Source organism: Orbaceae bacterium lpD01 (genome assembly GCA_036251705.1).
Classification (GTDB): Bacteria; Pseudomonadota; Gammaproteobacteria; order Enterobacterales; family Orbaceae; genus Utexia; species Utexia brackfieldae.
The window spans coordinates 1,441,787-1,499,457 of the sequence record CP133959.1; the positions used below are offsets into that span (position 1 = coordinate 1,441,787).

General features: G+C 45.0%; 46 protein-coding genes and 1 tRNA gene (2 of these 47 running past the window's edge). 29 read left to right on the plus strand and 18 right to left on the minus strand.

The features are described 5' to 3' along the window. The 11 genes from vasI to tssB form a co-directional block, all read right to left on the minus strand. Positions 1 to 479 carry the 5' portion of a type VI secretion system-associated protein VasI gene (gene vasI, locus RHO15_06510; GenBank protein WVD63130.1) on the minus strand. Its footprint begins 181 nt before the window's first position, so the window shows 479 of its 660 coding nt (coding positions 1-479); its start codon is at positions 477 to 479; the stop codon falls past the left edge of the window. Then, the gene (tssH, locus tag RHO15_06515; GenBank protein WVD63131.1) at positions 473 to 3,193 is read right to left on the minus strand and encodes a type VI secretion system ATPase TssH; all 2,721 of its coding nucleotides are present in this window, start codon (positions 3,191 to 3,193) and stop codon (positions 473 to 475) included. Before tssH ends, vasI begins: the two co-directional genes overlap by 7 nt. A gap of 13 nt (positions 3,194 to 3,206) precedes the next feature. Beyond that, complete coding sequence (gene icmH, locus RHO15_06520; protein WVD63132.1) at positions 3,207 to 3,971, minus strand: type IVB secretion system protein IcmH/DotU; 765 nt, start codon at positions 3,969 to 3,971, stop codon at positions 3,207 to 3,209. Next, complete coding sequence (gene tssK, locus RHO15_06525) at positions 3,971 to 5,314, minus strand: type VI secretion system baseplate subunit TssK (protein ID WVD63133.1); 1,344 nt, start codon at positions 5,312 to 5,314, stop codon at positions 3,971 to 3,973. Before tssK ends, icmH begins: the two co-directional genes overlap by 1 nt. A gap of 12 nt (positions 5,315 to 5,326) precedes the next feature. Next, positions 5,327 to 5,848 carry a type VI secretion system lipoprotein TssJ gene (gene tssJ / locus RHO15_06530; GenBank protein WVD63134.1) on the minus strand — a complete coding sequence of 174 codons (522 nt, stop codon included), beginning with the start codon at positions 5,846 to 5,848 and terminating at the stop codon, positions 5,327 to 5,329. Continuing rightward, complete coding sequence (gene tagH, locus RHO15_06535) at positions 5,839 to 7,095, minus strand: type VI secretion system-associated FHA domain protein TagH (protein ID WVD63135.1); 1,257 nt, start codon at positions 7,093 to 7,095, stop codon at positions 5,839 to 5,841. Before tagH ends, tssJ begins: the two co-directional genes overlap by 10 nt. 2 nt (positions 7,096 to 7,097) lie before the next feature. Further along, positions 7,098 to 8,075, minus strand: a complete 978-nt coding sequence (gene tssG / locus RHO15_06540) for a type VI secretion system baseplate subunit TssG (protein WVD63136.1) — start codon at positions 8,073 to 8,075, stop codon at positions 7,098 to 7,100. Then, entirely contained in the window at positions 8,054 to 9,772 is a 1,719-nt protein-coding gene (gene tssF, locus RHO15_06545) for a type VI secretion system baseplate subunit TssF (GenBank protein WVD63137.1), read from the minus strand. The genes tssG and tssF (RHO15_06545) overlap by 22 nt, the downstream gene beginning before the upstream one ends. Before the next feature lie 31 nt (positions 9,773 to 9,803). Further along, positions 9,804 to 10,226, minus strand: a complete 423-nt coding sequence (gene tssE / locus RHO15_06550; protein ID WVD63138.1) for a type VI secretion system baseplate subunit TssE — start codon at positions 10,224 to 10,226, stop codon at positions 9,804 to 9,806. 6 nt (positions 10,227 to 10,232) lie between these two features. After that, positions 10,233 to 11,714 (minus strand): type VI secretion system contractile sheath large subunit, encoded by a 1,482-nt coding sequence (tssC, locus tag RHO15_06555; GenBank protein ID WVD63139.1) that lies wholly within the window; start codon positions 11,712 to 11,714, stop codon positions 10,233 to 10,235. A gap of 65 nt (positions 11,715 to 11,779) precedes the next feature. Next, positions 11,780 to 12,280 carry a type VI secretion system contractile sheath small subunit gene (tssB, locus tag RHO15_06560; GenBank protein ID WVD63140.1) on the minus strand — a complete coding sequence of 167 codons (501 nt, stop codon included), beginning with the start codon at positions 12,278 to 12,280 and terminating at the stop codon, positions 11,780 to 11,782. Between the two features lie 555 nt (positions 12,281 to 12,835). Between tssB and RHO15_06565 the strand changes: the two genes are divergently transcribed. The 7 genes from RHO15_06565 to RHO15_06595 all read left to right on the plus strand — a co-directional run bounded on the left by RHO15_06565 (position 12,836) and on the right by RHO15_06595 (position 24,189). Continuing rightward, on the plus strand, positions 12,836 to 13,348 hold the full coding sequence (locus RHO15_06565) for an Hcp family type VI secretion system effector (GenBank protein WVD63141.1): 513 nt from the start codon (positions 12,836 to 12,838) through the stop codon (positions 13,346 to 13,348). Positions 13,349 to 13,431: 83 nt separating this feature from the next. After that, a complete protein-coding gene (gene tssF, locus RHO15_06570; protein WVD63142.1) occupies positions 13,432 to 15,183 on the plus strand; it encodes a type VI secretion system baseplate subunit TssF in 1,752 nt (583 codons plus the stop codon). A gap of 183 nt (positions 15,184 to 15,366) precedes the next feature. After that, on the plus strand, positions 15,367 to 17,364 hold the full coding sequence (tssI, locus tag RHO15_06575; protein ID WVD63143.1) for a type VI secretion system tip protein TssI/VgrG: 1,998 nt from the start codon (positions 15,367 to 15,369) through the stop codon (positions 17,362 to 17,364). Between the two features lie 56 nt (positions 17,365 to 17,420). Continuing rightward, entirely contained in the window at positions 17,421 to 17,855 is a 435-nt protein-coding gene (locus RHO15_06580; GenBank protein ID WVD63144.1) for a DcrB-related protein, read from the plus strand. A gap of 59 nt (positions 17,856 to 17,914) precedes the next feature. Next, a complete protein-coding gene (locus RHO15_06585; protein WVD63145.1) occupies positions 17,915 to 22,612 on the plus strand; it encodes an RHS repeat-associated core domain-containing protein in 4,698 nt (1,565 codons plus the stop codon). A gap of 18 nt (positions 22,613 to 22,630) precedes the next feature. After that, positions 22,631 to 23,035 (plus strand): hypothetical protein, encoded by a 405-nt coding sequence (locus tag RHO15_06590; protein ID WVD63146.1) that lies wholly within the window; start codon positions 22,631 to 22,633, stop codon positions 23,033 to 23,035. A 389-nt stretch (positions 23,036 to 23,424) separates the two neighbouring features. Then, the gene (locus tag RHO15_06595) at positions 23,425 to 24,189 is read left to right on the plus strand and encodes a DeoR/GlpR family DNA-binding transcription regulator (protein WVD63147.1); all 765 of its coding nucleotides are present in this window, start codon (positions 23,425 to 23,427) and stop codon (positions 24,187 to 24,189) included. Between the two features lie 16 nt (positions 24,190 to 24,205). On the opposite strand, the gene RHO15_06600 is transcribed toward RHO15_06595, so the two are convergent. Both RHO15_06600 and RHO15_06605 read right to left on the minus strand, forming a co-directional pair. Beyond that, on the minus strand, positions 24,206 to 25,006 hold the full coding sequence (locus RHO15_06600; protein ID WVD63148.1) for an HAD family hydrolase: 801 nt from the start codon (positions 25,004 to 25,006) through the stop codon (positions 24,206 to 24,208). Between the two features lie 405 nt (positions 25,007 to 25,411). Further along, on the minus strand, positions 25,412 to 26,545 hold the full coding sequence (locus tag RHO15_06605) for an MFS transporter (protein ID WVD63149.1): 1,134 nt from the start codon (positions 26,543 to 26,545) through the stop codon (positions 25,412 to 25,414). 777 nt (positions 26,546 to 27,322) lie between these two features. Here RHO15_06605 and malX point away from each other — a divergent pair. The 4 genes from malX (at position 27,323) to RHO15_06625 (ending at position 33,197) form a co-directional block, all read left to right on the plus strand. Then, positions 27,323 to 28,948 (plus strand): maltose/glucose-specific PTS transporter subunit IIBC, encoded by a 1,626-nt coding sequence (malX, locus tag RHO15_06610; protein WVD63150.1) that lies wholly within the window; start codon positions 27,323 to 27,325, stop codon positions 28,946 to 28,948. A 159-nt stretch (positions 28,949 to 29,107) separates the two neighbouring features. Further along, a complete protein-coding gene (locus RHO15_06615; GenBank protein ID WVD63151.1) occupies positions 29,108 to 30,325 on the plus strand; it encodes a MalY/PatB family protein in 1,218 nt (405 codons plus the stop codon). Between the two features lie 147 nt (positions 30,326 to 30,472). Next, the gene (gene manA / locus RHO15_06620; GenBank protein ID WVD63152.1) at positions 30,473 to 31,642 is read left to right on the plus strand and encodes a mannose-6-phosphate isomerase; all 1,170 of its coding nucleotides are present in this window, start codon (positions 30,473 to 30,475) and stop codon (positions 31,640 to 31,642) included. Between the two features lie 346 nt (positions 31,643 to 31,988). After that, entirely contained in the window at positions 31,989 to 33,197 is a 1,209-nt protein-coding gene (locus tag RHO15_06625) for a sugar efflux transporter (protein WVD63153.1), read from the plus strand. A gap of 168 nt (positions 33,198 to 33,365) precedes the next feature. On the opposite strand, the gene RHO15_06630 is transcribed toward RHO15_06625, so the two are convergent. Then, a complete protein-coding gene (locus RHO15_06630; protein ID WVD63154.1) occupies positions 33,366 to 34,121 on the minus strand; it encodes a hypothetical protein in 756 nt (251 codons plus the stop codon). A gap of 160 nt (positions 34,122 to 34,281) precedes the next feature. Next, on the minus strand, positions 34,282 to 35,745 hold the full coding sequence (locus RHO15_06635; GenBank protein ID WVD63155.1) for an aminoacyl-histidine dipeptidase: 1,464 nt from the start codon (positions 35,743 to 35,745) through the stop codon (positions 34,282 to 34,284). Positions 35,746 to 35,901: 156 nt separating this feature from the next. Here RHO15_06635 and gpt point away from each other — a divergent pair, with 156 nt between their 5' ends. The 4 genes from gpt to proA all read left to right on the plus strand — a co-directional run bounded on the left by gpt (position 35,902) and on the right by proA (position 40,137). Further along, positions 35,902 to 36,366 (plus strand): xanthine phosphoribosyltransferase, encoded by a 465-nt coding sequence (gene gpt / locus RHO15_06640; protein ID WVD63156.1) that lies wholly within the window; start codon positions 35,902 to 35,904, stop codon positions 36,364 to 36,366. 23 nt (positions 36,367 to 36,389) lie between these two features. Beyond that, positions 36,390 to 37,652, plus strand: coding sequence for an esterase FrsA (gene frsA / locus RHO15_06645; GenBank protein WVD63157.1), 1,263 nt, complete (start codon positions 36,390 to 36,392; stop codon positions 37,650 to 37,652). Positions 37,653 to 37,696: 44 nt separating this feature from the next. Next, positions 37,697 to 38,806: a glutamate 5-kinase gene (gene proB / locus RHO15_06650; GenBank protein WVD63158.1), complete on the plus strand. Its 1,110-nt coding sequence runs from the start codon at positions 37,697 to 37,699 to the stop codon at positions 38,804 to 38,806. A gap of 77 nt (positions 38,807 to 38,883) precedes the next feature. Then, on the plus strand, positions 38,884 to 40,137 hold the full coding sequence (gene proA / locus RHO15_06655; GenBank protein WVD63159.1) for a glutamate-5-semialdehyde dehydrogenase: 1,254 nt from the start codon (positions 38,884 to 38,886) through the stop codon (positions 40,135 to 40,137). A gap of 226 nt (positions 40,138 to 40,363) precedes the next feature. Here proA and yegQ read toward each other — a convergent pair whose 3' ends face one another. After that, the gene (gene yegQ, locus RHO15_06660) at positions 40,364 to 41,734 is read right to left on the minus strand and encodes a tRNA 5-hydroxyuridine modification protein YegQ (protein ID WVD63160.1); all 1,371 of its coding nucleotides are present in this window, start codon (positions 41,732 to 41,734) and stop codon (positions 40,364 to 40,366) included. Between the two features lie 223 nt (positions 41,735 to 41,957). Here yegQ and RHO15_06665 point away from each other — a divergent pair, with 223 nt between their 5' ends. Continuing rightward, positions 41,958 to 42,875 (plus strand): DUF421 domain-containing protein, encoded by a 918-nt coding sequence (locus RHO15_06665; protein WVD63161.1) that lies wholly within the window; start codon positions 41,958 to 41,960, stop codon positions 42,873 to 42,875. An 8-nt stretch (positions 42,876 to 42,883) separates the two neighbouring features. Here the strand turns inward: RHO15_06665 and RHO15_06670 are convergent. Continuing rightward, a tRNA-Cys gene (locus RHO15_06670) sits at positions 42,884 to 42,957 on the minus strand. A 488-nt stretch (positions 42,958 to 43,445) separates the two neighbouring features. Between RHO15_06670 and RHO15_06675 the strand changes: the two genes are divergently transcribed. Next, a complete protein-coding gene (locus tag RHO15_06675) occupies positions 43,446 to 44,687 on the plus strand; it encodes an ammonium transporter (protein WVD63162.1) in 1,242 nt (413 codons plus the stop codon). 594 nt (positions 44,688 to 45,281) lie between these two features. On the opposite strand, the gene RHO15_06680 is transcribed toward RHO15_06675, so the two are convergent. Further along, the gene (locus tag RHO15_06680) at positions 45,282 to 46,223 is read right to left on the minus strand and encodes an AEC family transporter (GenBank protein WVD63163.1); all 942 of its coding nucleotides are present in this window, start codon (positions 46,221 to 46,223) and stop codon (positions 45,282 to 45,284) included. Positions 46,224 to 46,701: 478 nt separating this feature from the next. Here RHO15_06680 and RHO15_06685 point away from each other — a divergent pair, with 478 nt between their 5' ends. The 12 genes from RHO15_06685 to RHO15_06740 form a co-directional block, all read left to right on the plus strand. Then, entirely contained in the window at positions 46,702 to 47,004 is a 303-nt protein-coding gene (locus RHO15_06685) for an urease subunit gamma (GenBank protein WVD63164.1), read from the plus strand. A 46-nt stretch (positions 47,005 to 47,050) separates the two neighbouring features. Beyond that, positions 47,051 to 47,464, plus strand: a complete 414-nt coding sequence (locus RHO15_06690) for an urease subunit beta (protein WVD63165.1) — start codon at positions 47,051 to 47,053, stop codon at positions 47,462 to 47,464. A 68-nt stretch (positions 47,465 to 47,532) separates the two neighbouring features. Then, positions 47,533 to 49,251, plus strand: coding sequence for an urease subunit alpha (locus RHO15_06695; protein ID WVD63166.1), 1,719 nt, complete (start codon positions 47,533 to 47,535; stop codon positions 49,249 to 49,251). A gap of 112 nt (positions 49,252 to 49,363) precedes the next feature. Further along, positions 49,364 to 50,023: a hypothetical protein gene (locus tag RHO15_06700; GenBank protein ID WVD63167.1), complete on the plus strand. Its 660-nt coding sequence runs from the start codon at positions 49,364 to 49,366 to the stop codon at positions 50,021 to 50,023. 33 nt (positions 50,024 to 50,056) lie between these two features. Continuing rightward, positions 50,057 to 50,743, plus strand: coding sequence for an urease accessory protein UreF (locus tag RHO15_06705; protein ID WVD63168.1), 687 nt, complete (start codon positions 50,057 to 50,059; stop codon positions 50,741 to 50,743). Positions 50,744 to 50,868: 125 nt separating this feature from the next. Next, positions 50,869 to 51,507: an urease accessory protein UreG gene (gene ureG / locus RHO15_06710; GenBank protein ID WVD63169.1), complete on the plus strand. Its 639-nt coding sequence runs from the start codon at positions 50,869 to 50,871 to the stop codon at positions 51,505 to 51,507. Next, the gene (locus RHO15_06715) at positions 51,504 to 52,490 is read left to right on the plus strand and encodes an urease accessory protein UreD (protein WVD63170.1); all 987 of its coding nucleotides are present in this window, start codon (positions 51,504 to 51,506) and stop codon (positions 52,488 to 52,490) included. Before ureG ends, RHO15_06715 begins: the two co-directional genes overlap by 4 nt. A 66-nt stretch (positions 52,491 to 52,556) precedes the next feature. Beyond that, positions 52,557 to 53,555, plus strand: coding sequence for an urea transporter (yut, locus tag RHO15_06720; GenBank protein WVD63171.1), 999 nt, complete (start codon positions 52,557 to 52,559; stop codon positions 53,553 to 53,555). A 52-nt stretch (positions 53,556 to 53,607) separates the two neighbouring features. Then, positions 53,608 to 54,384: a class I SAM-dependent methyltransferase gene (locus RHO15_06725; GenBank protein ID WVD63172.1), complete on the plus strand. Its 777-nt coding sequence runs from the start codon at positions 53,608 to 53,610 to the stop codon at positions 54,382 to 54,384. Positions 54,385 to 54,409: 25 nt separating this feature from the next. Beyond that, the gene (nikA, locus tag RHO15_06730) at positions 54,410 to 55,981 is read left to right on the plus strand and encodes a nickel ABC transporter substrate-binding protein (protein WVD63173.1); all 1,572 of its coding nucleotides are present in this window, start codon (positions 54,410 to 54,412) and stop codon (positions 55,979 to 55,981) included. A gap of 43 nt (positions 55,982 to 56,024) precedes the next feature. Continuing rightward, entirely contained in the window at positions 56,025 to 56,957 is a 933-nt protein-coding gene (locus tag RHO15_06735) for an ABC transporter permease subunit (protein WVD63174.1), read from the plus strand. Beyond that, positions 56,957 to 57,671 carry the 5' portion of an ABC transporter permease subunit gene (locus RHO15_06740; protein WVD63175.1) on the plus strand. The gene runs 158 nt beyond the window's last position, so only the first 715 of its 873 coding nucleotides appear in the window; the start codon lies at positions 56,957 to 56,959; the stop codon falls past the right edge of the window. Before RHO15_06735 ends, RHO15_06740 begins: the two co-directional genes overlap by 1 nt.

A 57,671-nucleotide genomic window follows, 5' to 3' on the forward strand; every position in this document is an offset into this window, starting at 1 on the left:
CGAATAAACCAGTGTGACTCAAGTCGGCTACCGGTGTCGGTTTTGAGTATCAGATTACTGGCCGAACTCGGTAGCGGTGTGTTCACAATAATTTGCATACGGGTAATATTGTCCAGACAACTCAAGGCTAAAACCGGCCTGGGCGAGCGCGTACCGAGCGCCGGCGTAGTCAAAATCACCTGTGGTGAAATCTCGCCATCGGCCTGCGTCAGTATAAATTCGGTTGAATTAGCGGGGCGCTGCTGCTCTTGTATTAACACTTTGGCGATATCCTGGTGATACGTGTCTGGCAACGGCGCCGGTTCGGGAGTCGCTTTGATGATACTGTCATAACAATCTAAACGAATTAAGGCTGAGCGCTCGTTTTGGCACTGTAGATAGGCTTGTCGCCAGCTATCGTCTGCGTGCACCCACCAAGCGGCTAACAGTAACAGTAGAGCGCTGACACGCCAGTTGATCGGCATCTTCTGTCTTAGCATGGGCTACACTCAGCAATTTTGGCAAAGAATTGATTATCCTTGACGCCAAAATGGATAAACTTAATCGTTTCACCCGCTGCGATTTTATTGAGTATTTGTAATGATACCGGTGGCAATAGATGGCCATCGATTATCGACTCCAGCATTCTAGCGCCATTTTCTGCTCGGGTTGCCCGGCTGATGATTTGCGCACTGACTTCATCATCAAACACCACTTCTGCGCCAAATTTCTGGTATAAGGTATGGTGCAGTTTTTTGAGTTTGGCTTGAATAATGTCGCGTAGTACCGCCTGACTGAGGGGTAAATAGGGGACGATCTCCATGCGCGCCAACAGTGCAGGTTTAAAAAAGGTCACCAGTTCCTGATAGAGCTGATCATGGATTTCGCTAGGACGATCGGCAAAATCAACAATCGTTTGGTCGCCCAGATTAGAGGTTAAGAAAAAGAGTACATTTTTACAGTCAATCACCCGACCTTCACCATCAGCCAGTTCGCCTTTATCGAAGGCTTGATAAAAAAGATTAAGCACATCGCGATGCGCTTTTTCGACTTCATCGAGTAACACCACTGAGTAAGGCTTTTGCCGAATACTCTCGGTTAAAATGCCACCTTCACCATAACCGACGTACCCCGGCGGAGAACCGATTAAGCGTGAAACCGTGTGTTTTTCTTGATATTCGGACATATTAATCGTGGTTAAATATTGGCGACCGCCAAATAATAGTTCGGCAATTTGAATGACCGACTCGGTTTTACCAACTCCACTCGGCCCAACTAATAGGAATGCGCCTAACGGCCGACCCGTGCGACGTAAATCTGCTCGCGCGGTTAATAGGTGGCGATGTAACTGTTCAATAGCCAGATACTGACCTTTAATTTCAGTGTTTAAATATTGCGGTAAATGCGTTACCACCGCCAGCTCATCTTGCGAAATTCGCTTTAAGGGTATACCAGTATGCTCGGCAATCACAGCTGCAATCTGTTTTTCATCCACATGAGGTGAAACCAGCACTGCATCTTGTTGCAAATTGGCTAACTGCTCGCTTAAACGATCCAACTCAGCCCGTATCGCCGCGTCATTGACTAAGGTATCTGTCTCTATCGGCGCAATAGCGATGTTCTCGCTAGTCTCAGCCGGCACCAGATCCGGCGGCTGCGTAACAGCTAACACTGGAAAGTTGTGGTCTGTGAATGGCTCGGTAGGGGATAAACACTGGGCACGCAATTCAATTAAACGCTGCACGATAGTGAGCTGTTGTTGCCAAAGTTCTTCAATACGAACCAATTCAGCCTCAGTCTCGTGACAAGTTTGTTCCAGCTCAGCCATACGCAGGAGGTTATCTTTTAGTCCCAGCTGATTTTCACGGCTTAACAGCGCAATTTCTTCATGATATTGATGTAATTGGGTCTGTAAGGCTGAGACCTGACGAGGTGGTGAGGTAAGGTTAATCGAGATCCGTGCACAGGCGGTATCTAATACGTCAATCGCTTTATCCGGTAGTTGTCGGCCGGATAAGTAGCGATCACTTAAATAGGCACAAGCCTGTAACGCGCCATCGTCAATGAAAACACCATGGGCCTGTTCATAAATCTTGCGTAAACCACGCAGAATGATGACTGCTTCAGCAGCGGTAGGCTCGCTCACTTTCACTAACTGGAAACGACGGGATAAGGCGGCATCTTTTTCGAAGTACTGTTTATATTCGCGCCAGGTGGTGGCGGCAATAGTTTTTAATTCACCGCGAGCTAAAGCCGGCTTTAATAAGTTGGAGACATCAAGACCACCATGCTGATTACCGGCACCGATCAAGGTATGAGCTTCATCAATAAAAAGAATAATCGGCGTAGGGGAGTGGCTCACATCGGCCATGATGCCTTTAAAGCGTTTTTCAAACTCGCCTTTGACTGAGGCTCCTGCTTGTAGTGCCCCTAAGTCCAGGCTCATAATCCGAGTCTGTTTCAGTTGCTCGGGGACCTTGTTATCGATAATACGTAGGGCTAAACCTTCAATTAAGGCACTTTTACCGACCCCAGCCTCACCCACCACAATCGGATTATTTTTACGGCGTCGACATAAAATATCGATCATCAAATCGATCTCTTTATCACGGCCGAGCACCGGATCCAGTTTACCATCAAGCCCTTGTTGAGTGATATCGATAGCATACCGGTCGAGCAAACTAATGTCTGCCTGAACGGTGCTATTTGAGCCTACTGGTTGTGCAGTTTCAAGACTGTTTTCAGCTGAACCGGTCACCCATTGGCCAAATTGTGATTTCAGCAATTCACGATTAATCCTACTGAGAAGCTCGACGGCTGGTTTAGGTAAATAGCGATGGGGACTGTAAAGAAGCGTCAGTAAGATAATGCCGGTACGTAAATTGGTCTGGGCAAACTCGGCACTGTTGAGTAAAAAGGCATCTTGCAGTAATTCGATCAATAGTGGCGAGAAGCTTGGTGTGCTCTGTTCGTATTGGCGATGATCATAAGAGAGCTGGGTTAACAACGTCTGTAAACGTTCTGTGTCAATATTCGCCTTAGCCATGATTTGTCGAATATCACATAAAGGTGTGTCTAGGCTCTGCAATAAAAAATGACAAACGGTCATTTCGCTGCTTTGGGTGTTCACGCAAGTCGCCGCCATCCCTTCAAAGATATAGCGGCTCACCGGGTTTAAATGTTTCAGAAGTGAGGGTAACTCAATGCGAATCATAACGCGACTCCCTTTATTTTAATAATTGATTCAACTGCGTCAAAATATCGGCAGTTTGTGAATTTAAGCTGAACAGATAAAGACTATAAGCAAAGGCTAAAATTCCTATCGCGCCCCAAATAATATGTTTTTTACTGATGGCGCGGGTTAAGTAATAAGGGACTGCTTGGATCTGGCCAAGGTGCAGACGTGTGGACGGTGGTTCACCATTTAGTGAGGTTAATAAGGTATTTAAGCGCCGAAAAAGTTGTTCAAATTCATCGCTATTGGGATGTTGTACTTTATAGCGCCCTCTAAAACCTAACCCAAAACAGAGATAGATAAACTCCAGCATAGCTTGATACCGTTTGGGTTCATTCATTAACCGTTCGGTAATCTGAAATACCCGTTCTCCCCCCCAGCCCTCATTGTGGAAATGGATTAAGAGTGATTTATGACTCCAAAATTGGCCTAACATCGGTTCAGATCCCATGATGCATTCATCGATAAAACTGCACAGCACATAGCGGAAGGTCACAATGGAACCCGGTTCATAACCTTGCATTTCCAGCTGTTGACTGATGTTTTGGATATCGGTGACGATCTGTCGGTATAGATGATCAGGATCGTCAATCGGTGTAGATAAATCCTGAATGCGTAAGATCATACCGAGCAGTGGTGTGGCTGCATCTACAATCGGGTTCAGATTATTGCCAGATAAGGGTAGGGTATACTGTTCTAACTGGTTTACATACTGCTGCGTCTTACCAGCGCTATGATGAAGCTTTGGCGTGGCCATTATTGACTCCTTACCGCCCAAAATTGCAGATTCAGTTCAGGAAAATGCCCGGCAACGTGAAATGCAATACTGTTGGTTTTGATTACATCACGCCAGCCCGGCGCTTGGGTATCTAACTGAAAGTAAGTATAACCAGCGTGGAAAGGGAGCTGTGGCGGCGCGGCCGACAAGGGGATTAAAGGAATACCGGCTAGCTGAACATGTACTAGATTATCGATGGAGAGGGGCGAAGCGATTTTGGTTTGTTGAACAAAAGTACGCATAATTTGCTCCTGAGGTAATTGGCTTTTCACCGCCAGAACAAAGCTAGCTGTTTTCAGCAGTTCAATATCATTAATCACCCCGATGTAGATACCATTTTGTTCGTTTAAGGTAATTGAAACCGCCCGCGGTGTTAACACAATACTCAGCGCCTGACGTGTTAATAACATCAGCGCTTTGAAGGTGGTCGTTAAGTCATCATGATTATAAAAGTGAAAATCCTGTGCCGTTCTGGATTCGGACGTAAATGTCATCAATTCAGAGCAGGTTTGGCTTAACATCAGATACAGCGTTTCCGGATGAACAATTTTAGTTCTGGCCAAATGCTGATAACGGGGTTTGGCTGAATTGAGCAGTTGTAGCATTAAGAACTCAGCAATACCGGTCACACCTTGTTGCGTTGGTGAGCCCATTTTATCCGATAGTTGTTTAGCTCTTTCTGCGACTAAATTAGCGATTTCATCGAGAAAATTTTGCAGCATTGGTGCGGTGCTGACTTGGCTAATAGTTGGAATAAAGGTATCGTCTAAAACGATGGCGCCATCAGTACGTAACTCTTTGATCCGACACAGTGGCAACACGGTATAAGCATTGAGATCATCCGAACCTTGCATAATTTTAGGCGTGAGCTGTGCTATATTTAACTGAATATAATTCCCACCTTTAGTGTGCAAATCGCGTACCGGAAAAGTACTACTCTTATAACGCGTCATGTCATCAGCTGTCTCTTGCGCAACGTCGATTTCACTAAGAGAATTATTCAGGATAGGCAACGCCAGATAGATATCTTTACTTGCTGCACTTGTTAAATGGCTAATCGCCAAAGGTTGAGGTAGACAGTCTTGGTAGGGGATCTCAAATAAGCTACCATCAGGCATAATGCCCGACGCCTCCGTCAGGCCGATCCGGCCTAATTTAAACAGGGCCTGATCAAGCTGAAGCCGGCTAAAACCATAAGCATAGTTAACGGTACTTTCAAATTTTGCGCTCACGACATAGTCAATATAACGCTGCTGCTGCTGAAAATGCTGTGGCGCAATAGATAAGCCTTCTTTCCATATCACCCGGTTTTTACTGGTCATACTGTGTCCTTTTTATGATTTCTTGATTTCAACTTCGCTGGCACGCACATGGATTAACAGATTATAGGTCTTGCCGACACCCTCGATCTCAGTTATGTCGAGCCAATAAGCCTGCCCACTGTCTGCTCCAGCGAAATGGGCAATGACCGCAATAAATTGGGTTTTGGGGTCGACGGGTATCGGTTTAAGCGTTTTGTATTCACCCGGCTCAACCGTATAATCCTGATGATCGATATAATTTTTAGCTAAAATTTTATCTAATGGTTCGGTGGCAATTTGATAATAATCGGTACTGAATAATTTAGAGTCCTCATTTAGAAACACCAGCTGAATATCGGTTGGCGTGGCTTCACCATTATAATTAGGATTAATATCGTTATCAGCTAATAAGGTCAGAGTGATTTCGGTTGGGTTGTTATCTGGATAGCCAACGGGTACACTCGGATCAGTGATGACCTGATAAAGTTTTTTCGTTGTTTCGCAGCCACCTAGCAAGGTGCAAAATATCAGCAGTAACACGCCCCCTAATCGCATGATAGAGAGCCCTGTTGATCCTGTTGATTCTGTAGCTCGCGCATCTGGCGATCGTAAGCGTGCGCATAGACTTCCCAAAACAGTTTATCGAAGCCTTTCTGGCGTTTTGAGCGCAGCTCATCATAATAACGACTATAAATATCCCAAGCCCAAGCACTATCCATCGCGGTTTTATCACTATGGCGTCGATAACGGGCAAAACGGGTAATTAAGGCCTGGGGTGAAAAAGCCGCCAGCAGGGCGGACAGGGCTTCGGAAATAGCCTGTTGATTGGCTTGATGATGTAACTTAATGTAAGCTAAACTTTCGGCAATGGCCGAGGGTGCCGAGAGATGCACCGGACATTTGTCGGTTGAGTATAAAAGATTAATCGTCTCTTGATAGCTTTGATTTAAACGTAGCGGATTATCTTCAGTTGGGCGCAGCTGTTTATCCGCTAAATGGGGATTATTACTGTGTAAATCTTTCAGTCCCTCAATCACTTGCTTTAGGCTATCACCGATCTCCTCCAGCAATTCATAGGCCTCCTGACTATTGTTCAAAGGCAGTGTGCTGCTCAGTCCCTGATAGAGTGGATAAATGGCGACATTGATTAAGCGATCTTCCTCATTTAGGCACTGTCCCGTCTGCGGATTGAGGTTGATTGACTGAGCTAACAGATTATGGTTCGATTGCTGAAATAGCTTAGCTTGCTGGTCGGCCGGCCTGGTTGTTGTGGTTATTTTTTCAGCATCGAGCACTTTTATGGGATCAAGTGGCATTGGCGCGACCACCTCAGCGGTGCTGTGTCTGGTTTGTACTGCGTCAGTGTGTGCAGTGTTAGTCGGTTCTCTGCTAAGAATATCGTTTAACGGATCTGCGTGATTGGCAATCATCTCTTCCGGTCGCATGGCTAAAGGATCGTCCGTTAGCTGACCACTTTTATTGATGTGCACCCGTAGGGTCAGTGCACCTAACTGTACCTGATCTCCCTGCTGTAAACGAATCGGCTTGTTATTTTGAAACAAATCAATATGATTGAGTTGCAAATTAGCGGCCAACGCCTTGAGACAGTAATGGCCATCGATGAGCACGATTTGCGCATGACAGTTTTCAATCTGGCCATGCTGGTCTTGTAGCGACCACTCATTATTCTCGTCACAACCAATCAGGCCACCTGCCATGTCAAGCAGCGCAGAAGCGGATTGACCACTGGCTAAATATTGACTGTTTAATACCTGAAGGGTTAATGTATCTGATGTATTCATAATTATTCCTGTACAGTAATCAGGGCGAAAGGAGCAATCGACGATTTGCCTAAAAAACATGTCCAACCTAAATAACTCTCTGTATTGGCGCTTAATTTCAGATCTTTGATCTGATTGTTGGCGAGGATTAAACAGAGATCCCACGCCAGTTGATCGCGCAGAATAAACGAGACAAAGTTGACTAAAGCGGCGTATAACGATCCGGTGGGTAAAAACTGTTTCATTTGTGCAAAACTTAAGTCACTGATTGTTAACTTAAACTTGCCGTTATTGTCCGGCATACGACTTCCGGCAATAAAATTTTTACCGAGTACGCAATTCTGTACGCCAATTCGGTTACGCTGAGGGTCTGGGATATTGACCCAGCGAAATTGCCAAGATCGAATCTCGACCTGGCTAAGTGAAAAACAGTGTGAGATAAGCGTCGCTATTAATTGCGGTGAGCGTCCTGAATTAGCCAAAATACCGGCGTAGGTGAGCATTTTATTTCGATCAATCAATAAGGCATCACGCATCATGCGTGATTCTAGTCCGACTAACGCATACATTTTCGCTGAAAACTGGTCCCGTCCGGCAGGCTGAAAACAGATAAAATAGCGGTATTTGCGCCAGATCTTATATAGGTAGCTGGCTAAGCGGTGATGAAATAGATTAAACAGCGTGATCATTCTCGGATCTTCTGCCAGCTCTTCCCAGGCCATATCATCCAGATAATAGCTGGGTAAGGGCGAATGGGCGCCCGTTAAGCTAAGAAAGGGCGTTTTAATCTGTAGCTGGTCGTTGACGATGGTTACTGAGGTGATATCACGCGTAACAAAGGCTAAAGTTGAGTCACTGATAAATCGAATCGGATCTTGATCGGGTGAGTAATCAAGTAATGTATCCACGTCGATACCTTGCGCCTTGTAGAGCAACTCGACGAGCTGAAAAAATTGATAGCGCTCAGCGTCGGCCGGGATTAGTGATTGATCAACTGCCATTGGTAAACCTCATGCGTTGATGCATTGACTAGATTGAGAAAATGAAATGAGTTCACTGCCGCATAGCCTGCATAAAAATGCGCAATGATCGCGCCAAACAGATACATTTCGCCTTCACTATTAAAAGCGTCCGGCGAGATACGTAGCGTGGATTCATAGCCACCAATCACCGCGTCGGTAAACGTATATTGAGCCGGCACTGCGTCAAATTGCACAATCCCTTGTAACAATTTTTCCAGTCCCTTCTCGGCTCGTGCGCTATAGCGGGTGGTGAAATTGTAGTTTTTTAAAATTTGGCAGAGTGAGGTTTTATTGAGCAGCGATAAATAGTTTAACGATAACGATGAGATGGTACTCCACTGTTGGCTGGCATTTAAATTGGGTCGTATAGCGCGCGAGGGATAAGTCACATTGCGCACCTGAATATAATTCGGTATTGAATCATCGGTACGACAGATATCGCCGATCCGCAGATGCTGAGCGATATCATTATTACTACACCGTGCCCGGATTGAGATCACCTCTTGCTGATGGTTAATCAGTGTTTCATCACCTCGTACAAAAGCAATGGAATACTGAATTTTATCACTGTTCAGCGTAGGCTGCTGATGAAGATGATAGTAAAAAGGGTGCTGCTGCTTATTCTGTTCAAGTTGATGATGAAAGCTATCGAATAGTGCATAGTGGCGGCTTTGTTGATTTAACCAACCCGTGACCTGGTCGATGGCAAAGAGTTCATAACAATCCTGATGCTGAAAATCAATTGTCAACGGATAGGTGGTTTTTCTGCCATCAAGCAGAATCGGTTCGCAGTCGTATTCAAACAGATTGATGGCCGGTACACAGTTACTTTTTATTAAATCAGGGGCGATTTTGACTGTCGCCGGTAAGGCCTGGCTAAACTTTAGCGTTAAGGTCAAATCACGGGTCGTGATTTGACTAAAATAGTCAGGTATACCTTGAATATCAAAGAATAAAAAACCTTCCGGAAAACAGAAATACTCATGCAGTAACCGATAGCCATTAAAGGTATTGCCTGGATAAACGAGCATGGCCTCTTCATTGTCAAAGCCAACTGGCTGAAAGCGAAGTGCCGGTAGAGCAAAGGTATTTTCGTCAATCATCAGCATCGCTTGGCTCAGGTACTGAGAAAACCACAGATAAAGTTGCGAACCGGCATGCGCATCCGATCCGCAATAAAGACGCAATTTATCTAGTTCATCAGGACATAAATTGACAGGGTGATGGGCGTGAAAGTGAATAGCCAGTTCATCACCGTCACGCTGTGTGACCTTTGTAATATTAAAAGGACTGACCCAAGTATCGCGACACACGCTAAAAGTGCAACTTGTCTCTCCGGCCGAGGCAGGTTGACTCTGCACGGTGCTACCGGCGGTGATTAAGGTCGTATGATCGTGTTGATTATTGAAGGCTAATATCGTCAGGCTTGGCGTCTGCTGTAGATAGTTTGGCCACAGAATATTCATTAAACTGGCGGTTAACTGTGGATAAGCCTGTTCAAGCTTTGTATTCAGTAATGCGGTCAGATAGGTTAAACCATCTAAGGTACGGTTGATATCTGGATCAAACGAAGGTTCAGACAGAAAATGGGATAACTGAGGATAAGCCTGCGTAAACTGTTTGCTGTCCTGATAGAGATAGTCTCGCTCCTGCTTGAGCCTATGATCCTTAGTCATAATGTCCTTGATAGTATTGCGTCGCCATGGTTTAGATAACGTTCAGTTTATTATCGTTTAAATGAATATCAATATTGATGCGGTCTGATTCGCTGAGTTGATCCAGATAAGCCATAACAGTAAAGTAATGGGCAAAGGTGAGCGGATCTTGTCTGACGGTAACATTGACTTGACTAATTCTCGGCTCATACTGCTCAATACAGTATTGAATAGAATAACAAATCGCATGTTGGATCTCCTCACTACCTAATAAGGCATCATTAATATCAATGATGCCGAGTTCTCGGCTGCCGTGACACTCGCCTGGTCTGGCATTAAAAATACGTTGCAGATTATGTTTAATCGAGACAATCAGAGCCGCCTTACCGCTTGTGGCAGATAGATTATCTTGCCGTAAACGTTCAAATAAACTGGCTTTATTGGTATCTGTGCGCCAGCGGCGTAACGCAGCCATAACTAATTACTCCTTATCCAGACGTCCAATCAGCGATAAATCCGTATAAGAGCCCATAAACTTCATATGTGGACGTAAGTGTAGGCGAGTTTTTGACCAGCCAGGTTCACCAGGAATATCAGTGACTTCAAGACGAATCGCTCTAAAGGGGCGACGACAACGTACATCTGTCGGTGGGTTTTCCTGATCCGAGACATACTGTTTCAACCAGATATTCAAAAAACGCTCCATATCGACCGACTCTTTGTAAGAACCAATCTCTTCGCGCTGAATCACTTTTAGATAATGCGCTACCCGGGTGGCTAACATAATGTAGGGCAGCTGGGTGCCCAATTTTTGATTGGTCTCTGCTGCTTTGCCCTCCTCGGTATTGGGGAAGGTCTGGGCTTTTTGCACTGATTGAGCGGAGAAGAAGGCGGCATTATCCGAACCTTTACGCATGGTTAAAGCAATAAAACCTTCTTCGGCTAATTCAAATTCACGGCGATCAGTAATTAAGGTTTCAGTTGGGATCTTGGTTTGCAATTCGCCCATGGCTTCAAAAACATGTACCGGCAGATCTTCAACCGCGCCACCACTTTGTGGACCGATAATATTAGGACACCAGCGATATTTAGCAAAGCTCTCCGTTAAACGTGTAGCCAGCGCAAACACCGAATTAGACCAGAGATAGTGCTCATGATTGTGGCTGACATCCTCCTGATAGGCGAAGGTTTTAATCGGATTTTCGCTAGGGTGATAAGGTAACCGGGCAAGATGTCTGACCGTGGTTAACCCCAACATCCGTGAGTCTTCAGCCTCGCGCAATGAACGCCATTTGGTATACACCGGACTTTCAAAAATAGAACTTAACTCTTTGATGGTCGACAACTCGGTATAACTATCAATACCAAAAAATTTAGGTGAGACTGACGATAAGAAGGGCGCGTGTGCCATACTGCCGACAGCAGAAACATACTGCAGTAACTTCATATCCGGTGCGCTGGCGGTAAACTCATAATCAGCGATGACAGCACCGATCGGTTCGCCACCAAACTGACCATATTGATCGGAATAAACATGCTTATAAAAACCAGATTGAGTAATTTCTGGCGCAAATTCAAAATCTTCTAGCATTTCGTCTTTGGTGACGTAGAGCAGGTTAACTTTAATATTTTCTCTAAAATCGGTACGATCAATCAATAGCTTCAAGCCTCGCCAAGAGGATTCAATTTTCTGTAAAGTTGGGTTATGTAAAATTTCATCGACTTGTCGGCCTAGTTTGGCATCGAGTTCAGCAATCATGCGATCGACAAGCTGCTTATTGATGGGTTCGTCCGCATTATCGGTATCGAGTAAATTAGCAATCAGCGCGGCAATACCTTGTTTAGCAATGTCATAGCTTTCGTCAGTCGGGGCGTAATTGGTTTGTGCAGCAATCTGATCGAGAAGACTACTACAATTAAATATTTCTGCTTCAGAAGCGGTGTTAAGTGCTGCTTTTGACATAATTACCATTCCTTTTTATAACCATCCGTTTATCGACATACCAATAAACTGCTTAATCAATAGTGTTACACTTTATCCGATGACAGCAGGTTCAGTTCCTGAAGTAATTGTTCCCGACTGGCTTCATCATTGAGAATAGCTTCTAATTGTGCTCGGAAAGCCGGTTTATTACCTAATGGACCTTTTAACGCGACAAGCGATTCGCGCAATGCGAGCAGTTTTTTTAGTTCAGGCACCGAATTGGCAATACTGTCCGGTGAGAAATCTTTCAGATTGTTGACTTTCAGTTTGATTGGCATTTCTGATTCAACACGTTCATCCAGCCGGTTGCGGACAGCGAACTCCAGTTCAATATCCGAACTTGCCATCACGGCATCAAAATTATTCTTGTCAATTGAGATAGGCTTACGCTCTTCAAGTGGTCGATCCTGCGGCTTGCCGGCAAAATCACCTGTAACTAACAAGTGTAGTGGCAGCTCTTTTTCAGCGACTTGGCCATTGGTTTCTGTGGTGTATTTGATGTTGATACGCTCTTTTGGCGCAACACTCCCTTCTTTATTTGTCATAAAATCATTCCTTTTTTGATAGGAGAATCCAATTAAATTTAGCCACTAGATGCCTTTTTGTGTCTCGGTAAGTCAAGGTTTTTTCTAGCTTTTTTTAACAAAGAATAGAAAATATACCGTAAACGCTTAATAATTATTAGCTAAAGTGATTTAAAAATGCAATCAAATTATTTGTAAAATTTATCTTGGAACGTAATTTTTATTTAATTATTTAAATCAAAAGCTTAGTCAATTGCTGACTGTGTAAGGTTTTAGCCTTTTTTTTATGTGTAAAATATTTTTTTGTAAATATTTATGTTGTTTTTTTGATCAGTTTGTGCTCTACTTACGTCCAGTATTTTGTCTTTGTTGTTGATTTATTAAAAATATTTTAACGCAAATAACTGACGTTTTTATAAGTAAAAACGTTATATGACAAGGAAAAACGATTATTTAATCGACTCGTTGATTGTTTCTTCTCATCTAGAATCGGCAATCAAGGTAGCATTGGTGTTTTATGGAAGTTTTATAAAAAATTATCCATATTTTATTTCAGCAAATGTTAAGGAGAATGTTATGTCAACACCGTGTTTTGTTGCAATCAAGGGAAAGACACAAGGCAATATTACCGAAGGTGCCTATACCTTAGAATCGGTTGGGCAAGGGTTTATTGAAGGTCACGAAGATGAAATGATTGTGCAGGCCGTTGAACATGAAGTGTTTGTGCCAACCGATCCGCAATCTGGTCAGCCTTCTGGTCAGCGTCAACATCGACCGCTCGTGCTAACGGTTGCTTTAAACAAAGCCATTCCACTGCTTTACAATGCCTTAGCCTCTGGTGAAACCTTAACTGAAGTGACTTTAAAATGGTATCGTACTTCGCCGGATGGTAAACAAGAGCATTTTTTCACTACCTCGCTAGAAGATGCCACCATTGTCAATATCGACCTGAATATGCCTAATAGTCAAGATCCGGCGCTCGCCAGTTTTACTCAGCTCATAAAGATTAGTCTGGCCTATCGTAAAATTGGCTGGGAGCATACTGTATGTGGCACTTCCGGGGCGGATGACTGGCGTAAACCGGCTTAGTCGTATCATTCTCACTGAGAAGCAGCGCTGTTAGCCAAACGGGCGTCGCTGCTTAGTCTGTTTGAGTGAAGGGAACCAGGGCGATGGATTTAAAAGATTACTTTCGCGACGAGTTAAACTACCTTCGTGCGCTAGCCAAAGCACATTCAAAGCAAAATTCACTGTTTCAGGATTTTTTAACCGCCTTCGATAACGAGGGGGATATTGAATTTTTATTTGAAAATTTCGCCTTTTTGATGGCTAAACTGCGTCAGCAGGTCGACGATGCTTTTCCGCAAATCACTCAGAATCTATTATCGCGCGTGTGGCCGACACCGATTCGGCCATTGCCTTCTACGGCAATCTTGAAATTCTGTCCGAAATCAGCTGATATCCACCAGATTTCAGCTGGTTCAACGGTGAAAAGTCAGGCTATTGCGGGCGAGTACGCGCTGTTTCGGACAGTGCGTGAGATAGCAGTGATACCGCTGGAAGTCAAAAGCTGTCATTTACAAAACAGTCCAACCGCCTGCAAAATGAGCTTAACCTTAATCTGGCATGGCTCCTTGACCGACAATCAAATCTGGTCGCCATTGCCGATCCCATTTCTGCTCAGCGCTGACACACAGTTGGCTGGATTACTCCAACTGTGGTTTCAGCAGTATCTCTGTCAGGTAAGTGTCAGTGATGCGGATCAGGTTTATGCGCTTCCTTGCCAGGTGGTACAAAACTTCCAGCCAGCACCGGATAAACTGGTGCTACCGCTCGCTATCAAACTATTTTGGCGTCTGCAGCTGCTGCAGGAGTACTTTCATCTGCCACATGTGAATGATTTTATGACGATCGATTTAAGTGCCGCCTTGACACAGCTTAAGCTGGATGAAACCAGATCGTTTACTCTGACTTTTCAGTTTGACACGCCACTGCTCATCGATGATCCACTGGATAACCAATCGGCATTTTTGACTAACTGTGTACCGGTGATCAACCTTTATCCACATCATACACCAATGTTTGCGTTTCACCTAGGTCAGAGTGACTATCGGTTGGATTTAGCCAACGGTAAGCGTATCTATCAGATCAATGCCGTTTACTCACCGTTAGAGCCGGCCTACCGCTCCGAGCGAGGTGACAACATTCAGTACTGGCCGATCACCCAATTTACCGCCCATCACTTTGGTGCGGATAATCCTATTTTTTATCAAACCATGTTCCGATCCAATGTGGTTGGCCAACCTGAGCATATCATGACGTTTATTGATAGTCAGGGTGAGCGGGTGACAGAATTTTCACAGCAGAACTATCTTTGCGATCTGTTGGCCACCGATGGCGATAAGGCAGCAAAATTACAGATTGGCGATATCAATCTGCCGACACTGAGTATTACCAATAACCTAAAATTTCACAATATTACCCGACCGACGCCGGAAATCTTACCGTTACTCGACAGCGAGCGTCACTGGTCAATGATTTCTCATTTTTCGTTAAGTCCTCTGTTTATCAAAGATATGGCGGCGATTAAGCAGTTGATTAGCGATTTTAATTATCACGGTGATTTGAATGTGCCTTTTAAGCAGCGTATTGATAAACAGTTGCAAGGCTTGATTGCGATGGACGCCAAACTGATTGACTGGATATTTGACGGGGTGATGAAAAGGGGCATTGAAATGACCGTGACCTGCGATCCTAGTCATTTTGTTAATGAAGGTGAGATGTATCGCTTTGGCTTCATCCTAGCCAATGTACTGCCATTTTGCCTGACCAGTAATAATTTTTTAATGATGAAAATAGTTAACAGCCAAACCGGGCGGATCTGGGTGCTCGCGCCGATTAGAGGGAGCCGGGAGCAAATCTAGTGCTGTCTGACCACTTGAGTAAATAGGCGTGGTCAGACAGTGAGTCGCAACGCAAAATCATGTCTATTGAGGGCGAATGATTATCCGTTAGGTGCCAGATAGCCAAAATTAAAGGCGTGTTCACAAACAGATATGCAAAACCGACGTTGATCGGTGGCGTAATCAGACAAAAGGGTTAAACATATGATAAAGGCGAAACCATATACCAGCATGGCAAGTGCTGCCGGAGTAGCTGGGTCGGTCAAGAGCGCGCTGGTTAACAGTGCGGATAAAACCGGACTTTACTTTTCTATACAAATTGGTGAGTTACCGTTAGACACCTTTGATGTAGTCGAATTTACCCTGAGCGAGGGCCTTTCTGACCTGTTTACCTTAACCGCGACTTTATCGAGTAAAAATGCCAATGTTGATTTGCAGCCGCAGTTGCTGCAAAAAGCTCAGCTGACGGTGTATGTTGCTGGTCAAAAACAGCGCACGGTTAATGGCATTGTCGAGACCGCCGAGCGGGGGGACAGCGGCTTTAAACGCACCTTCTATACCTTTATTATTCGGCCGTTACTCTGGCAATTAACCTTAACGCAGGATAGTCGTATTTATCACTTCAAAAGTGTGCCAGAGATCATTGATGAAATTTTACAATTGTTCAACATCCCCTTTGATAAAAAATTGATGGATTCTCATGCCATGCGAGAATATACCACCATGAAGCGGGAGAGTTATTATGCGTTTTTAAGCCGTCTGACCGCTGAAGAGGGCATCACTTTCTGGTTTGAGGAAGACAAACTGTTTTATAGTGACAGCCATCTGGGTATGACGGCGGGCATTTCACTGATTTATAACCCTCATCCGCAGGCAGCTCATCAACACCCAGTGATTAGCGCGTTAACCTACGCCTGTTCGATGCGTCCGACCAAGGCGAAAGTGAAAGATTATCGTTATAGTCATCCGGATGTGACGATGGACGCTAAAAGTATAGCGGCAAAGTCTTTACCGACCTTTGAAGTGTACGATAGCTATGGTCGTTATGAGGATGAACAAACCGCGCAGCAATTTAGCCAGTATCGTTTAGATGCCCTGCAGGCCGATAGTGAAACAGGCCAGGCCGTTAGCAACTGTATGTTACTGATGCCGGGTAAAATTTTTAGCTTGACTGAACATCCCACCCAGAGCATGAATAACCGCTGGCAGGTTGTCAGGATCACGCACCACGGCACCTTACCCCAGTCACTGGATAATGAGCGTGATGACCGCCCAGCCAGCCTGACCAATCAATTCTCATTCATTCCCGGCAAAAATGAGTGGCGACCGCCGTTTATTCATAAACCGCTGGCTGATGGGGAAGAGATCGCTATGGTGGTTGGTCCGGCGGGTGAAGAGATCTTTGTGAATGAAGATGGGGCGGTTAAGGTGCATTTTCACTGGAACCGCTACGACGAGGCAGATGAGAATGCCTCCTGTTGGGTGCGAGTAGTACAGAACTGGAATGGTGATGGCTTTGGCTTTTTGTCTATTCCGCGTATTGGTCAGGAGGTATTGGTCGGTTATATCAACGGCGATATCGATCGGCCCATTATTATGGGCACCACTTACAATGGGAATAACCGGCCGCCACTCAATTTACCAGCGGCAAAAACACAGATGTCGATCAAATCCAAGACTCACAAAGGTCAGGGCTTTAATGAGATGCGATTTGAAGACGACGCGGGTAAAGAGGGCATGTTCTTACATGCCCAGAAAGATATGGATACCACGGTGCTGAATAACAGAATGACTAACGTTAAGGCAAACCATACTGAAACGATTGGCGCCAATCAAACTATAAATATCGCTCAAAATCAGAATTTAAAAATATCGGCTAATCACAATTTGGCTATCCAGAACGCATCAATGACGTTGGTCGGTGGCAGTAGCCAGCTTCAGGTAAAAGGGATGGTGAAGATCGCTTCCGCAACGGGTATTCGCTTCGATTGTGGTGCAGCAGCAATCGAAATTAATAGTAATGGCAGTATTGCTTTAATTTGCAATAAATTTAGCTTATTTGCCAAAGATCTGGTCGAGATAACGGGTCAGAAACTGATTGAGTTAAATTCAGATAGTGCAGCAGCAGCCTTAAAAGAAGAGCCAGTTGCAAGCAATATTGAACAGGCATTAAGTGAGACCTTTATCACAAAAAATAGTTAAACCAGTATAGGTAATAAAATGATAAGTCATGCGCTTGACACAACAGGAATAACACAATGAACTATCAAATCAATGAAGGCAAGCTAACGCTGATTGATGATCTGATTGATGAATCTATCAATATTATCAAATTTCCCGCGCGGCAGGCCAGTCTGGTGATATCCAGAGCGGTATTAAACCAAGACCAGACTGAGGAAGCTTACTTTGCCTGGCAGATGGCAGCGTTAAAAAGAAATATGAAACGTTTTTTACTCGGTGAACGTAAAGCCACGATACTGGGTGTTGAAACCGAGAATCATAAGGCTATTGCGGCTTTTGAAACGCAGCTTCAGTTTGAACAGAAAGGGGTAGTGGTTCACCAATTGCTGTTATCTGCGCAGCTGCCTAGCTCAATGCGGCTGTTGGTGCTGACTTATGCGCAGGGCCGACCAATAACCGAGCTTGACAAACAGTTTTGGCAATCAATTAAAACGTCCTTCGTGGCAGTTTAATCCAATATTTATCAATTGAATGAGAAATATTTAAGTGGCGTAAACAAAGGGAAGAGAGTATGGGCAATTGTCTGGCCGCTAAAATGGGCGACCCGTTAGAGCATACATCATTTTGGGCTGATTTAGTGGGGGGAATAGTCAAAGGTGCCATTTATGCGGCGGTGGGGATCGCCGCGGCAGCACTAATTGTGGGTACCGGCGGTACCGCAGCCTTTCTGATTGGTACCGCCGCATCACTCGGGTTTGGCTATATCTTTGGTGATGCGGTGGATGCCATCAGTGATTTTGCCAGCGATCTAGTCAGCAGCGTATTTGGCAAATCTCAGGACGCGATCATTGACACGGGTTCCCTTAACGTTAAAACCAAAAATCGCCCTGCGGCGAGAGCGGCGGGTAAAATCCCAGCCGATATTTTGGCGGCAGAAAACGCGCAGTATATTACAGACGGCAAGCCGTCAGAAAAGAATAAAGCCATGTCCATTGCTGAAGGAATACTGTCTAAAGCCTATGCGATTTCACCGGTAGGCCTTGCCGCATCAGCGGGAAAAAAGATCGCTAACCTGTTCTCGAATGAAAATCAGACAGAGCCAGTCTCCCCTGAAACACCACAGGATAAAGGAGAAAAGAAGAGCTTTGGGCGAAGGGTAATGGAAGGGATTCTGGCGCCCCCAGTCGCATCCGCCCATTTAGATGCCAGGCCAATGGCGTATGATAAAATTGTCTGTCAAAAATGGCACTTTTTTGCTGACGAAGGCCTTTATCTGGCCGAAGGTTCAAAATCGGTGTTGATCAACAGCCAACCCGCCTGCCGCAACGATGACCGTAGCACTTGTGAAGCCACTATTGCCCACACTCAAACCGATAAGCAGGTGATTATTGGTGGTAAAAGCGTAGTGGTACGGGATATTAAGAGCGGTAAAAATCCATTTGCCTCGATAGGGGGCGAAATATTGGGTGGGTTATTTGTCGGTATTCTCCGGGCTGGGATTCGTAACGGGCTAAAATGTATTGGCTGTCTATTCATCAGTGAGAGTGTGGGCACGGCACTAGGCAGCGTGGCAGGTGCAACGATTGGTGAAGCGATCTCAGATATTTTCTCAAGCGGTCACCCGGTGCATTACCCGACCGGGTCAAAACTGCTCAGCGGTGATGAAGAGCGTGATTTTATGTTGGATGGCCGGGTGCCGCTAATCTGGCAGCGGGTTTACAGCAGTATGAACCGGACAGCAGGGCTACTCGGTCAGGGCTGGACGCTGCCGTTTGAAGTTGGGTTGCGGATTGAGAAAAGCGCCAGCAAATCTAATGAGAATAACGTGATCTATACCGATCTTACCGGCCGAGATATCGGTCTCGGCCATGTCGAGCTAGGTGACACCCTGTTTTATCCGGATGAAGGCTTACGCCTTTACCGCAGTGTCCACAATATCTTTCTGATTGAAACGATTGAAGGTGAATATTGGCTGTTTGAAGCCGATCCTTGTAAGCCCAATCATCTGCGTCTAAGCAAAACCTTAGACCGTCATAACAACAGCTTAAGTTATATCTATAACGCGGATGGCCAGTTAAGCCATATTCATGATGATATGCAGACAATTTGTGTACGCCTGAGTTACTTAGCGGATGGTTCCGGCCGGCTACAGGTAGTCTATCAGCAGAGTGCGGATGATCGGGCGAAAGAGCGCATTTTGGTCAGCTATGCGTATAATGATCACCATCAGCTTGTCTCCGTCACGGATGGCGATCACTGCGTAATGCGACGGTTTGCTTATGATGCGCAAAATGGTCTGATGAATTTCCATCAGTATGCGGCCGGCTTGTCATCCCATTACCGCTGGCAGGCGCAAACCGGCGAAGATGCTTTTGGTCATCCGATGTGGACCGTCTCAACACACTGGTTAAGTGACGAAACCGGCGAGAAGCTGGAACAGAGTGAATTTGACTACGATATAGCCGGACGCCGGTTAACTCTGCATCAGGTCGGTTTAGGTACCTCATATCGCCATTGGGATGAGCAGGGACAAATTACCGATTATACCGACGTGGAGGGCTATCAATACCAGCTAAAATGGAATGCGACTTCTCAGCTCAGTGCATTAACCGATCCACTGGGCGGTGAATACCACTTCAGCTACGATGATTACGGTAATCTGGAAGTAGCCTGTAACCCGTTGGGCGAGCAGTTCAGCACCACTTGGGATAAGCACTTTTTTGTGCCCCGTATTCGGGTATTACCGGATGGTGCCCACTGGCAGTACGAGTACAGTGAAACCGGCAACCTGATTACGGAGATAGATCCGGAGGGTCAGAAGACCACCTATCGCTATAATGCGCTCGGTGATCGGCTCGAGACGATCGATGCGCTGGGTAACCGTTTTCGCTATGGCTATAATGAGCAAGGTCTGTTAACCAGCCAGATTGACTGCTCTGGTTATCGTGATACTGTGTTTTACGATGAGTGGGGACAACCGTTAGTCAGTCAAAATGCTATCGGCGATTCGCTGCGTTACACCTTCTCAAACGCCTTCAGACTGACGGAAATCAGACAGTCGGACGAAACTTCGAGGCAATTTTACTATCATGATAATGGGCTGCTAAGCTCGGTCAGGGATATCGATAATACGATAACCGAGTATGATTATAACAGCCGCGGTCAGCTGAGCGAACGACGCGCACCGGACAACAAACGGTTAAGGTATACTTATGATGGCTTTGGCCGCTTAACCACACTCTATAATGAGAAAGGCGAAGCCTACCGTTTTGGCTACACCTGTCGGCACCAGCTCAGCTTTGAGACCGACCTATCCGGACAAACGAAACAGTATCAGTATAATGCCCTCGGTTTACCGGTATTGCAGACGCATTACCCGGATAACACCGGTGACCCACAGGCGCCACGGTTTACCGTCTACCAGCGTGATGCGTTAGGCCGGCTTAGCCAAAAACGCAGCCACGATTCGGTGACTGATTACGTTTATAACAAACGTAACACTTTAATTCAGCGCAGTACCTTAGCCGACTGGGCTGAGGCTAAAAACGCCGGGCAACCGCTAGAGAAAGCCAAGCTGACTACGCTCAGCTTTGAAACCGATGCTTCTGGTCAGCTTATTGCGGAACAGAATCACGGTGGTGAATATCGCTATCAGTATGACGCACTGGGCAATCTATTAAAGACCTTATTGCCTGATGGTTACGCGCTCAATCACCTCTACTATGGTTCGGGCCATCTAAGTCAGCTCAATCTGACCACGCCTGAGAATAAACGCCACACCATCGCGGAGTATGAACGCGACCGATTGCACCGCGAGGTGAGCCGCACCCAAGGCGCCTTAACGCAGTTACTCCAGTTTGATAATCGCGGCCGGCTGACTTGCAAACAGAGCCGTATCAGTCGGTTAAGCAACCACGCCCAGCCGCTGTTAGATAAACGGTTTGACTATGACAAGGCCAATAACCTGACCCGTCAGGTGAACGGCGTTGGTCCCTATCCGGAGCAAATACTCGATGGTAGCGCACGTTATGGCGAACGCTATGCGTATGACTCATCTCAGCAGATTACCCGCTACTCATCACATTACGATGAGCAGCGCTTTGTTTATGACCCGGCAGCTAATCTGCTCAATGAGACGGGTGAACTTTGCAAGGCCAACCGGCTGGCCCAATATCATGGTTATTATTACCGTTATGATAGCTTTGGCAGACTGATTGAGCGAACTCAACCCGTCACCTACCTCAAGCAGACCTTTAGCTATGATAGCGAAGACCGGATGACAGCGGCTCATGTTGACGGCTTAAAACATCGCTCCCACACCAACTACAATTACGATGCGTTAGGCAGACGAATAAGCAAAACCACTCACCATTACGATAAGTATGCAAACCGCGAGTGGACAGAAACGGTCAACTTTGACTGGCAAGGACTCAGGCTCAGCGGCGAGCAGCGCAGCCTGAGCCCCGACCGCCGGGTACATTACCTATATAATGAGCCGAGCTATGAGCCGCTGGCTCGCGTGATTATTGATACCCATCCGCAAACCGAAGTACAGAGCGAAACTATTGAGTACTACCATACGCTGCTTAATAGTCTGCCAACCGAAATGACCAATAGTGAGGGTGACATTATCTGGCAGGCTGATTATACTTTGATGGGTAGTCTAAAAAGTAGTCAACAGCGCGACCAGGAAGTTTACCCACAGCAGTTGAGGTTTGCCGGGCAGTATCATGACAATGAGACTGGACTGCATTATAATACCTTCAGGTACTACGACCCGAACTGTGGGCGATTTACTCAGCCTGATCCGATAGGGCTGGCTGGAGGACTGAACCTTTATCAGTATGCGCCGAATCCGTTAGGATGGATGGATCCGCTGGGGTTAAGTTGTGGGCTGTCGTTTTTTAAAGGAAAAATAGGAAAAGATAATCCATTCTCTGCATCACAGATGGGAATTGTTAAGCCCGGAACGAAGGAATGGAAGCTTGCAATTAAAGAAATGCAAGAAGTCTTAAATGATACAGGAGATGGGCGTAAGTTTCAGGTGAGGGTTCAATCAAGTTCAGATGCTAAGGCTTTGTTAAAAGAAGCACAAGGAAACATGAACAGATATAAGCAAAATACTTATAGCCGAGCATCTGGAGAGAATAAATATAGTAAAGGTTATGAACAGCATACACAGAATGAAGGTAATATTTTGGATTTGAATCATATAAAATGGTACAACAAAGGCGCTGACGGACATATATTTTATGATATACCTAATTGATAGAAGGACCTATAACTTATGATTGACTCTGTTGAGTATATGGATCACGACTTCTCAAGTTTAAAGAAATTAAAGATATTTACCAAAAAACAATCAGAAAATATATTTATGCATTTTTTTGAAATAAAAAAAATATACAAATTGAAGCAGGCTGTTGAATTTAATGAATTATGTGATTTTCTAATTGATGATATTTATTTAGTTATGAATAATGAGCCAAGATATAAGGGGAAAAAGGTTTTTTTTACAGGTAATGCAGTTGAGACCAATAAAAAGGATCTATTAGATTTCATAAGTAAACCCGTCAATAAATATGATCTGATAATTCCTTTATTTATAGTGCCAATAAAAGATAATGATTATCCTGATTATATGATAACAACACAGGAAGACCCTATATTTGAGATCATGGCTATTAAATAGAACCAGATGAAAAAGATTTCTCAATACAATTTCACCATGATAATAAAAGGATTGTTAAGGTCAGTCAGGGATATCGCTAAATGTATCCTAATATGGATGTAAATTTTGCAATAACACCAATATGATTTAACTGTAAATCTAATGCTGAGTTAAGTATTGTTTTCTACAATCAAATTCTGGATAACCCCTATCCGTCGTCTCGATGAGGATATGACTAGATTTGAGTGAGATATAGGCTAAAACCGAATCATCAAGAAACGATCAATTAAGCAATACAACGATATTAACTAGATCTCTCATCTAATCTACCTAACGAATATAAACCCCATCCCACTCATGCCATTTCTATGCTACATTATGCTATATGATGCGTTATCTAAGGATTCCAAATGACCGATTATGCTGTTTTCCCTGAGCAGCGTCAGGCGCGGATTGGCCAGCTGCTGGCTGAGACTGGCCGGGTGATGTGTGCCGACCTGGCGCGTAAGCTTGGTGTGTCGGAACATACCATTCGTCGTGATTTGCAGGTCCTGGCCAGCCAGGGGCTGTGTAAAAAAGTGTATGGCGGGGCGGTGAGTCAGATGAAACAGTCGGCCAGTTTTGAGGTGCGCGCCTCACAACATGTGGCTGAAAAGGCGCAGGTGGCGAAAAGCTGTGCCCAGCTGCTTAAGGCCGATAGCTGTGTGTTTATCGATGCCGGCTCCACCTATCTGGCGATGGTCGAGCTGATGCCGCTAACGCTCGCCTTGACCATTGTCACCAACTCACCGCAGATTGCTGCTGCGCTGGCCAGTCGCCCTCAAATCGAGCTGATCCTGCTGGGCGGTAAAGTCAATCCGCTGACCGGTAGTACGCTGGGGGCGGATACCGCCAAACAGCTCACCGGCATGGTGTTTGATCAAACCTTTATTGGTGTGTGCGGGCTCGATCCGCAGGCGGGTCTGACTGCGGTCTATTATGAGGATGCCTGCTTTAAGCGTGAGGTGCTCAGTCAGAGTAATCAGGTGATTGCGGCGGTGACGGCCGATAAGCTGCCGCAGGTAGCCCGCTATCGGGTGGCTAGCTGTGATGAGATCGATATTGCGGTGGTGAGTCAACAGACCGATATCAGCGCGTTCAGTCAGGTTAATCTGCCGATTGTGGTGGCCGAATAAACCTGACTGGCCGTGATTAGGCTTGTAAGGCCAGTATCCGCTCGATGGTCGAGAGTACTGCCTGCTCCTCGTTACTGCCGGTAATAAACTGCGCGGCGGCCTGCGTTTCGGCAAAGGCATTGCGCATCGCAAAGCTATAGTCAGCTGCAGCCAGTAGCTCCAGATCATTATAGCCATCACCAAAGGCCATGGTTTCAGTACGGCTGACATGGAGCTGGGTTTGTAACTTAGCTACGGTACTGCCTTTATGCACGCCAAAGGCGGTAATATCAATCCAGGCCGCTTCCGACACCACAATATAAGCCTCTTGCTCATAGATAGTCAGGCAGGGACGGGTTTGCGGACAGGTGCCGGCTTCATCATAGACGGTGATTTTCAGCAGATCATCATGCAGCTCAGCGAAACTATCTACTTGTGAGAGGTGGGTATAGGACTGACGAATCTTCTCTTTGAGATGCACCGCTGTATCCCGGCGGATCACAGCACTTTGTTCAGTACAGGCGATAATCACGTGATTGGCATTAGCCTGCTCAAGGGTCTTGATGATACGAAGCGCCAGCGCATTGTCAATTAATGACTGCTCAATCACTTTACCATTACGTTTGATCCGGGTAGCACTGTCACCAATAATCCAGACATCGTGCGCCATCTCACCCAACAGCTCTTCAACTCGTTCACACTGTTTACCGGTACAAGCGGCAAACTGGACACCTTTTTTAGCCATCAGCGCTTTAACTTGGGCAAATCTTGCCCGATCATAGTCGCCCTGATTATTCAGAAAGGTGCCATCTAAATCGGTGATAATTAACTTAATCATTAGCTTCATCTCATCATTGTTGGTTAGGGAATGAGGCTGTTAATACCGGTTACTGCACTGGCTTAACGGCCACGTAATCGCGATACTCTCACAGTCATGAGTCACTGAAATACTGTAGCAGTGATTGCTCGATTATGCAATATTATGTTGCTTTGTGCTTCATTACTCTTTATCGGTTGAAGTTGAAAACGTATGCTCGCGTCTGTTGAACAAATGCAGGTATCAAGAACATAGCAGCCGATAGGCGTGTTATGAAGGGGAGAGGCGTTAAAATCATTCGGCTGGCTGTTGGTAGCTTGGCGAAACTAATGTGATCCATCCGGACGATGAGTTATTCGCTAGAACAACACGCCCGCCAACAAGGCCAGCGTGTTAATCAATGAGTCGGGTGCATGAAGATGAGCATTATTCTGCAGGGGTACTGAGCAAAGGGCGAATACGCAAGGCAAGCAGGGCGGCCACAATGACCAGCGCCGTGACAAACATAAAACCGTGCGCAATCGAGCTTTGCTGAGCAAGATAACCAATCATCGCCGGACCCGCTAATATACCGATATAGCCTAAAGTCGTGACTGCTGGTACCGCCACCATCTGTGGCATACTGGTCTGTTTACCGATTTGTGAGAACATCACCGGGACAATATTAGCCGATCCCAAGCCAATGAGTAAATAACCCAGCAGCAGCAAAATCAGTGGATCTGCGTAAATCACCAGCATAAAACCGATAACCGCGAGTAACGCTCCGCTTAACACGACTTTCAGCGCACTCAATCTCCCCACAATCAGGTCACCGGTCAGACGACCGACCGTCATCGCAATAGCAAAAGCAGCAAAGCCTAATCCACCTAAGGTTTCCGGAATATGGCGACTTTCTACCAGATAGAGCGCACTCCAGTCCATCACCGTCCCTTCGGCCATAAAAATAATAAAACAGATTAAGCCGAGAATTAAGACCGTGCCTTTGGGCCAGGCAAAAATAGGCCCTTCGGCAGGATTAGCATAGGGTAGGAGTGCACGATAACTCAGGAGTAATAGAATGAGCACCATGAAGGTTACGATGAGGGTTGCAATAACCACACTCAGGCCAAGACTCATCAGTCCAGTCATGCTGGCCGCCCCAGCAATGCCACCCACACTAAACAGACCATGAAAACCTGACATCAACGGCTTTGCTGAGGATTTTTCAATCAAAATCGCTTGCACGTTTATTGCGCAATCGGTAATTCCAATGCCGATACCAAAAATCAGCAAACTGACACCTAATAGTAACGGACTACTTAGCCATGATAGGCCCGGCATCGCCAATAGGATAATCGCTACCGCTACGCCAATCACTTTTTGGCAACCAAAACGCGAAGTGAGTAACCCGGTCAGTGGCATAGCAATCAAGGCACCGCCGCCTAGGCATAATAGCAGCGTGCCCAGCACCGCATCATTCACACCAGTATTCATTTTGGCAAACGGCACTAATACCGCCCAGGTAGCGGTGACAACGCCAGCGATAAAAAAGATCACTCTGGTGGCCATTTTTTCATTCATCGATCAAACTCCATGATTAAATCTATTTGTTATTCGGAGAACCGTTATGCGGTTATCTTATTTGGACATATTATGAACGTATATTATTAACATATATCAGTAAGGTAGATTATTCAGCTATCCTATTCAAGATAGCTGATTCAGAGACAGTGATCAGAGAAGATTCATTTCCAATACTTATCCGGGCAACTGTGCCTGATATCGATTTCACTGTTCATATCGTTAGCGCGATTATGATCTATCTTGCCGGATTGTGCAATATCGGCCAGGACGATAGTTACCCAATCGCAAATCTCAATACTAGCGAGACGTTATAAACAATCGTATCGCTAAGCTGTTATCGATTAACCTTACTCAAACGCCGGGCAATCGTGATTAACCGTTGTGAGATATCTGTGACCTAAAACCGTGAAATATCGGCATCAGTATCAACATGACGATGTAAGTTTTGGCTGACAGATAAGCGAAAGGTGATTTTAGGTCATCAGATGATGGTTTATCAGCTTAAAAAAAATCAACAAACATTGACAATATACGGGTTTATTGAGCGTACTAAAAAAGAGAAAATTGACGTTTTTTTGGCATAAGCGTAAATAAATCCCGCACCACTTTTTCAGAAAAGTAAAAAAATTAACTCATTTTTTATACTTTTGCACCAAAATTGTGCTAAATAATGTGACTTAATTCCCATTTATGAGATATAAATTGCTTTATGATCCCATAATCAGGCTATCATATCGCCCGATTTAATTAATAACCTTGACGCCAGGAGAGTGTATGTCGGCGAATAAGAAACAAAAAACAGCCCTTTGGGGATTTTTTCAAAGCTTAGGTAAAACTTTTATGCTGCCGGTGGCGCTACTCTCATTTAGTGGGATTATGCTCGGTATTGGTAGCTCATTAAGCAGTAATAATGTTACCACATTAATTCCATTTTTAGATAAACCGGTCTTCCACCTGATTTTTACCTGGATGAGTAAAGTCGGCTCATTTGGCTTTGACTTCCTGCCGGTGATGTTCGCTATCGCGATTCCGCTGGGTATGGCGCGCGAAAATAAAGGCGTTGCCGCTTTTGCCGGTTTTGTCGGTTATACCATCATGAATTTAGCGGTCAATTTCTTTTTAACCGCCAAAGGCATCTTGCCAACCGTCGATCCCACCATTTTAGCTGGCCATAATATCAAAATGATTTTAGGCATTGAGTCTATTGATACCGGTATTCTTGGCGCAGTTGCCGTCGGTCTGATTGTCTATTACCTGCATGAACGTTTTCATACCATCCGTTTACCCGATGCACTGGCATTTTTTGGTGGCGCGCGTTTTGTGCCGATTATCACAGCCGTGGTACTGGGTCTGGTTGGGTTAATTGTGCCACTACTTTGGCCCTATTTTGCTACGGCAATCAGAGCGCTAGGCCAATTGATTAATGGCGCCGGTGATTTTGGACCGATGATTTTTGGTACTGGCGAACGCTTATTGCTGCCGTTTGGTTTACAACATATTTTGGTGGCGATTATTCGCTTTACTGAAGCGGGCGGCACCATGGAAGTGTGTGGTAAAAGTGTCAGTGGTGCGCTAATTATTTTCCAGTCTCAGCTGGCTTGTCCTGAGGTTCATCACTTCTCTGAAAGTGCCACGCGCTTTTTGTCACAGGGTAAAATGCCCGCTTTCTTAGGGGGGTTACCTGGAGCGGCGTTAGCCATGTATCAGTGCGCTAAAATTGAAAATCGTCACAAAGTGAAAGGGCTATTTATTTCGGGCATTGTGGCTTGTGTCGTCGGTGGCACCACTGAGCCGTTAGAGTTCCTGTTCCTGTTTGTCGCACCACTGCTGTATGTAATTCATGCGCTATTAACTGGCCTTGGCTTTGCCGTGATGGCGCTGCTGGGTGTCACTATCGGTAATACCGATGGTAATATCATTGATCTGGTGGTGTTTGGGGTGTTACATGGTACGGCAACCAAATGGTATCTGGTTCCTGTAGTTGCGGCTATCTGGTTTGTGATCTATTACGTGATTTTCCGTTTTGCGATCATGCGTTTTGATATTAAAACACCGGGCCGTGAAAGCGATACGGTAACGGTCGAACCGACAGCTGAACCGACAACCTCAGCGACCGCAACCGAGAAAACAGCTACAGCAGTGGTCGGTAAATCGGGTTATAATGGCGCAGCGATTTTAGCCGCCTTAGGGGGGGCTGCAAATATCGAGACACTGGATAACTGTATTACGCGCCTGCGACTATCGGTGAAAGATATGAGTCTGGTCAATGATGCAGCTTTAAAAGCCCATCGCGCATTGGGCGTTGTGCATGTTAACGATCATGATTTACAAGTGGTGATCGGTACGCAGGTTCAGTCAGTGAAGGATGATCTTGAGGCGTTAATGTCAAATCGCGCTTAATTCACGATAATTCGGATTATCAACGGGTCTCTTCTGATTTATTCAAAAGGGGCCCTTTGTGTTAATTTAGTCTGTGTTAAATGGCATAATTATTTAATCAGTATTGATCAAAGCTCCATTTAAGCTTAATCAACAGTTAATCAAGAAAGGGGTTGAACCATGTTTGACTTTGATACGCCGGTCGACCGTCACGGTACCTGGTGCACCCAATGGGATTATGTCGCTGACCGTTTTGGATCAGCGGATTTATTACCTTTTACCATCTCGGATATGGATTTTGCTACCGCTCCGTGTATTTTAACCGCCCTACAAGCGCGCTTACAGCATGGGGTGTTAGGTTATAGTCGCTGGCAGCATGAGGATTTTTTAGGGGCGATTCGTCACTGGATGCAAACTCGCTTTCATTATCACTGCGACACGGCGCAGGTGGTGTACGGACCGTCCGTTATCTATATGGTGGGGCAGCTGATTCAGATCTGGTCTAATCCGCATGACGGTATCGTCACCCATACGCCGTGTTACGATGCGTTTTATAAAGTGGTCGAAGGTAATGAGCGTAAGCTGGTGACCTGTCCGCTGACGAAGCAAGGTAACGACTGGCAGTGTGATATGTCGGTGCTGGAAGCGCTATTATCACAGCCACAGAATAAGATTTTACTGCTGTGTAGTCCGCAAAACCCGACCGGTAAAGTCTGGACCCGACAAGAGCTCGAACATATTGCTGATCTCTGTCAGCGTCATGATGTGAAGGTGATCAGTGATGAGATCCATATGGATATGCTCTGGGATGATCAGCAGCACATCCCTTGGGGCGCAGTGGCTAAAAATGAGTGGGCGCTGTTAACCTCGGCATCGAAAAGTTTTAATATTCCAGCTTTAACCGGTGCGTATGGGTTTATCAGTGATAAAGCCAGCCGTGATCAGTACCTGTTTCATCTTAAGAATCGTGATGGTTTATCTTCACCGGCGATTCTGGCGATTATTGCCCATATTGCCGCCTATCGCGAGGGCCATGTTTGGCTCGATAGCTTAAGGCCTTATCTGCAGGCCAATCTCGCCTACGTGGCGCAGCGTCTTAATCAGGCATTTCCTGAGTTAAACTGGGCCGTGCCACAGGCGACCTATTTAGCCTGGATTGATTTACGCCCACTGGCTATTGAAGATCAGTTACTGCAAAAAGTGTTGATTGAACAGGAAAAAGTGGCCATTATGCCAGGATACACCTATGGTGAAGAGGGGCGCGGTTTTATTCGTCTTAACGTCGGCTGTCCGCGCGTCAAGGTAGAAGCGGGTGTGACCGCCTTGATTCAAGCCATTAGCAAGCTAAAACAGGATACCTGTACCACTGGGACTGTAAATAAGACGACAGATAAGTAACGTAGTCAATCAACCCTATTTTAATCATTGGTAGAGATTGACTTAGTCAGCGGAGATTCGACGCTTTGCTCAGCATCTCTATCCCGTCAGCGATCATCTTGTTACCAGATAGTGATCGCCGGCGAATTGGAAATTTTCGAGGTCAGCATGCAAAAAATGATAAACGGCATACAACACTATGCCTGGGGCAGCCACACCGCCTTAACCGAACTGTATGGCATCAGCAATCCGGATAACCAGCCGATGGCTGAAATCTGGATGGGCGCACATCCCTTATGTAGTTCTCAAATTGTTAGTCAGGGGCAGACGCGCGCACTGCGTGACGTGATAGCCAGTGATCCAGATCAGTATTTAGGTAAACGGATCAATCAACATTTTGGTGAGCTGCCGTTTCTGTTTAAAGTGCTCTGTGCCGGCCAGCCGCTCTCAATTCAGGTTCATCCGAGTAAACATGCCGCAGAAATCGGTTTTGCGCGCGAAAATGCCGCCGGCATTGCTTTAACCTCGCCACAGCGTAACTATAAAGATGCCAATCATAAGCCAGAGCTGGTGTTTGCCTTAACGCCGTTCTGGGCGATGAATGGTTTTCGTGAGTTTAATGAAATTGCCCAGTTGTTAAAACCGGTGCAAGCGGCCCATCCGGCCTTAGCCGAATTTATTGCTCAGCCCGATGCGACGCATTTATCGCAGTTATTCAGTACCTTATTGTCGCTCAGTGGCGATGAGAAGCAGCAGGCTTTAGCGGTGCTACAGCAGCAAATCGATAAGCAACAAGGGCTACCTTGGGAGGCGATTCGGCTGATTCAGGTTTTTTATCCGGATGATAGTGGCCTGTTCTCACCCCTGTTATTAAATGTGGTCCGACTTGAACCAGGGCAAGCGATGTTTTTATATGCCGAGACGCCACATGCCTATTTACAAGGGGTTGGCTTAGAGGTTATGGCCAATTCGGATAACGTGCTACGAGCAGGATTAACACCGAAATATATTGATATTCCTGAACTGATTGCCAATGTTAAGTTTGTGGCCAAGCCGGAACAGGAGATATTAATGGCGCCGCAGGTGTCAGGTGAGGTGACTGAGTATCCGATTCCGGTTGCCGACTTTGCCTTTTCACTTTATCAAGTGCATGGTAAAGCGGTCGAACTGGCGCAGGATAGTGCCGCGATCATCTTCTGCCTGTCTGGCCAGATTGAGGTGAGTAAGGCCGCTGAAAAAGTGACGCTGAAGCCTGGCGAATCCTGTTTTGTTGCGGCCAATGAGTCACCAGTCTGGATTGAGGGTGAAGGGCAAGCGGCCAGAGTTTACAATAAATAAGTCATTGGGCATAAAAAACCGCTCAGCATTGAGCCGCAGCGCTAAAACTGCGGCTTGCTGAATCACTCTCGCTGACAAGCTTGGTGTTTCAGCAAGCTGTCGGCAACCTGGGCGGTCATTGCAGAGCAACTAATCAATGCAGCCGCTCTCTCACTGTGTGCTAACCTATTTAACTGAAACGGCTCGTTTTTTGCACTAAAATAGTGTCAGTCACACAACCTACCCCGGTAAATCGTTCAGCGCCAAACGGCGCGATTTTTATGCTCACACTGATCACTATTGCGTAATATCATTGCCCTAAAATCACTGCCCTTAAATCTACGAAAGATGCTATGATAGGGCGCCTATGGACCCAAATGAACTGATTATTAAGATGAAATCCAATCCAACCTTTAGACAACAGTCGAATGTTATTCTGGCTGCCTTTCTGATCGCGGCTTTTATTATTGGTATTGCCGGCGCGCTACAAGCGCCAACACTGAGCCGATTTTTAACCGATGAAGTGAATGTGCCGCCTTTTTTAGTCGGCCTATTTTATTCGGTTAATGCCATTGCTGGGATTATTATCAGCTTTATGCTGGCTCAGTACTCGGATAGGCAGGGCAATCGTCGTCATCTGATTCTGTTTTGTTGCCTGATGGGCATCGGCAATAGTATTACCTTTGCTTTTACCCGTCATTATGTTGTCTTAATTACGCTGGGGATCAGTTTTTCGGCGATAGCCTCGGCCACCATGCCGCAGGTTTTTGCGCTGGCACGTGAATATGCCGTCAATATCGGCCGTAATATTGTCACCTTTAATGCCATTTTACGGGCGCAGATTTCGCTAGCCTGGGTGATTGGGCCGCCACTCTCTTTTGCGCTGGCTATTCACTTTGGTTTTACCGTCATGTACTTGAGTGCGGTCGGGCTATTTTTGATCGCTGTCATCATTGTACTGATCTTTTTTCCGTCAATTTCTCGTCAGGCGCTGCCAGAGATAAAACCGGTCATCACCGAGCATTCAGTTACCGCCAATCATAGCGTGACGTTACTGTTTATCGCGACCGTCTTTATGTGGACAGCCAATATGATGTATCTAATTGATATGCCGCTGTATGTCGATAAGGTGCTGCATCTGTCATCGTCACTGCCCGGTCAGCTGATGGGGATCGCCGCCGGTATCGAGATCCCGGTGATGCTGATTGCCGGCTTAGTGGTGGGTCGCGTGGGTAAAAAACAGTTATTTTGTTTTGCGGTGATGTGCGGGATACTGTTCTATATTGGCGTGATTCTGTTTACCGATACGCTGATTTTAATGCTGCTGCAGCTGTTAAATGCTCTGTTTATCGGGGTTGTAGCCAGTATCGGCATTATCTATTTTCAGGATCTGATGCCCAATCGCCCCGGACTGGCGTCGACACTGTTTAGTAATGGTGTTGCGACCAGCGTCATCTTAGCTGGATTGATTCAGGGCAGTGTGGCGGGTAGTTTGGGTCATCATGTGATTTATTGGATTGCGCTAGCGATGATCTCGATTTCATTACTGTTCTGTTTACTAGTGCGATCGGTTTAAGGCTTCACTGAGTCGGCTATCGCGACCTAGCATCATTTTATCTAACTGATAATCTCATTGATAGCCAAACCGATAACTTAACACAATGATAACATAAACAAATGTCAGTCATATAAAAAAGGGATACCCAACATGGCATCCCTTTTTTTGTCGGTTTTTTTTCAGTAACTACCTTAGCTGACGCCGTAACTCATTAGCTTGCTTAAGCCATTTGGCATTGAGCTGTTTAGCATGTTTGGGCAAAAAGCGTACCCGTTCATCGAGCGCGGTTAACTGCTCAGCGGCAGCGGTTTTATCATCCCAGTCGATCAAGGCCTGAGCATAACAGACATAGGTTTCGATACTGGCGTACTGATTCTCGGTTAGGGAAACAAAGACCGCTTTGGCCTCATCAGACTGGTTTAATTTAACCAACGTGCGAGCATACAGTAGCAGGATCTCCTCAGCATGATAATGGATATGCTGCTGTTTGAGCTTGCTTAACATCGCTTTAGCCTGATCATATTGCGCTGCGTCAAATAAGGCATACGCATAAGCTAATAAGATATCGGGGGCATCCTGATAAACCCCAGTGAGAATAATCTGATAGTGCTCCAGTGATTCGGCTGCTTTTCCCGCTTCCAACAGGGCATTGGCATAACGCAGTCTGGCATCAATGGTTGGTGATAGCTGAAATTCACGCTCGGCATCGCGCAGCTCTTTGCTGGCATTAAAGGTTTTACGCAGATTAGCTTCAATTTGATAACCGGAGCGACTTTGCCGCAGTGAAGGTAAAAAAACTACCACAGCATAGATGATACTGCCTAAAAAAGGAAATATCAGTAAGATAAATAACCAGTAACGATCTTGTCCAGTTTTAAAGACATGAATCGCAAACAGGATTGCGATAATAGTGCTTAAGCCGATTCCGCCTACATAGGGCATGCGCTCTCATCCTCGATTAATATAAAGATAGGGTGGCGTATCACCATCACGCAAATAAACATCACGTGATGTGACACCATTCAATCAGCGGCGTATTGTCACCAGCGATGCTCAAAAGCTAAATCGAGCCAATACCATCAGTACAATACGCAGACCATGATTATTTTAATTGATCAGCTGCTTTCAAGGTCGCAACCAATAGATTCCAGTAACGGGCGACACTGCTAATATTCACTTTTTCATCGGGCGAATGTGGTGACACAATGGTCGGGCCAATCGAGACCATATCCATTTCAGGGTAAGGGGTTTTAAATAATCCACACTCGAGTCCTGCATGAATCACCATCACCTGCGCTTTAGCCGAGAACAGCTCCTGATATTTATGTTTGGTTAATCTCAGTAACGCCGAGTTAGGATCGGGTTGCCAGCCAGGATATCCGCCACTTAGTTCATATTGTAAGCCAGCTAACTGACTATGTGAAATGAGGGTAGAGACCACGGCATCTTTCGCACTATCAACCTGTGAACGAATCAGATAGTAGGCTGAGACGCGATTATCTTTGATCTCGACCACACCTAAATTCAGTGAAGTTTCTACCACGCCACTGATCTGGTTACTCATGCGCACCACACCATTGGGCGCCGTCTGTAACCAATCGATAATTTGACGCTGATGGTCATGTGAAATCACCCGTTTTACTTGGGTTTTATCCAGCAACTGCTGGGTAAAGACAAGATTGGGTTCGGTTTGTTGATACTCATTGCGCAAGATAGCGCTATAGTCCTGCATCAAACTTTGCAAAGTAGTATAATCAGTCTGGCGTAAAGTGAGGGTGATAAAGGCTTCGCGCGGAATGGCGTTGCGTAGCGACCCACCAGAAAAATCGGCAATGCGGAAGTCCATATCATCGACAAATTCGACCAAAAAGCGCACTAATAGTTTAGTCGCATTGCCTCTGCCTAAGTGAATATCACAACCGGAATGACCACCTTTTAAGCCTTTTAAGGCTAAATGGACACAGATATCATGATGTTCCGGAATATTGGCATAACCGATCGGCAGAAATTGTTTAAAATCAACCCCTCCCGCACAACCGGTAAAGATTTCGCCTTCCGCTTCCGAGTCGGTATTGATCAGATAGCGGCTTTTTAGCCAGCCCGATTTCAATCCAAAAGCACCAACCATGCCGGTCTCTTCTGAGGTGGTTAATAGTACTTCGAGTGGACCATGTTCGATGGTTTGATCGATAAGTATGGCTAAGGCTGAGGCTAAGCCAATACCGTTATCTGCGCCTAGCGTGGTACCTTTCGCTTTGACCCATTCGCCATCGACATAAGCCTGAATTGGATCGACTAAAAAGTCGTGCTGAGTCTCTTCATTTTTTTGTGGCACCATATCGAGATGGGCTTGTAGCGCGATTGAGGAAGCCTGTTCCATGCCCGGTGTGGCCGCTTTTCTTAATAGAATATTACCCGCCTGATCAAGTTCACAATCAATATGATGCGCCTTGGCAAAATCGACGACAAACTGAGTGATCCTCTGTTCATGATGAGAAGGGTGCGGAATAGCACAGATTTGCGAAAATATCTGCCAAAGGGGTTTTGGCGTGAGTGACGATAACATAAAAAAGGCCTCTTTTTTAAAAAATTAGACATAACAACCAATTATATCGCGATAATAACTAGTTTTTATTTGCTAGTCACACTATAATTAGGTGCAATTTTACATCCATATTACACCCTCACTAGCAGGGTTAGAAAGCGAAAATTGTAGGTTATTATGTCAAAAAGCAAAAAATATACGGTCACTTGGGATATGCTGCAAATCAGCGCCCGAGAACTTTCAACGCGTTTAATGCCCGCAGAACAGTGGAAAGGCATCATCGCCGTCAGTCGTGGTGGCCTTGTGCCAGCAGCCTTAATTGCCCGTGAACTTGGTGTTCGTTACGTCGATACGGTCTGTATCTCAAGTTATGATCACAATCATCAACGTGCGCAAACCATTCTTAAACAAGCACCTGGTGACGGCGAAGGTTTCATTGTTATTGATGATTTAGTCGATACGGGCGGCACAGCCAAAACCATTCGTGAAATGTATCCGAAAGCGCATTTTGTGACCATCTTTGCGAAACCGGAAGGGCGTCCTTTAGTCGATGATTACGTGGTGGATATCGCACAAGATACCTGGATTGAACAACCTTGGGATATGGGCGTCGTCTACGTCAAGCCAATCTGTGAAAGTTAATCATTTGCTATTAGAGACAGACAATGACGGTAAAAAATCTCTCCGAAAAACTATTTAAACCTAAGTTTAATTATCCTGAAACCTCAGCGCTGATTCAGCGGTTTGATAGTCAGTATGTCTCTTTTGCCCATCCGTTAGAGGGGCAAAGCCATGCCCACTGGTATCGGGTGCTTAATTCACTGATATGGCATCAGCGTGGTTTACCCCTGCTCGAAATCGATGCCATCTTAGCGCGCATTGCCGCTTCGGATAAAAAAAGATCGAACCCGCAGTGGCTCGATTCGGTCATCGGCTATCAATCCGGTAACTGGATTTATGAGTTTGCCGGTCAGGCCAGTCAGTGGCAGCAACAAGCCGAAGCCTTAGCCGCTCAGCCGCAAACGCCGGCACTGAAACTGGAGATACATCAGGCCTGGCTCAATGCCAGTCAATTTTGTAGTCTGGCTAGCTATCCGCACTTTAAAACCGATGATTTAGCTAGTCAGGCACAGGTTTTTGGCTATCGCGCCTATCGTGAAGCACTCAACTATTCACCTTATACTTATAAAGAAGTGGATTTTACCTACGCGAGTCATACGATAAAGGGCTTGTTGCATTTACCAGCACAAGCGGTTGAAAGTGCTTGTCCGATCGTGTTTATGTGCAGTAGCTTAGCCAATCTGCAAATTGATTTTTATCGTTATTTTGCCGAGTATTTAGCACCGCAGGGTATCGGTCTGTTAACCATTGATGGACCGGGTGTGGGCTTAAACAAAGCGATCAATTTAACTCAAAATAGCAGCGATATTCATCAGGCCGTTTTACAGCAGCTGGTCAACGTGCCTTGGGTCGATCATCATCGTGTGATACTGGCCGGATTCCGCTTTGGTGGCCATATTGCCACACGGTTAAGCTATATCGCGGCTAACCGGATTAAAGGGGTCTTCTGTATTGCTCCGTTTGTGCATCAGCTGTTTGTCGATAAAACGCTGCAAGATCAGCTACCGATCATGTATAAAGATTTAGTGGCCAGCCGTTTAGGTCTGGTTAGCTGTGCCAATGAAAAATTAGCGGCAGAGCTGAATTATTTCTCGTTAAAAAATCAAGGATTGCTTGGCAGGCCTTGTTCCGTGCCGGTGATGAGCATTGTGTTTGACAATGATCTGTTCTGTCCGGTGAGTGAAGCAAAATTATTGACTTCAACCAAATCGCATAAACTCATCAACGTCGCGGCTTCTCCTTTACAAAGTAATGTTGATAAAGCGATGCAGCAGTCAGTCGACTGGATGATCAACTTAATCAAATAACAGCAAATAATCATAAAATAACAACAACAAGCAGGGCTGTGCCGATGAGTGAGCAAAATAGACAGATTATTGTGGTAAAACTGGGCACCAGTGTGTTAACTGGCGGCACCAAACAGTTAGATCGCTCAAAAATTGTTGAGTTAATTCGTCAGTGTGCGCAGCAGCATGCGCGTGGACATAAGATCATTATTGTCACCTCTGGCGCTGTCGCGGCGGGGCGAGAGTATCTTAACTATCCCGAGTTACCGCCAACTATTGCCTCAAAACAGTTATTAGCCTCTGTTGGCCAATCGCGTTTAATCCAGCTGTGGGAACAGCTCTTCTCCATTTACAATATTCGTATCGGCCAGATGCTGCTCACCCGCGCAGATTTAGAGGATCGAGAACGTTTTTTAAATGCGCAGGATGTCTTAAAAGCACTGTTAGATAATGATATTGTGCCGGTGATTAATGAAAATGATGCGGTTGCCACGGCTGAAATTAAAGTCGGTGATAATGATAATCTCTCTGCTTTAGTGGCGATTTTAGCGCACGCTGATAAACTGATTTTATTGACCGATCAACCCGGGCTGTTTACAGCTGATCCGCGCAAAGATCCCCAAGCGAAACTGATCGCCGAGATTGACCAGGTCGATGAGCAGCTCAAAGCCTTAGCCGGTGACAGCGTCACGGGTTTAGGTACAGGCGGAATGGCCACCAAACTGCAGGCCGCCGATATTGCCGGGCGCAGTGGTATTGAAGTGGTGATTGCGGCCGGCAGCAGACCCAATGTGATTGGTGATGTGATCGATAATCATTCGGTGGGCTCACGTTTTCATCCGCAAAAATCGCCGCTGGAGCATCGCAAACAGTGGCTATTTGGTGCACTGCCAGCTGGGAAACTGCTGCTTGATGAGGGCGCCGTTAAGGCACTGCTTAACTCGGGCAGTTCACTACTACCTAAAGGGATTACCGATGTGGAAGGTCATTTTTCACGCGGTGAAGTCTTAGTCCTTTGTGACGGTCAGGGTAAACCGATTGCTCAAGGAGTCAGTCGCTATAATAGCGATGCCCTGAGATTGATTGCCGGCCATCATTCACAACAAATTATTACTATTCTCGGCTATGAGTATGGCTCGGTGGCTATCCATCGTGATGATATGATTCTTAAATAGTGAGAATGACAACCTGAATCCATCATCATGCGTGCTGAATGGGTGATTGACACGGTTTTTTTGGGAGAGAAATTGTGATGTTAGAGCAAATGGGAAAATCAGCTCAGCAGGCTTCATATGAACTTGCGCAGCTTTCTGCGAAACAAAAAAATCAGGCATTAAGTGCTATCGCTGATCTGCTGGAAAAACAGATGCCGGCTATCTTATCTGCCAATGAACAAGATATGGCTTTAGCGATTGAAAGTGGACTGAGTGAGGCGACCTTAGATCGCTTACGCTTAACACCGGAAAGAGTCAAAGCGATTGCCAATGATGTCAGACAAGTCTGTTTACTGATTGATCCAGTGGGTGAGGTGATCGATGGTAAGATGCTCACCAGCGGTCTTAAGTTACAGCGTCACCGTGTACCGTTAGGCGTGGTTGGTGTGATTTATGAAGCGCGCCCCAATGTGACGATAGATGTCGCTGCGCTCTGCCTGAAAACCGGTAATGCCGTTATTTTGCGCGGCGGTAAAGAGACGGTGCAGACCAATGCCGTTATGGTTAAAGTGATTCAACAGGCACTGAAACAAGCAGGTTTGCCGGCTTTAGCGGTGCAGTCGATTAATGATCCGGATCGTGAGTATGTCAATCAGCTGCTCAAACTTGATCGTTATGTGGATATGCTGATTCCACGTGGCGGCGCTGCGCTGCATAAACTCTGCCGCGAACAGTCGACCATTCCTGTGATAACCGGCGGGATTGGCGTTTGTCACACCTTTGTTGATGAAAGCGCAGATTTTGCGGGTGCCTTAAAGATTATCGTCAATGCCAAAACGCAAAGGCCGAGCACCTGCAATACTACCGAAACGCTATTAGTGCATCAGGCCATTGCCCAGCCTTTTCTGCTAAAATTGAGCCAAGTGATGGCTGAACATGGCGTGACGTTACATGGCGATAAGCGCGCTTTGGCGCTGTTAAAATCAGGCTGTGCAGCGGTGCATCCGGTGACGGAGCAAGCCCTGCATGATGAGTGGCTGTCACTCGATCTTAATGTCGTCGTCGTCAATAATCTGGATGACGCCATTAGCTATATCCGTGAATATGGCAGCCAGCATTCTGAGGCAATTTTAACGGCTAATCTGGATAATGCCAGTAAATTCATTAAATTGATTGATGCTGCGGCGGTCTATGTTAACGCCAGTACCCGTTTTACCGACGGTGCCCAGTTTGGCTTAGGGGCAGAAGTGGCGGTGAGTACTCAGAAACTGCATGCCAGAGGGCCGATGGGGCTTGAAGCACTCACTACCTATAAATGGGTTGGCATGGGCGATTATCTCATTCGTGAGTAGTCTCTATTCAAGTTATGATTCAACTTATGATTAAAGTCTATGTTGAAGGTCGAAGTTAAGGTTTAAGCTAAGGTTTAAGTTACGTTTGAAGCTTGGCAGTGTCATACAACATAGTCGACGCTAAAGGCTTATGGTTTAAATGTAGTTTAAGTGTAGCTTAAAGATAGCGCCAATAAAAAAGCGGGTTTTCATTGCCCGCTTTTTTGTCTCTATGATGACAAGGTTATTAATGTGGATTGCGCGTATTGGTGCCACTGAGATTACGCATCAACAGTGCATATTCCAGCTCAATATCATCCGGAATGGCTAAGTAGACAATATGTCCGTCACCTAAACCAGCCGCCACTTGTTCACCTTTACGATTATGCATCTGTTCGATAGTAAAGTTAATATTACCTTTTGGTGTCATCATCTCAACACTATCACCGACCGTAAATTTATTTTTCACGGCCACTTCCGCTAAACCATTCACTTTATGACCGGTAAACTCACCGACAAATTGCTGAGACTCGGAGATCGAGTAACCGTAATCATAGTTTTGCATCTCTTCATGACGATGACGGCGTAAAAAGCCTTCAGTGTATCCACGATGAGCCAGTGCATCTAAGGTGGTTAGTAGCGAGGTGTCAAAAGGCTTACCAGCAGCGGCATCATCGATCGCTTTGCGATAAACTTGGGCGGTACGGGCGCAGTAGTAGAATGATTTAGTTCGACCTTCGATTTTGAGCGAGTGAACGCCAATCTGGACCAACGACTCGACCAACTCAACAGCGCGCAGATCTTTTGAGTTCATAATATAGGTGCCATGCTCATCTTCAAAAGCCGACATATATTCGCCGGGACGATTGGCCTCTTCAATCATAAACACTTTGTTAGTAATGCCGCCTTCACCTAATGTCGGTTCAATTTGTTTAACCGGAATGGGTTCATGTTTATGGACGATCTGACCAACATCATTCTCTTTACCTTCTGCAATATTATATTCCCAACGACAAGCATTGGTGCAGGTACCTTGATTTGAATCTCGTTTGTTGATATAGCCCGACAAAAGACAACGACCGGAGTAAGCCATACAGAGCGCCCCGTGAACGAAGATCTCAATCTCCATCTCTGGCACTTTTTCTCTGATTTCTGCCACTTCCTCTAAAGAGAGCTCTCGCGAGAGGACGATGCGGGTTAAGCCCATATTTTGCCAGAATTTGACCGTTGCCCAGTTAACCGCATTCGACTGTACCGATAGATGAATTTCCATATCTGGAAAATGTTCACGCACCAGCATGATTAAACCCGGGTCAGACATAATCAACGCATCTGGCTGCATGGCGATAACCGGCTCAAGATCGCGAATAAAAGTTTTTAATTTCGAGTTATGCGGCGCAATATTCACTACCACATAAAACTTTTTACCTAAGGCATGCGCCTGCGCAATACCGATAGCTAAATTTTCGTGATTAAATTCATTATTGCGGACACGTAAACTATAACGCGGTTGGCCAGCATAGACCGCATCGGCGCCATAAGCAAAAGCATAGCGCATATTTTTTAACGAACCTGCCGGTGAGAGTAATTCTGGTTTAAATAAGTTTGGTTTTGACATAATGCCTCTGATATCAAGTCAGTATTATGCACACGCATAATAGGTTAAGCAGTAAAATAGGACGCCGATTTTACGCTGAGTTAAATCACGCTGCAATCAGAATATGCATTTTATTGCTGATTACACAATCGAATGTAAAAAAAGGTTAAGGGTGTTGGTTAAATCATCAATAGTTGCATAGGATATCAGCAATAATTATCTATTCAACAAGGAGCGTTTTATTATGGTTTATTTGCATATTGCGGCTAAGTTAATTTTAGCCTTTGTGTTTGTGATTATCGTGTTACGGGTCACTGGCAAAAGTTCGATGTCCCAGATGACGGTGATTGATGTCATCGGCAATATGATCCTCGGTAGTATAGTCGGGGGCATCATCTATAATGGTGATATTGGTATGGTACATTTTTTGATGATACTGATTATCTGGACCTTGATTATGATGGCGGTGTACTATTTACAAATGCTGAGTAATCGCGCCAAGCAGCTGATTGTGGGTAAGCCGGTCGAGCTGATCCGTGATAATCAACTGATTTTATCGGCGCTCTCATATTGTAAGCTCGATATCAGCGATTTAAATACCTTACTAAGAATGAAAGGGATCAATTCACTCACAGAAGTTTATCACGCCCAGTTAGAGCCCAATGGTCAATTGAGTGTGATTAAAAATGGCGAAGTAGATTTTGGTTATATTGTGGTCAAAAATGGCCAGATTGACGAAGATATTTTAGCCTATACGGAAAAAGATAAGAAATGGCTGGAGAAAGCACTGAATAAAAAAGGGTTTAGCAGTTTAGACAATATCTTTTGTGTAGAATATTATGATAATGATATTTCTGTCGTCACCAAGCAGCAAATAAAAGAGACCGATGAAAAAGCAGCAGAGAAAAAAACATCACCAGCGACAACCCCACGCAAACGAAAATCGACGCGATCACGTAGCCGCAAACCCGCCAATAAGAAACCAGATGCCAATAGTGAGGGGAATGCCAGCAATAAGGCAGAAAGTCAGGCTGACAGCAAAACACAAAAAAACACGCAAAATAGTACTCAAAGTAGTACCAGCAAAAAATCCGCAACCGATAAAACCACAGTAGATAAACCGGAGAGTGACAATAAGAAAACTGAGAATAAAGAGAAATAACAGTGAAATGGAGGCGCGTCCCGGAGTCGAACCGAGGTAGGCGGATTTGCAATCCGCAGCATGGCCACTCTGCCAACGCGCCACTACTGAATAGTGGGAAGTATTCTATGCTGAAATGCCGCATGTTTCAAGCATTAACCGCAAAATCGTGATTGTTTGCTGAGATTATGTGCAGCCAAGTCAATTTGTTCAGCTATTTTTAACCTACTGAGTGGCATAATCGTAATGCGGTTAAATGAATCAGGACGATCAGCGGATATTTATTGTGCGATGCGGATTCAGTTAAAATCCAATGTTAATTTTACTTTCAATATATTATAAATATATGATAAATGAATTATCAATATATCATCAATAAAACACTATCTATTTGATATTTATCTGTTTAAATTTTGTTTTAAGCAATTTATGCAAACTTGATCACAGTTTTAAAAAGCATATATATTAGCGACATGATCATCTCAATAGTGTCAGTTTTTTATTCATAAAACAATATTTATCTGGTTTGGTCATTTCCTATAAATATTCCGCAAATGATTTTTGACTATATAATCTTAAAGAGGATTCATTATGAATGAGGTGTTAACGCAAATTCAAACCTTTGATATGCCTAATACTGCTTTTATGCTGTTATGTACCAGCTTAGTCATGCTGATGACACCTGGGCTAGCTTTCTTTTATGGCGGTTTGGTCTCTAAGAAAAGCGTTGTTACTATTATGTTTCAAAGCTTTGTCTCAATGGGCTGGGTCGCTATTCTATGGTTTATCGTAGGTTACTCGCTGAGTTTTGGACCGACGATTAATGGTATTATTGGTGATCCTAGTGCTTATTTTTTCCTGAATAATATTGGCCCTAACACCATGTATACCGGTAATACAGGTGGGATTCCTATCTTAGTCCATTTCGTTTACCAAATGATGTTTGCTATTATTACCCCGGCCTTAGTCACAGGGGCATTTGCTAATCGGGTTAATTTTATCCCTTACTTAATCTTTTTAACCTTCTGGACGTTATTCGTTTACTGCCCATTCGTGCATATGGTATGGAGTCCAGATGGTCTGCTATATCAATGGGGCGTGGTTGACTTTGCCGGGGGTATCGTGGTTCATGCGACAGCTGGACTGGCTGCATTGGCTTCAGCTATCTATGTGGGTCGCCGTGTGTTAATCAAAGATACATCACACAGTATTCCCTTTGTCGCATTAGGCGCCGGTCTGTTATGGTTTGGTTGGTATGGTTTTAATGCTGGTTCAGAACTTCAAGTTAATCCAATTACTGTTTCAGCCTTTATTACAACGGATATCGCTGCTGCCTTCGCCGCGGTGACCTGGATGATTATCGAAATCATTCATGTCGGTAAACCGAAACTGGTTGGTTTATTAACCGGTGCTGTGGCCGGTCTAGCGACCATTACGCCAGCTTCAGGTTATGTCTCCATCCAGTCAGCCGCGATTATTGGTATTGTGGCCAGCCTGGTCTGTTATGTAGCGGTATTTATTTTACGTAAATATGTTGATGATGCGTTAGACGTGTTTGGTGTGCACGGCGTTGGTGGGATTGTCGGTTCGATTCTGGTTGGTGTGTTTGCTGCGACATTATGGAATAGCACAGGTCCGTCTGGCTTACTTGAGAGTGGCAGCTTTGCGCAGTTAGGTAAACAATTTGTCGCCGTCGTCTTTGCAGCAGGTTGGTCGTTTATCTTCACCATTGCGCTATTGTGGCTAACCAATAAAATTACCCCAGTACGTGTTACACAAGATAAAGAAGGCACCATTGATGATGCTATCTTCGGTGAAGATGCTTACGAGTAAATGTTAAATACAGCAGTATTGAAGTCAATCTGAGTTATTCTATCCATAACTCAGGTGAATAAAATAGTTGGATTAAGGTCGATTCGGTAACGGGTCGGCCTTTTTATTTATTGGTATGACTCAACGCTGGCTAATAATCGCGATATCACTGCACTGTTTAAGTAGTACGAACCAGCCATGATATCGATTAGCTAATCTGGCGCTTGTTATCGTGCAGCGAATCGCAATAGTTACCATGTAACTTAATACTGGCCTTATTTGCAGACCTTATTGATAGTGTATTAGCATAGGGCGAGGATATCATAGCACTTTTGGGGTATAGCACACCACCAGAAGAGAGGGTTTGTTCTGGTGTCATCGGCATAACTAAACAATGACATCACAGCATAAAAGCGCGTTACCTACAGGTCATAGAATCTTTGCTAAACATAGGACGAAATTTACGGCAGATATCATTCTGATAGGGCTTAGCATAGCCGGTAGGATAGCATTATTAGGTGCTGGATTATCCAATTCTAGTCGAATCAAGTCATATCAATCTGACCGTCAACCGTCATTGATCGATAGTCAATCCAACGCTCACAACAATCATCATTACGCTGAAATATACCGGGTAATGATGATCCATAAGGGGGCGGCCAGCATAAAAAAGAGCATACTACAGGCTAAGGTCGAGGTACCAGTTTTAATATAGACCTGATAGCGGTTACCGATAATCGCCCCGGAAAATGACGGTGGCAGCGCCGAGATTAACACCAACATCTGCAGAATTTCACCGCGAATCCCAAAGCTGAGGGCAATGGCTAAAGCAATTGCGGGCATCAGGATCAGTTTTAACAGGGTGTTAAAAATAACTTCACCATCAAGCTCAAATTGATGTACCGATAAAGTTACCCCAGCAGCAAAAATCGCTAAGCCTGATTTAGCATAAGCAATCAGATTTAAACTGGGGGTGAGTGCCGGGGGAAATTTAATATCGAGAAGCACTAATACAATGGCCAAAATCGGCACGATCACAATCGGTTCTTTAAGTGAAGCAATAATTGGATTTCGATGTCTTTTATTGCCGTTTTCATCGGTGGGGTGCATTAAATAGACACCAAAAGGGATCACCAATACATGCTGCACAATCGCCACAATAGCGACCACTAAACCAGTAATGGTGCCTGAACCATAAATGGGACTTAATGTGGCAAAACCTAACACGCCAACGGTTGGCGAACCGGCAATCATGGCGGCCACCGACGCTTCGCTGCGATCATGCTTGAATATTTTTTTACAGCAGAAATAGCTGAGAAAGAAGCAGACGATTAAGATCACGGTACTGGCCAGTGTCAATGACATATCAGCAAAGAGCATCGCGCGATCGGCTTTAACGATGGAGATAAACAGGGCGGCGGGTAGCGCATAATCGAGTACCAGTCTATTAAATGCTTGAGCATTATCTTCAGAAAAACTACTGCGCTTACCGGCAATATAACCGAGCAGTAGGATCACGAAAATCGGCAGCAGATCATTTAAAAAAATTTGTTCCATGTCACAGTGCTCATGATTAATTGAGTTTGGGGGAATCCGGCATTAAGATCCGGCGGATTATTTCAGCTTACCGGCTGGCCGTCCATCGAATCAACAGTGTTTAATGGTCGATTGTCAATGCACGGTTATTCTAATCTGCTTTAGTCTAACGGTATGTAAACTGAAAACAATCACCTTAATGCTAATTTTACACAATGAAATCAAAAATAGCTTACTTAATAGACTGTTTTTAAAGGTAAAAGTTATCAAGATAAAGCCGGACTTAGCGTGCTTGACCGCCTGAAATCTTATCTATTAATGAAATATGCGCTTAATGTTATCAATAACTTTTCATAGTAAATTTATTTTACATGATTATGTGCAAGGTAAATTTTTTTTCCAAAAAACAGACAAATAATTTATTTACTTTGGATTGCTTAAAATTCACAAACTCCATTATCATCAAACCGTTACTAAATGTAAACCTACGGAGGACATAATGGAGTTAACCCCAAGAGAGATTGAGAAACTGATGCTATATACCCTGGCTGACGTTGCACAAAAACGTAAAAATCGTGGCGTGAAATTAAATTACCCTGAAGCTGTCGCTATTATTTCAGTGACGGCTTTAGAAGGGGCTCGCGATGGTAAAACGCTCGAAGATGTGATGAAAGAAGCGAGCATGGCTTTAACCAAAAGTGATGTGATGGACGGGGTGGCTGATCTCATTCCTAAAGTTCAGGTCGAAGCGATTTTTACTGATGGTAGTCGACTGGTTACTGTCCATGATCCAATCAAATAAATTGCGCCCATTAGCCTGCAAGACATCGTTGTATTAAGGAGAAGAAATGAGTAACGCAAAACAATCTACGCCTTTGGGAGGCGTCATTCTCGCCAGTACCCCAATCGAATTTAATACTGATAAAACTGAAATCAAAATCAAAGTCCGTAATACCGGTGATCGACCTGTGCAAGTCGGTTCACATTTCCATTTTTTTGAAGCTAACAATGCGCTGGAATTTGATCGTAGTGCTGCCTACGGTAAACGTTTAAATATTGCCGCGACAACCGCTATTCGTTTTGAACCCGGTGATGAAATTGAAGTTTCATTGATTCCTTACGGCGGTAAACAGACCGTTTATGGTTTTAATAATCTGGTTGATGGCTGGACGGGTGATAATGGCAGCGGTCAGGCGCGCCCAGAGCAACAAATTGCGCTGGAAAAAGCCATTAAACAGGGCTTTAAACACAAAGCATCGTAATCGTTTTAATCGTTACTTTTTTGATAGTGAAGTAACCAATTGACGCTGAATACAGAAGGAATGAGCAAATGCCTCAAATATCAAGACAAGAGTATTACGGACTATTTGGTCCAACAGTCGGTGATAAAATTCGCCTGGGTGATACGGACCTCTATGTAGAAATTGAGAAAGATCTCCGTGGTTATGGTGAAGAATCGGTTTATGGTGGCGGTAAATCACTGCGTGATGGCATGGGTGCTAATAATACCTTAACCAGTGATAATGGTATTTTGGATCTGGTGATCACCAATGTCACGATTGTCGATGCCAAACTCGGGGTGATTAAAGCCGATGTCGGCGTGAAAAATGGCAAAATCGTCGGTGTGGGTAAAAGTGGTAACCCGAATCTGCAAGATAACATCACACCAGGCATGGTTGTCGGTGTGGCAACCGATGCCATTTCAGGCGAACATCTGATTTTAACCGCAGCCGGTATTGACTCACATATTCACTTAATTTCACCACAACAAGCTTATGCGGCATTATCCAACGGTGTCACCACTTTCTTTGGTGGCGGTATTGGGCCAACGGATGGGACCAATGGTACAACGGTGACCGCGGGTCCACAAAATATTCGTACCATGCTACGTTCGTTTGAAAATCTACCAGTTAACGTGGGTTTATTAGGTAAGGGTAACTCATTTACCCGTAATCCTTTAGCAGAACAGATTATTGCCGGTGTTGCTGGGCTGAAAGTGCATGAGGACTGGGGCGCAACGCGTAATGCCATTCGTTATGCGCTGCGTGTTGCCGATGAGTTTGATGTTCAGGTTGCGGTACATACCGATAGCTTGAATGAGGGCGGGTATGTCGAAAATACTATTGAAGCTTTTGAAGGCCGCACTATTCATACCTTCCATACCGAAGGTGCGGGCGGCGGCCATGCGCCAGATATTATTCGGGTTGCTGGTCAGCCGAACGTATTACCAAGTTCAACCAACCCAACGCTACCGTATGGTGTTAACAGCCAGGCTGAACTATTCGATATGATTATGGTCTGCCATAATTTAAATCCAAACGTGCCTGCTGACGTCTCATTTGCCGAAAGTCGCGTACGACCAGAAACCATTGCTGCTGAAAATGTGTTACATGATATGGGCGTTATCTCCATGTTCTCAAGTGACTCACAAGCGATGGGCCGCGTCGGTGAAAACTGGTTACGTATCATCCAAACCGCTAATGCCATGAAAGCGGCGCGCGGTAAATTACCGGAAGATGCGGATGGTAATGATAATTTCCGTGTGCTTCGTTATGTCGCCAAAATCACCATCAATCCAGCTATCGCACAGGGTGTTAGCCATGTATTAGGATCAATTGAAGTCGGTAAAATGGCCGATTTGGTGTTATGGGATCCGCGTTTCTTTGGCGCTAAACCTAAAATGATCATCAAAGGCGGCATTATTAACTGGGCTGCGATGGGTGATCCCAATGCCTCATTACCCACACCACAACCGGTATTCTACCGTCCGATGTTTGGCGCATTTGGTAAAACGATTCAAGATACTTGTGTCACCTTTGTGTCTCAAGCCGCTTTAGAAGATGGCGTGAAAGAGAAAGCTGGTCTTGAACGAGAAGTGATTGCGGTCAATAACTGTCGCTCTATCGGTAAAAAAGATTTAGTGCGTAACAGTGAAACACCACATATCGAGGTGAATCCGGAAACCTTTGCCGTGAAAGTCAACGGTGAACATGCCACCTGTAAACCGATTAATACCACATCGATGAACCAACGTTATTTCTTTGGTTAAGCCCAGTTTACGCTGAAATTAACTAGCTTCTATTAGCGAAGATATTCGTTAATAGAAGCGCATAACAACAAGAGTCCTGACATGATGGACCTAACATGAAAAGGTAAACAAGATGATCATCGTTGAACATATTCTAGGTAATCGTAATAAAGATGCGCAGTGGCAAGCAAAATTAGCCGATGCCAATATCGATTTACTGATGCTCGATCAGTGGGAAGCGCAAAAAAGTCGTTGTCGTAAACATTCACAAAAGGGTCTGGATATCGGTATTTCACTCGATCGCCATGTTTTACTCAGCGATGGCGATGTGATTTTATTTGATGAGGCAACACAGACCGCGGTCGTTGTGCAGATTGCCTTAAGAGACGTGATGGTAATTGATCTGCATAGCTTAAAAGGCAACTCTGCTGATCAGCAAATTCGCGTCAGTTTTGAACTCGGCCATGCCTTGGGTAATCAACATTGGAAAGCGGTGATTAAAGATAATCAAGTGTACGTACCACTGACAGTCAGTGAAAAAGTGATGAGCTCGGTGATGCGTACCCATGGTTTCAGTGATCAAACCTATCAGTTTGTCAAAGGTGAAACGATTTTGGCGAAATTGACTAACTCAGAGTCACGCCTGTTATTTGGTGGTGCAGAAGATGCCGATGTACATGTTCACGTTGAGCATCAGCATGACAAAGGCCCTGCGCATAGCCATGACAATAAAGACCATCACCAACATGATCACCATCATGACCATCAACACGATCACAACCATCATCATTAATTCGCTACATTATTTACAAGGGGTGAGAGCACAGTGAAGGCGTCAGAATTAATTCGAATAATGCAATTTGGCGATTCCGCACTCCCAATTGGGGCATTTACCTTTTCAAATGGGGTTGAAGCAGCGATTCAGGCGGGGGTGGTGCACGATGCGCCAACACTTAAGGCGTTTGTGCGGACGGCATTAAAACAGGCGGCATCTTGTGACGGTATTGCGGTCGTTGCTGCGCATCGAGCCGTTATGGCTGATGACCGAGCCCAAATAATGGCCATTGATTGGGCGGTCAATAATCGTAAATTAAATGAAGAAGCCCGTTTAATGGCGACTCGAATGGGCAAAAAGTTAGCTGAAATTTCTGGACATATCATTGATGATGAACGTTTGTCATGGTGGTTATCACAAATTAAAGCCGAAAAGACCCCCGGTACACAGCCAGTGACCCAAGCGATTGTGATGGCGATTCAAGGTATTGGTGAACGAGAGGTGGTGGTGATGCATCAATATGGCATTACGATGACCATTCTCAGTGCCGCCATGCGTTTAATGCGTATTACGCACTATCAAACGCAGCAGATCCTCTTCGAATTAAATGAAGAGATTGAATCTTTTTGTGATATTGCCGCGACAGGTGACATTGCGCAGATGTCCGCTTATACCCCGATTATGGATGTATTAGCGGCGCTACATACTAAATCTTTTGTGCGTTTATTTATGAACTAGTTTATGAATTAACTTATGAAATAGCGTTTAAATGAGCTAGTAATCAGACTGATAAAGTCATTGATGAAGTAACGATTAACGGACAACAAACTTAGTCAAAATAGTGATTCAGTGGAGATGATAAAATGAAAAAAATTACCCGAATAGGCATTGGGGGCCCAGTAGGTTCTGGCAAAACGGCGATTATTGAAGTGATCACGCCGATTTTAATTCAGCGCGGCATCAAACCGCTGATTATTACCAACGATATTGTCACAACCGAAGATGCGAAGCAGGTCAAACGCACCTTAAAAGGTATTTTGGATGAAGAGAAAATATTAGGGGTTGAAACCGGCGCCTGCCCACACACGGCGGTACGTGAAGATCCGAGTATGAACATTGCCGCGGTGGAAGAGATGGAAGCGCGTTTCCCTGATAGTGATGTCATTATGATTGAAAGCGGTGGCGATAATCTGACATTAACCTTTAGCCCGGCTTTAGCTGACTTTTATATCTATGTCATTGATGTCGCTGAAGGGGAGAAAATCCCGCGTAAAAACGGTCCCGGTTTAGTGCAAGCCGATATTTTAGTTATTAATAAGATCGATTTAGCCCCTTATGTGGGTGCCAGTCTTGCTGTAATGGAGAGCGATACCAAAGTCGTCCGGGGTAACCGTCCTTATGTCCTCACTAACTGTAAAACAGGTGAAGGGGTGAATGAGCTGGTTGATATGATCATGGATAAATTCCTGTTTACCCATCAAACACAAGGATCTCAGGCATGAGTCATCTAAGGGAAGAGATCAAAAATACGCCCAGCCGTGTTTATGCTCATACTTTAGGTCAAACTGCGCAGGAAATGGCCAATTATCAGGATGAACCGGTGCAGATGCAAAGTGGCGCAGTCGGTAAGAGTGGTTACTTAAAACTGCGCTTTGCTAAAGGTGAGCAGCGTAGCGAGCTGGTGGAGATGGAGCGCAGGGTGCCTTCTTTAGTGCAAAAAGCACTCTACTGGGATGAGGAGATGCCACAGCTACCTTGTGTCACCATGATATCCACCTCCGGTTGTCTGCTACAGGGCGATCGTCAGGCGCTCGATATCATTGTTGAAAAAGACGCCTGTGCGCATGTTACAACCCAATCAGCGACGAAAATTCACATGATGAATGCCAATTACGCTGCACAGGTACAAGACATCAGTGTGGCCGAAAATGGTTATCTGGAACTGATCCCTGATCCCATTATTCCACATCGTGATGCGCGTTTTATTACTGATACCTTGATTAAACTGCATCCGAGTGCCACGGTGATTTATACCGAAATCTTACAATCTGGACGTAAACATCACCATCAAGATGAGTTATTTGGTTTTGATATTTTTTCATCCCGTATTCGGGCGCAGTATCAAACTGAAGTAGGAGACGAGCTTCATGAAAAAGAGCTGTTTGTGGAAAAATATGTCCTAGCGCCACAGCAAGACGATTTACGTGCAATTGGTGTAATGGAGTCTTTTGATGTATTCGGTAATGCGATATTGTTGACACCACAACAATATCACGAAGCCATATTAAGTCGTTTAGAGGCTAAATATGATGTTGAAAATCAGATCGCTTATGGCGCGACGCAGTTGCCGAATAAAAGTGGCATTATTTTTAAAGCGCTCGGCGTTGATAGTCCAAAAACCAAAGTGGCAATTCGCTATTTTTGGCAAATTGCCCGTGAAGAGATACTGGGGATTTCACTGCAAAAACCGTTTTTATGGAAATAAACCTGAGCCATGAAAAGATTGCTGTAGTGTGATTTTTATGATTAAAGATTGATTAGGAGAGAAGTTATGTCATCAGCCTCGAGCATCAAGCAGGGTTGGCACAATCTGATTGAGCGCAATATCGTTATGCAGTTTATTGATGTGACCTTACGGGGATGCGCTCAGGTCATGTTTCAGAATAATCCACTCACCGGATTACTGTTCTTTATGGCGATTTTTCTCGGTGGCTATTTAGAAAATTTACCCTATATTGGTTTCGCCTGTTTATTTGCCACCGTGATTGCCACATTAACGGCGTATATCAGTAAAATTGATTTAGCCTCATTGCGATCGGGTTTATATGGCTATAATGCTTGTTTAGTCGGCGTCGCACTGCCGACGTTTTTAGATAATACGCCATTATTGTGGTTTACCATTGCGCTGGGCAGTATTGTGTCCGTGATTGCCACCCTCTCTTTAGCCGATTTTCTCAAAAGCTGGAAAGTGGCAGCGCTAACGGCGCCTTTTGTGCTGGTAACTTGGACGATATTACTCGCCAGTTACGCTTTCTTTGCGATCAAAGGGATTGCACTGCCTAAAGCTGATTTATCGCAGCAGTATATTGATGCCTCAAGCCAATCTGTAGATTATTTGCAGCAATTCACGCCAGATATCTTTCGCGGCATTTCCGAAGTGTTTTTATTTAGCAGTGTCGCGGTGGGGATTATTTTTGTCGCCGGTTTAGCCGTCAGCTCAATCTGGGCGGCGCTGTTTGCTATCTTTGGTTCACTGCTAGCTTATATGACCGCGTCACTTTTACAGGCTGATTTTGTTAATATTCATACTGGCTTGTATTCGTTTAGTGCGGTGTTAACCGCGATTGCTTTAGGCTCAACTTTTAATAAGCCGAGCTTGCGCGTCGCTATCTATACCGTGATTGGCGTGATTTTTACGGTATTTGTGCAGGGCGCTTTAGATACGGCCTTAGCACCTATTGGTATTCCAACCTTAACCATGCCATTTGTATTGGCGACCTGGTTATTCCTGGTACCCAATAAAGATTTGATGCCACAAGATCGTCAATAAATACTATTATCAATAACAATTCGGTTAATAACAATGACTCAGGAGGGGCTCGATGGCTTTAACGTTTAATAATCAACAGGATGATATTCTGGACTCGGTCACCGATTATTGGCATAACCGCGCACAAGGCTACAGTGAATCAAATATCGCTGAACTCAATAGTGATAAACGTCAGATTTGGTTAAATGCTATCTTAAGTCTGGCCCCGCAAGACCCACACTTAAATGTGCTTGATATCGGCACTGGTCCGGGCTTTTTTGCCATCATTTTGGCGCTAGCTGGCCATCGCGTCACCGCCGTTGATGCGACCACGGCCATGCTGGAACAAGCCCGCACTAATGCGTTACAACAGCAGGCTAATATCGAATTTGTCCAGTCGGATGTGCATCATTTACCATTTATTGATGAGCAATTTGATCTGATTGTCTGTCGCAATGTCACCTGGAATTTACAAGATCCGGTGCAGGCTTATCAGGAGTGGTATCGGGTATTAAAGCCGGGTGGTCGACTGGTGGTATTTGATGCCAACTGGTATCTACATCTGTTTGACGACGCTTATATGCAAGGCTTTAAGCAAGATCGTGAGAATACCCAACTTGAGCAAGTCAACGATCACTATGTCAATACCGATACCCGTGCGATGGCAGCGATTGCCCGTCAACTCCCTTTAAGCCAAGTACAAAGGCCACAATGGGATATTCCGGTTCTGCTTGATATTGGTTTTTCACAATGTTTGCTCGATACCAAAGTCGGTGAGCAGGTTTGGGATCATGAAGAGAAAATTAACTACGGTTCTACGCCAATGTTTGTGATTGCGGCGCAAAAATAACATGGATGCTGACAAAGGGGCTGGCATGAAAAAGGTCGTTGGGTTATTCGCCATATTATTGATGTTACTGAGTTTATCGGTAAATGCGAAGCGGGAAAATAATGAACTGGATTATGCCAGCACCAAAGACATCATGGATATTAATCCCCATCTCTATCTGGGCGAGATGGCGGCACAAAATATGGTCTTTGAGCCGCTGGTACTTAATCGTGAAGATGGTGGCGTCAGTCCCTTTTTAGCCAAACGCTGGGAAGTCTCTGCCGATGGTAAAAGTTACCGTTTTTACTTGCGTGATGATGTCTACTTTAACGATGGTGAAAAATTTAATGCGCAAGCGGTTAAGCTCAATATCGATGCGGTGTTAGCTAATAAAGCCCGCCATGCCTGGATGGGCCTGATCAACGAAATCAATCAGGTGAATGTGATCGATGCTGATACCGTCGAACTGACCTTATATCATCCTTACTATCCAACCCTAACTGAATTAGGCGTGACGCGACCATTTCGGTTTATCTCGCCAAAATCCTTTATCCATGGTCAAACCAAGGATGGCGTCAAAGATTATGCCGGTACTGGTCCCTGGATGTTGGCTGAACACAAAAAAAATCAGTATGCCCGTTTTGTCGTCAATCCCCATTATTGGGGCAAAAAACCGGCCCTCAATAGTGTGGTCTGGCATGTGATTCCCGATAGACAGACCTTGTTATTGGCTCTGCAAAAAGGCGATATCCAGATGATCTTCGGTGCTGATGGTGATATGACTGATATGGAAGCCTATCAGGCCTTCTCAAGCAAAGGGCAGTTTGCCACCCTGATGAGTGCCCCGATTGCCTCACGAGCAATTGTCCTCAATAGTAATCGTCCCATTACGCACGATATTTTCGTGCGTCAGGCTTTAGAATATGCCGTCAATAAAGCGGATATTGTCACTGGGGTCCTTAATGATAGCGAAACCTTAGCGGGGACCTTAATGTCGCCCTCAGCGCCTTATAGTGATGTGAAGGTCAAAACTTATCACTATAATCCTGATAAAGCCCGTGCACTATTGACGCAAGCGGGTTGGTTATTACCGGCAGGGCAAACCGTTCGAGTGAAAGAGGATGAACGCTTAACCCTGTTACTCTCCTACGATACCAATAATGCAGCGGAAAAGGAGATTGCTGAGTTAATCCAGGATAACTTTAAACAGATCGGTGTTGAGCTGAGCATTATTGGTGAAGAGAAACAGGCGTTTTTAGATCGCCAAAAACGCGGTGATTTTGATTTACAATATTCACTCTCTTGGGGTAAACCGTACGATCCGGCTTCCTTTGTCTCCTCATTTCGAGTACCGGCACATGCTGACTACCAAGCTCAACTCGGTTTAGCCAGTCGAGCCTATATCTACAAACTGATTGATGATCTGTTGATCTCAACTGATGAGATAGCAAGACAAGCCGACTATCGCGAACTCTTTGAGCTATTAGCCGATGAGGCTATCTATATTCCGCTATCTTATTCACGTACGAAAGTGATTTACGATCGTCAGGTCACCGGGGTCGGGTTTAATGTCTCTCAATATGAGATACCTTTTGAAAAGATGTCTTTTCGACCATAGATCATGAAAAGTACAATAACCAATGAGTGAAATGGGGCAATAAATGATGAAACGTTACCTGATGCAGCGTTTATTGATGATGATTCCGCTGATGCTGATGATCTCATTTATTGCCTTTTTTATGCTTAATTTAGTGCCATCCGATCCCGCTGAGGTCGCTTTACGTGTCAGTAATATTGTGCCAACCGATGAGGCTATCGCTTTGATGCGCCATGAGTTAGGTCTGGATAAACCCTTTTTACTACGTTACTTAAGCTGGCTGTGGCAAGTGTTACACTTAGATTTTGGGCAATCTTTTGTACTTAGAACGCCAGTACTTGGTGAGCTGGCGGCAGCATTACCGGCCACGCTTTATCTGGCTTTTGTCACGTTTGTTATCAGTCTGGTGTGCGCTTTCTCGCTCGCCCTGATCTGTCTGATGACCAAAACGCCCTGGATTGATCAATTAGTCCGTGGGGTTATCTTTCTATTAATGGCTTTACCTAATTACTGGCTGGCCTTACTGTTTATTTGGTTTTTTGCTGTACAACTGGATCTGTTTCCGGTGAGCGGTCTGCAAGAAAGCGGAGCGGTCTTTTTACCAGCTATAACATTATCACTCAGCTATATTGGCCTGTATCTGCGGCTGATTCGTGGCGCTATGTTGACGCAAATGCAGCAACCTTATGTCTTTTATGCCAAAGCGCGCGGTCTGTCATCATGGCAAATTATTCGTCGTCATGTATTACGCAATGCCTTACCGACTACTTTAGTTAGTATCGGTATGAGTATTCCAGCTTTGATTGCCGGAACCGTTGTGATTGAAAATATCTTTGCCTGGCCGGGCATTGGCCGGCTCTGTATTAGTGCGATTATGGGACGCGATTTACCGATGATTCAAGCTTATATCCTGCTGATTGCCTTACTATTTTTAGTCTTTAACTGTCTGATTGATTTACTCCAAATGAAATTAGACCCCAGATTAAGGCATCACTGATGATATCTTCACGATTTTGGTTGCAGCTAAAAAAAGATCGCTTTGCCCAGATGTGCTTTTTGATACTGCTGGTGGTACTGTTAGCCGGTATATTCGCACCCTGGATTACGCCTCACGATCCCAACTTAACCGCGTCGCGCCTGAAATATCTACCGATCAGCCTTGATTATCCACTTGGCACTGACTATTTAGGTCGCTGTGTCTTCTCACGTTTAATTTATGGGATTAGAACCACCTTATTTTATTCGTTGCTGGCGATGATGTTAACCATGATATTGGGTGCGATATTAGGGCTGATTGCTGGTTTCTATCGCGGTAAAGTCGACAGTATTATCATGCGGCTCTGTGACATGATGTTATCGTTTCCTGATGTGGTGATGATTCTGGCGATTGTTGGCGTTTTAGGTCCCAGTATTGAGAATATTGTGCTGGCGATTGTGGTGGTAAAATGGGCCTGGTATGCGCGCATGATTCGTGGTGCGGTGCGCCAATATACCCATCAAAATTATATTCGCTATGCGCAGGTGATTGGCGCTAAAGATAGTTATATTCTACGTCGTCATTTACTGCCGATGACCGCGGCAGATATGATGATACTAGCCTCAACCAATATTGGTACGATTATTTTAACCATTTCTGCGTTATCCTTTTTAGGTTTAGGCATTCAGCCACCGACCGCTGAATGGGGCAGTATGCTAAGCATGGCCAAACAGG

Coding starts and splice junctions, on each gene's coding strand:
- RHO15_06615 (WVD63151.1), top strand. CDS start 29,108: ATGTTTGACTTTGATACGCCGGTCGACCGTCACGGTACCTGGTGCACC.
- RHO15_06590 (WVD63146.1), top strand. CDS start 22,631: ATGATTGACTCTGTTGAGTATATGGATCACGACTTCTCAAGTTTAAAG.
- RHO15_06680 (WVD63163.1), bottom strand. CDS start 46,223: ATGGAACAAATTTTTTTAAATGATCTGCTGCCGATTTTCGTGATCCTA.
- RHO15_06715 (WVD63170.1), top strand. CDS start 51,504: ATGAGTCATCTAAGGGAAGAGATCAAAAATACGCCCAGCCGTGTTTAT.
- RHO15_06595 (WVD63147.1), top strand. CDS start 23,425: ATGACCGATTATGCTGTTTTCCCTGAGCAGCGTCAGGCGCGGATTGGC.
- RHO15_06585 (WVD63145.1), top strand. CDS start 17,915: ATGGGCAATTGTCTGGCCGCTAAAATGGGCGACCCGTTAGAGCATACA.
- tssB (WVD63140.1), bottom strand. CDS start 12,280: ATGACAAATAAAGAAGGGAGTGTTGCGCCAAAAGAGCGTATCAACATC.
- RHO15_06600 (WVD63148.1), bottom strand. CDS start 25,006: ATGATTAAGTTAATTATCACCGATTTAGATGGCACCTTTCTGAATAAT.
- tssK (WVD63133.1), bottom strand. CDS start 5,314: ATGACCAGTAAAAACCGGGTGATATGGAAAGAAGGCTTATCTATTGCG.
- RHO15_06580 (WVD63144.1), top strand. CDS start 17,421: ATGAACTATCAAATCAATGAAGGCAAGCTAACGCTGATTGATGATCTG.
- RHO15_06700 (WVD63167.1), top strand. CDS start 49,364: ATGATCATCGTTGAACATATTCTAGGTAATCGTAATAAAGATGCGCAG.
- ureG (WVD63169.1), top strand. CDS start 50,869: ATGAAAAAAATTACCCGAATAGGCATTGGGGGCCCAGTAGGTTCTGGC.
- RHO15_06675 (WVD63162.1), top strand. CDS start 43,446: ATGAATGAGGTGTTAACGCAAATTCAAACCTTTGATATGCCTAATACT.
- yut (WVD63171.1), top strand. CDS start 52,557: ATGTCATCAGCCTCGAGCATCAAGCAGGGTTGGCACAATCTGATTGAG.
- frsA (WVD63157.1), top strand. CDS start 36,390: ATGACGGTAAAAAATCTCTCCGAAAAACTATTTAAACCTAAGTTTAAT.
- tssE (WVD63138.1), bottom strand. CDS start 10,226: ATGGCTGCGTTACGCCGCTGGCGCACAGATACCAATAAAGCCAGTTTA.
- RHO15_06695 (WVD63166.1), top strand. CDS start 47,533: ATGCCTCAAATATCAAGACAAGAGTATTACGGACTATTTGGTCCAACA.
- yegQ (WVD63160.1), bottom strand. CDS start 41,734: ATGTCAAAACCAAACTTATTTAAACCAGAATTACTCTCACCGGCAGGT.
- tssJ (WVD63134.1), bottom strand. CDS start 5,848: ATGCGATTAGGGGGCGTGTTACTGCTGATATTTTGCACCTTGCTAGGT.
- gpt (WVD63156.1), top strand. CDS start 35,902: ATGTCAAAAAGCAAAAAATATACGGTCACTTGGGATATGCTGCAAATC.
- proA (WVD63159.1), top strand. CDS start 38,884: ATGTTAGAGCAAATGGGAAAATCAGCTCAGCAGGCTTCATATGAACTT.
- RHO15_06690 (WVD63165.1), top strand. CDS start 47,051: ATGAGTAACGCAAAACAATCTACGCCTTTGGGAGGCGTCATTCTCGCC.
- malX (WVD63150.1), top strand. CDS start 27,323: ATGTCGGCGAATAAGAAACAAAAAACAGCCCTTTGGGGATTTTTTCAA.
- tssF (WVD63142.1), top strand. CDS start 13,432: ATGGATTTAAAAGATTACTTTCGCGACGAGTTAAACTACCTTCGTGCG.
- RHO15_06565 (WVD63141.1), top strand. CDS start 12,836: ATGTCAACACCGTGTTTTGTTGCAATCAAGGGAAAGACACAAGGCAAT.
- tssF (WVD63137.1), bottom strand. CDS start 9,772: ATGACTAAGGATCATAGGCTCAAGCAGGAGCGAGACTATCTCTATCAG.
- tssC (WVD63139.1), bottom strand. CDS start 11,714: ATGTCAAAAGCAGCACTTAACACCGCTTCTGAAGCAGAAATATTTAAT.
- tssH (WVD63131.1), bottom strand. CDS start 3,193: ATGATTCGCATTGAGTTACCCTCACTTCTGAAACATTTAAACCCGGTG.
- RHO15_06725 (WVD63172.1), top strand. CDS start 53,608: ATGGCTTTAACGTTTAATAATCAACAGGATGATATTCTGGACTCGGTC.
- tagH (WVD63135.1), bottom strand. CDS start 7,095: ATGAATACATCAGATACATTAACCCTTCAGGTATTAAACAGTCAATAT.
- RHO15_06685 (WVD63164.1), top strand. CDS start 46,702: ATGGAGTTAACCCCAAGAGAGATTGAGAAACTGATGCTATATACCCTG.
- tssI (WVD63143.1), top strand. CDS start 15,367: ATGATAAAGGCGAAACCATATACCAGCATGGCAAGTGCTGCCGGAGTA.
- nikA (WVD63173.1), top strand. CDS start 54,410: ATGAAAAAGGTCGTTGGGTTATTCGCCATATTATTGATGTTACTGAGT.
- manA (WVD63152.1), top strand. CDS start 30,473: ATGCAAAAAATGATAAACGGCATACAACACTATGCCTGGGGCAGCCAC.
- RHO15_06625 (WVD63153.1), top strand. CDS start 31,989: ATGGACCCAAATGAACTGATTATTAAGATGAAATCCAATCCAACCTTT.
- RHO15_06630 (WVD63154.1), bottom strand. CDS start 34,121: ATGCCCTATGTAGGCGGAATCGGCTTAAGCACTATTATCGCAATCCTG.
- icmH (WVD63132.1), bottom strand. CDS start 3,971: ATGGCCACGCCAAAGCTTCATCATAGCGCTGGTAAGACGCAGCAGTAT.
- proB (WVD63158.1), top strand. CDS start 37,697: ATGAGTGAGCAAAATAGACAGATTATTGTGGTAAAACTGGGCACCAGT.
- RHO15_06665 (WVD63161.1), top strand. CDS start 41,958: ATGGTTTATTTGCATATTGCGGCTAAGTTAATTTTAGCCTTTGTGTTT.
- RHO15_06635 (WVD63155.1), bottom strand. CDS start 35,745: ATGTTATCGTCACTCACGCCAAAACCCCTTTGGCAGATATTTTCGCAA.
- RHO15_06735 (WVD63174.1), top strand. CDS start 56,025: ATGATGAAACGTTACCTGATGCAGCGTTTATTGATGATGATTCCGCTG.
- tssG (WVD63136.1), bottom strand. CDS start 8,075: ATGGCAGTTGATCAATCACTAATCCCGGCCGACGCTGAGCGCTATCAA.
- RHO15_06605 (WVD63149.1), bottom strand. CDS start 26,545: ATGAATGAAAAAATGGCCACCAGAGTGATCTTTTTTATCGCTGGCGTT.